This is a genomic window from Streptomyces sp. NPDC043878 (genome assembly GCF_056435735.1).
This window is the reverse complement of sequence record NZ_JBWKDW010000013.1, coordinates 21,440-79,110: the sequence shown is the minus strand read 5'-3', so window position 1 is coordinate 79,110 and position 57,671 is coordinate 21,440. Positions and strand designations below refer to the sequence as shown.

Here is a 57,671-nt window from a genome sequence, read left to right as displayed (position 1 = left end):
CGCCCCCCACCGCTCCGCGCCCGCCCTGCGCGCCCTCGACGACGCCCTCCTGCACGCGGCCGAGTCCTTCGACGACGCCAGGGGCAGCGATCTGCACACCCGCAGGCGTACGGCCGGGAGGCTGCCGCGCGCGATCTTCGGGGCCGGCGGACGCGAGTACGGCCTGCGGGTCGCCCTCTGTTTCGGAGCCAGCGCGGCCGTGGCGCAGGCTCTGCACCACGCCCGCTGGTACGGGCAGCACGAACACTGGTACTGGCTGCCCGCCACCGCCGTCTTCCTCGTCAAGCCCGACCTCGGGCCGCTCGCCTCGCGCGTCCTGTGCCGGGCCGCGGGGACCGTGCTGGGAGCGGTCGTGTTCGCCGCGTTCGCCGCCGTGCTCCCGCGGCCCGAGGGGCTGATCGCGCTCGTCGCGGTCAGCGGCGCCCTCATTCCCGTGGCCACCCGGCACTTCGCCGCGCAGACCGCCGTCGTCACCGTCCTCGTCCTCGCCCTGGTGATGGTCGGCGGGGAGCCGCAGGCATCGGTGAGCCGGATCGGCGAGACACTGCTGGCCTGCGCGATCGTGCTGATCGTGGGACATCTGCCGATGCCCGGACAGCGGGGCGGCGGCGTACGCTCCCGGCTCGCCGCGGCGGGGAACGCGGCGCAGGCGTACCTGGCACACGTCCTGCGGGAGTCCGACGGCCGGACCGCCCGGGGAGCTGAGGGCCGCGAGGTCCGCTGGACCCTGCGCCGCGAGGCCTACCGCACGCTCGCCGAGGCCCGCACCGCCATCTCGCTCGCCGCCGCCGAACTCCCCGCCCTGGCCCGGCACGCCGAAGGCGCGGACGACATCGCCGCCGCCCTCGAACGACTTGTCGACACCACCACGGCCTGCGCGGTGCACCTCGACGACACGGGACGTCTCACCCCCGACCACACCGGACGTCTCACCGCCCTCCTCGGCGAACTCGCCGAACACCGTGAGCGGGCCGGACTGCGAGAACCCGAGATCCCCGTCGCGGTCTGAACGACGCCGGCGCCGTCCCTTACCCGCCGAGGAGGTTTCCGCCGGGGGCGATGAGTTCCGTGGCTGCGGACGGTCACCACCGGGAACGGACCGTTGCACAGGAAGGGCCCATGTCGCTTCCGGAGATCGTCTCGCGCGCGCAGCGGCGCGCCGCACGCGAACACCTGCTGCTCAAGGAGAAGGCGGCCACCCGCGCGCGGGACGCCCTCAACACCGAGCGGCGCGAACTGCCCATAGTCGAGATCGACGAGGAGTACGTGTTCGAGGGCGGCGACGGAAAGGCCACACTGGCCGACCTCTTCGAGGGGCGGGACCAACTCGTCGTCCACCACTTCATGTTCGCGCCGGAATGGACGGCCGGGTGCCGAAGTTGCTCCGCATTCCTGGACCAAGTGGGGCATCTCGCACATCTGCGGGCGCACGGCACGTCGTTCGCCGTGGTCTCCCGGGCGCCGTACACGAGGATTCTGCCGTTCAAGGCGCGCATGGGCTGGACGCTGCCCTGGTACTCCTCGTACGGCGGTGACTTCAACCATGACTTCGAGGTGACCCTGGAGCGGGACGGGGAGCTGGTCGAGCGGGCCGGCGTCAGTTGCTTCCTGCGCGACCGTGACCGGGTCTTCCACACCTACTCCACGTACGGGCGCGGTCTCGACGGGCTGGGCTCGACCACGACCTTGCTGGACCTCGCCGCGCTGGGGCGGCGGGAGGAGTGGGAGCGACCGGAGGGGCGGGCGTCGGCGCTCGGGGCGTCGGCGGGAAGTGGGCGGATCCTATATCACGACGAGTATGACGACTGATACGGAAGGTGACACCCATCGCCCAAAAGTGGAGATCTTCCTCACACTCTGCGGTGAACGAGTGTCAACTACGTCTCAGTACCGTCACTTCCCGAGGCGTTCACCCTGTGGTTGGCGTTTAGTTCATCAAGTACAGCGCTACATGGAGGTGCAGGGTGAACGGGCGAACGGTGCTTGAGCGGTTCCCCGCCGGCGGACCGCGTGGTTCGTGGCCGGCGGAGGAGTTCGCGCAGTCTCGGCGTCTGGAGGGCCTGTCCGCGGAGGTCGTCATGGATCTGGCGACGGACATGTTCCTGGTGATCGTCCGCAGCGGGGAGGCGGCCGACGCCTCCGCCTGAGCGCCCGGTGTGTGCCCACGGAGGTCAGCCCGCCTTCGGGGCGGGCACCTTCGTCGTGAACTGGTCCGCCTGCAGTGAGTACAGCTCCGCGTAGACGCCGCCGGTGGCGAGCAGCTCCTCGGGCGTCCCGGACTCCACCAGCCGGCCCTGCTCCAGGACGTGCACCAGGTCCGCGTGGCGCACCGACGCCAGCCGGTGGGTGATGAGGATGACCGTCTGTCCGCTGCCGGCCAGCGCGCGGATCTTCTCGAACACCTCCAGCTCGGCCCGGGCGTCCAGGGCAGCCGTAGGCTCGTCCACGATCAGGATGCGGCCGCGCCGGTACGCGGCCCGGGCGATGCCGAGCCGCTGCCACTGACCGCCCGAGAGCTCGTGCCCGCCGCTGAAGTCGCGGGCGAGCAGCGTGTCCAGACCGCGCGGCAGATCCGCGAGCACCTCCTCGGCCCCCGCCTCCGCGACCGCGTCGGCCACCCGCTCGTCGGTGAGCGGCGCGGAGGAGCGGCCGACCGCCACGTTGACGCGGGCCGTGAACGGCCACCGCTTGAAGTCCTGGGCCACCATCGCGACCCGTTCGGCGAGCCGCCGCCGGTCGGCGGTCGCCGCGTCCACGTCGTCCCACAGGATGCGGCCGCTGTCGGGCGCGTACAGGCCCGCCAGCAGTTTCACCAGGGTGGTCTTGCCCGAGCCGTTCTCCCCGACCAGGGCGACGATCCGGCCGAGCGGCAGGTCGAGCGTCACGTCGTCGAGCGCGGGGCGGGTCGCGTCACCCGGATAGCTGAAGGTGACGTGCTCGAACCGGATCACGCGAGGCTCCTCCGGCAGCGCCGTGCCGCCGACCGGGATGGCCCGTTCGGCCGCCTCCACGTACAGCCGTTGCAGATCGCCCACGAACAGCGCCTCCTCGTGCAGCGCGTTGACCTCCACGACCAGGGTGTCGAGGCTCTGCGAACCCGTACGGATGGCGATCACGGCCGTACCGGCCACCGACAGGGCCATCGCGCCCGTCACCAGCAGGCCGCCCAGCGTCAGGTAGGTCGCCGCCGTCGCCAGGCCGGTCCAGGTCGCCGCGATCAGTCCGGTGCGGGCGGCGAGCCGGGCCAGCCGGGTCTGCTCGGCCTCCGCCGTCTCGGCCATCGCGCGGAAGTGGCGCAGCAGGAACGGGCCCACGCCGTGGACGCGGATCTCCGGGGCCGCCTCCGGCTGGATGAGCAGCGCTCCGAGCAGCCGACCCGCGCGCGCGTGCTGCACCCAGGCGTGGAAGGACTCGTAGCGGCGGCGGGCGATGGTCAGCGCGCTCCAGCCGCTCGGCAGCGTCATCGTCGCCAGCAGCGGAAGCAGCGCCGGGTGCAGCACGGTCAGCACACCCGCGGCCGCGACCAGGGAGATCGCCGCGTTCATCACCCGGGTGGCGCACCCGATCATGCGGCGGGCGGAGGCGGCGCCGTACTGCGCGGTGTCCAGCAGCTTGTGGAAGGCGTGGTCCTCGATCGCGGCCAGTTCGACGGCCGCGGCCCGTTCCAGGTACAGCTCGGTGGCCACCCGCTCCACCTTGGGTTCCAGCCGTCCGGCGGCGTAGGTCGAGGCGGCCCGCAGCAGCGCGCCGACCAGCATCACGGCGGCCATCGTGACCAGCGCGGGGACCGCCCCGCGCAGCCGGGCCTCGATGGCACCGCCCGCTATCAGCCGGCCCAGTACGTTGTTGACCGCCAGCAGGCTCACCGCCTGGGCCGCGCCCCGGCCCGCCTCGGCGGCCAGCACGGTCCGCGCGGCCCCCCGGTCGGCCTGCCAGGCCAGCCGGAAGCTGGACGCCAGCAGGGCGGGCAGCCGGGTCACCATGGCCCGGAAACTCAGTTCGAGGAAAGCGTCCGCGTGCGAGTTCCAGCCGGTGTCGTAGCGCAGCGGGCCGCCGAAGAGCAGCCGTTCCGACTCGGAGATACCGGCCGCCGCCGCGGCCTCGGCCCCGTCCTTGTCCCCGTCGTGCCTCTTCGCCACCGCCGACCTCCCCGATCGTTGACGAACGGCCAACTATCGCGGGATCCGGCCGCGGCGGGGCAGAGCGCATGCGGAGGAGACGGGAGCACGCGGGCGCGCGCCGTGGCGAGGTGGTGGGGCGGGTGGATGCCGTGGGTGCGGGGGGGAGGGATGCGGCTGGATCAGGCGGCGGAGGGCGTACGGCGCGGTGAGTGTCGCGTGTCGGGGCGCCCCGACCGGGTAAGGCAGTGTCGCGCGGTGTGCGTCAGGCGCTGACCGGTCGTGACCAGGCCGGTGTCGTGCCCGTCAGGCGGCACAGGGCCAGGTAGAGCGGGATCGGCGGGGTGTACGGAAGCGTCCCGTCCGGTGTGTGGATCAGAGGCGGCGCGGCCGGGGCGTCCGGCACGACCGCCCCGGTGACGTACCGCGCCGGCGCCGGCCACTCCAGGGCGTAGTCGGAGTCCGACGGAACGATCCACCACCACTGCGTCTCGTCGGCGTACACGCACCCGACCCGCGGCAGGCGGGGTATCAGCAGCGGGCCGAGACGGGCGGGTGTCGCCACCGCGTCGCAGCCCAGCGGGACCGTCATGCCCTCGGGGACGGGCAGTCGCCGGGGTGTGCCCGCGGTGCGCGCGGCCGGGGCGTACAGCCCGCGGCGGAGCCGGACCAGCGTGTCCAGGCCCAGCACCTGGGCTCCGCCGTACCCGCGGCTCACGCGCCGCCCCACTCTCGGCCCACCCCGCGCGGGTGCATCTCGACGGCCGCCGGGCCCTGCCGTTCCCGGGCGTCGTCCTCGCCGCCCGAGCCGTCGGCCGGACCGGGCTTCGGGCGTGCTCCCCAGCCCAGGTCGTTGCGCGGGCCGGTGTCCTCGCGAGGCGTGTCGGCCTTGCGCGGCAGCTCCGCCCAGACCAGCAGGCCGGGGCCGTGCTCCTGGGCGCCCCAGGCATGGCACAGGGCGTCGACGAGAAACAGTCCCCTCCCCTGTTCCTCCTCGGGGCGCTGCGGGTACGGGTGCGGATCACCCGGCGCGCAGCCCTGGTCCCGTACGGCTATGCGCACCAGGCCGTCACCGTCGTGCAGCTCGCAGACGACGACGCTGCTCGCGGTGTGCACGATCGCGTTGGTGACCAGCTCGGAGACCACGAGGGCCGCTGTGTCGCAGGTGTCCTCGCAGACGGACCAGCCGGTGAGCCGGGCCCTCGTCAGGCGTCTGGCCTGCGCGGGAGAACCCGGGTGGGCGGCCAGCTCGAAACGGAACCGGCGCTCGGCAGCGGCCCTGTCGGGGCCTGCTCCCGCGGCGGCACCGAGACCTGGGGGGCGGCCTGCGGCGGCGTCTGTTCCTAAGGGCGCGGACGGAATCACGCTTGCCACTATCGCCCCGACGTGAACACTTGGCAAGTGTCACTCTGAAAAATGCAGAGTGCTGTGTGACGCGGTGAAGCGCCGTGGCACACTGCTCGCAACAGCACCACGAGCGGCGCCAGTTGGGATCAGCGAAGATTCGTACCGATCTTCGAACAGGTCTTCGAATGGCGCCGCAGGGCTGTCAGGATTCTTTCGCGCTCGGCCTGATCGCCCCGGGTCGTGCCGACGGGGACTTTGTGGAGGTGCAGCGTGAGCGAACCGCGGTCCGCGCCGACCGTCGGCCAGGTCGTTCTCGGCCGGCGCCTGCTGGACCTGCGGGAGAGCGCCGGGCTCAAGCGTGAGGAGGCGGCCCGCATCCTGCGCGTCGCCCCCGCCACGGTCCGCCGTATGGAGATGGCCGAGGTCGCGCTCAAGATCCCGTACCTCCAGCTGCTCCTCAAGGCCTACGGGGTGTCCGACGCCGAGGCGGAGGGCTTCGTCCGGCTGGCCGAGGACGCCAACCGCCCCGGCTGGTGGCAGCGCTTCCACGACGTTCTGCCCGGCTGGTTCTCCATGTACGTCAGCCTGGAGGGCGCCGCGTCCCTGATCCGTGAGTACGAACCGCACTTCGTCCCCGGACTGCTGCAGACCGAGGACTACGCGCGTGGCGTCCTGGAGTCCGGCGCCATCGGCCAGACGAGCCCCGAGGACATCGAGCGCCATGTGGCGCTGCGCATGCAAAGGCAGGATCTGCTCACCCGTCGCGACGCGCCCAGGTTGTGGGCCGTGATGGACGAGACCGTGCTGCGCCGCCCCGTCGGCGGCCCGGAGGTGATGCGTGCCCAGATCGACAGACTGCTAGAGGCCATGAAGCTGCCCAACGTGACGCTGCAGGTCGCCCCGTTCGAGAACGGGCCGCACCCCGGCACGTATGGGCCCTTCGTGCTGTTCCGATTCGCCGTGTCCGAACTTCCGGACATGGTCTACAGCGAGTACCTGACCGGCGCGGTATATCTCGACGCGCGCTCGGAGGTGGCGACCCACCTCGAGGTCATGGACCGCATGGCGGCGCAGGCCGCTACAGCACATCGCACGAAGGAGATCCTCCGAGATCTCCGCAAGGAGTTGTGAATGGATCGCATCAAGCCGCGCTTGCCGGTCTACAACGGCATGCCCGCGCGGGAACTTGGCAGCGAAGGCTGGCACAAGCCGTGGAGCGGCGGTAACGGCGGCAACTGCGTGGAGGCGATGAAGCTGTCCGACGGCCGGATCGCCGTCCGTCAGTCGACGGACCCGGACGGACCCGCTCTCATCTACACCACCGACGAGATGACCGCCTTCATCGAGGGCGCGAAAGCGGGTGCGGCCGACTTCCTGTTGTCCTGAACCCTGTTGCCCTGACGACTCCCGCCCTGCCCCTTCTCCCACCTCCTACCTCGTCCCAACCCCCCTCGACCACCCCCCTGTTCTGACGTCCTGTCACGTTGATTGTTATGGCGCTGAGTTGACCACATTCCATGGCATGCCCTTATGGAGCTCCCGATGACCGCCCAGCCGCCCGCCGAGGTCGACACGACCAAGCCGCATCCCGCGCGGGGTACGACTGGTGTCTCGTCGGCAAGGACAACCACCCCGTCGACGAGGCGATGGGCCGGCAGATGCTCACCCTCGACCCGAGGGTCCCGGTGATGGCGCGCGTCAACCGCGCGTTCATGCACCGCGTCACGCGCTGGCTCGCCACGAACGGCGTACGCCAGTTCCTGGACGTCGGCACCGGCATCCCCACCGAGCCGGACCTCCACCACTCGCCCAGGAGATCGCGGCCGACGCCCGCGTCGTCTACTGCGACAACGACCCGGTCGTCCTCGCCCACGCCGCCGCCCTGCTCGGGGCACGGACCAGGGGACGACCGAGTACCTCCAGGCCGACGTGCGCGACCCGGAAGCCGTCCTCGCCGGCGCGAAGAGGGTCCTGGACTTCAGCCGGCCCGTGGCGCTCTCGCTCATCGCGCTGCTGCACTTCGTCTCCGACGGTGACGGCGCGCACGAACTCGTCGGCAGGCTGCTGTCCGAACTGCCCTCCGGGAGCTACCTGGTGGTGAGCCACGCGACCGCGGACCTCACCCCCGAGGAGTCGCAGGCGGCCACCGCGAAGCTCAGGGCCGCGGGCGTCACCCTCGCCCTGCGCTCCCGCGCGGAGTTCGCCCGCTTCCTCGACGGCCTCGACCTCGTCGAGCCCGGCGTCGAGGTGCCGCAGCTGTGGCATCCCGAACTGGGAGAGCCGGTCCCGGGACAGGACGACGGGATCATCCCCGGGTACGGGGCGGTGGGACGCAAGCCGTAGGGGTGGGGCGGGGCTGTCCTCCTGTTTGTGCCGGGTGGGGGCCCACTTGCCTCTGTCGGGGGCTGTTCCGCTTGTGCGGTGGGCGTCGGGGGCTGTTCCGCCTGTGCGGTGGGCGGGCTGCCCGTTGGTGCGGTGCCGGAGCTGTCCGGCTGTGCCCCGGTCGAGGGTGCTCACCCGTGTCGCGGCTTGGGCTGTCCGTCCGTGCGTCGGCTGGGGTCGGCCGCTCGCGCGGTGGCCGGGGTTGCTCGCCCGTTTCGTGGTCGAGGCTGCCGAGGCTGCCGACCGGCACGCGCGGTGCCGCTCACTCCGCCGGCAACACCCCGCACAGCGCGTCCAGGGCCGCCCCGTACGCGGCTTCAGAGGGCGCCGCGTACCCCACCACCAGGCCGTCCGACACGGCCATGTCGGTCGCCGGGTGGCGGAACTCGGCGAGTCCTTCCAGGGCGACCCCCCGCCAGGCGGCCGCCTCGACCGTGGCGCGCTCGGTGCCCGGCGGCAGCCGCAGCACGGCATGCAGCCCGGCCGCCACACCGGTCACCTCGACCTGCGGCGCGTGTACGGCGAGCTCCGCCGCCAGCCGGTCCCGGCGGCTCCGGTAACGCTGCCGCATGCGCCGCACATGGCGGTCGTACGAACCGCGGACCACGAAGTCGGCCAGGCTCAGCTGGTCGAGAACGCTCGACCACGCCTCCCGCTCGCCCTTGGCCGCGAGCACGTCGCCGACGTACCGCTCGGGCAGCACCATCCAGCCCAGCCGCAGCGCCGGCGACAGGCTCTTGCTGACCGAGCCGATGTGGATCACCCGCTCGGGGTCGAGGCCCTGTATGGCGCCGACCGGCTTGCGGTCGTAACGGAACTCCCCGTCGTAGTCGTCCTCCAGCACCACCGCGTCGCGCGCGCGTGCCCAGTCGATCACGGCGGTGCGCCGCTCCGCGTGCAGCGGGCCGCCGGTGGGGAACTGGTGCGCGGGAGTGAGCAGAACGGCCCGTTCCCGCCCCAACAGGTCGACGCGCGCCCCGTGTTCGTCCAGGGGGAGCGGTACGGTCCGCACGCCGGCCGCCGCGAGCAGCTCCCGGTGGAAACCGAGTCCGTACGCCTCCACGGCGAGCGGACCGCGCAGCACCGTGTTCCCGCCGCCACCGCTGGTTCCGCGCCCCCCTGGCCGCCCGCCGCCGCGCCTGTCGCCGGTTCCGCCCGCACGCCGTGCTCCGCCGTTCGGGCCGAAGAGCAGGCGCAGCGCGTGCCCGAAGCCGGAGCAGATCACGATCCGGGCGGGGTGGGTGCGAACGCCTCGCACGCGCGCCAGGTACTCCGTGAGCGCCTCCCTGAGCTCGACGCGACCGGCGGGGTCCCCCGGCCCGAACGCCTCATGGGGCGCCTGCTGGAGGGCCCGCCGGTACGAGGCGAGCCACGCCGAGCGGGGGAACGCCGACGCGTCCGGGGTGCCCGTCCGCAGATCGTGCCGCGGGCCACGCGCGCGGAACGGCGCCTTCTTGGGCACGCGCGCGTCGGGCCGCAGGGGCTCGGCGCGTTCGGCGACCCGCGTGCCCGCGCCCTGCCGGGCGGTGAGCCAGCCCTCCGCGACGAGCTCCGCGTAGGCGTCGGCCACCGTGTTGCGGGCGATGCCGAGGTCGGCGGCGAGCGAGCGGTACGGCGGCAGCCGGGTGCCGGGGGCGAGCCGCCCCCCGCGTACGGCCTCGCGCAGCGCGCGGGTGAGGGCGGCGCGCCGTCCACCCGGCCCGGACAGTTCCAGATGCAGGTCGGCGCCGATCCGCTCCGCGGAATTGACCCATGATTCCACCATGGAAATGCACCCTACAGCCGGTCTTTGTGGCCCGTAGATTGAGGGACATGACGACGAACACCACGACGAACCCGATGGCGACCACGGGAAGCACGGAGAGCACCATGAGCACGACGAGTACCACGGCGAAGACCGCGAACCCGACCGATGTCTCCTCGACCGGGGCCGGGGCCGGCCACGCCGAGACGGGCCGCATCGACTTCGCGAAGTCCGCCCCCAAGGTCTTCCGCGCCCTCGTCGGTTTCGACGCCGCCGCCCGGGAGGGCCTCGACCCGGCCCTCGTCGAGCTGATCAAGATCCGTGCCTCGCATGTCAACCACTGCGCGTACTGCCTGTACCTGCACACCAACGACGCCCGCAAGGCCGGCGAGAGCGAGGACCGGCTGCACATGGTCGCCGTGTGGCGTGAGGCCCGGCACTTCTTCTCCGAGCGGGAACAGGCGGCCCTCGCCCTCACCGACGCGGTCACCCTGGTCGCCGACGGTGGCGTCCCGGACGACGTCTACGCCCAGGCCGCGGCCCAGTTCGACGAGCAGGAACTCGCCCACGTCCTCGCGCTGATCCTCGCCATCAACACCTGGAACCGGGTTGCACTGTCGACGGGCAAGCTCGCGGGCACCGACCTGCGGGGCTGACCAGGTCCGGGCACCGGCACCCGAGAGCGACGGGACCCGAGGACCGACACCCGGGCTGACCGGGCCCGGTTCGTACGCGGGGAAACCCGGGTACGGCCGGGCAACTCCTCGGGTGCACGGGGTGCACGGGGTGCATCGGGTGCCGCGGGCGGAGGCCGGTGGCCGGGGCCGGGCGTCGGACGGTGCCGGACGGGGCGTCGGGCGGGGCCGGACGGGCGTCGGACGGGTGCGGGGCGGGTGCCGGGCGTCGGCCCTGTGCTCGGACTACACGGCCATCGGACGGTCGTCCGGCCCGATCGGCGCCGGCAATCGTGAACTCCCCGTCAGGCGGCGGTCGACGGCCGCCGCCACCGCCCGTCCCTCCGCGATCGCCCACACGATCAGCGACTGCCCGCGGGCGGCGTCCCCCGCGGCGAACACCCCGGGCACGTCGGTCGCGAAGTCGGCGTCCCGCACGAGCGTGCCCCGCGGGTCGGTCCGCAGCCCCAACTGGTCGATCAGCCCGTCCTCACGGCCGGGCCCCGAGAAGCCGAGGGCGAGCAGCACCAGGTCGGCGGGGAGCGTCCGCCCGGTACCCGGCACGGGGCGCCGCGCCGCGTCCACCTCGACCAGGTGCAGCGAGCGCACCCGCCCGTCGGCGTCACCGGTGAAGCGGAGCGTGGACGCCGCGAACAGCCGCGCGTCGGCGCTCGCCGCCGGCGCGCTGCGCAGGTCGCGCGCCTCCTCGTGGGCGGGCGAGAGCCGGTAGATCTTCGGGTACGTCGGCCAGGGCTCGGCGTCCTCGTCGCGCTCGGCTTCCGGCTGGCCGTAGATGTCCAGCTGCGTCACCGACGCGGCGCCCTCCCGCACCGCGGTGCCCAGACAGTCCGCCCCCGTGTCACCGCCCCCGACGATCACGACATGCCTGCCGGCGGCGGACAGCGGGGACGACGCGAGATCGCCCTCGCACACCCGGTTGGCCAGCGGCAGATACTCCATCGCCTGGTGGATGCCGAGCAACTCGCGTCCCGGTACAGGCAGTTCACGCCACGCCGTCGCCCCGGTGGCGATCACCAAGGCGTCGTGACGCGCCCGCAGCTCCGCCGCACCGACGTCCCGCCCGACGACTGTCGAGGCACGGAACTTGGTCCCCTCCGCCCGCATCTGCTCCAGCCGCCGCTCCAAGTGCCGTTTCTCCATCTTGAACGCGGGGATGCCGTAGCGCATCAGGCCGCCCAGCCGGTCGTCCCGCTCGTACACGACCACCGTGTGCCCCGCCCGGGTGAGCTGCTGGGCCGCGGCCAGGCCGGCGGGCCCCGACCCGATCACCGCGACCGTCCGCCCGGACAGCCGGTCCGGTGGCCGCGGCGGTGCGAGGCCCAGTTCCCAGACCCGGTCCGCGATCGCGACCTCGACGTTCTTGATGGTGACCGCCGGCTGGTTGATCGCCAGGACGCAGCCCGCCTCACAGGGCGCCGGGCACAACCGGCCGGTGAACTCGGGGAAGTTGTTCGTCGCGTGCAACCGGTCGGCCGCCGCCCGCCAGTCGTCCCGCGAGACCAGGTCGTTCCACTCGGGGATCAGGTTGCCGAGCGGACAGGCGTCGTGGCAGAAGGGGATGCCGCAGTCCATGCACCGGTCGGCCTGCCGGGTGACGATGGGCAGCAGTGCCCCGGGGACGTACACCTCGTCCCAGTCCCGGACCCGCTCCTCGACCGGCCTGCGTGGCCTGTCCTGCCGGGGCGTGGTCATGAATCCCTTGGGATCGGCCATGGCCGTGTTCCTCGCGTGCGCGTGCGACGGGGCCGTGCGTCATCGGGCGGCACTCTTTCGGCCACGATACGTCCCGCCGGCCACCTACGCAGAGTGAAGACGACCGGTTTTCCGGGAGTTCCGCCCGGACACACGCGGGCCGCGGCCGGGTACCCCCGGGCTGGGGCTCAGGAGTGCCGCAGGAACGTCGCAGCGGCGCCGCAGGCGGGGGAAAGGGCTCGCTCAGGTGAGAGCCAGAACGTACGCCAACGCCGCGGCCGCCGAGGCGACGGTCCGTATGTGATTCCACCTCGTCCACTCGCGCACATACCCGGGCCAGTACGCGGCCGCCTCCTCGCTGTCGGCGTCCAGCCCGAGCAACACGTCGTTGCGCGGCACATGCGCTGCCCTGGTCAGTGCGAAGGAGCCCGCCAGATACAGCACGCTGCCCACGATCAGCTCCACGGCCCCCTGCGCCGGCCACACCACGAACGTCACCACCGCGATCACCGCGCACACCACCGCCGACCCGAGGAACACGATCATGAAGGGCGGACGTACGGCGGCCACGTTGATCGCGTTCATCGCAGCCACCCCCCGAGCCGGCGGCAGCTCCGCCAGCCCCCTCATCACGAAGGTCGAGAACCCGCAGAACACCCCAGCCACCAAGGCGGTCCCGAGCACACCCAGCACTGTCAGAACGAAGTACGGTCCCTCGATCACGCCGGCCCCAACTCCCGCGTCCGGCCGGACCCTTGCCCGGCACCACCTGCCCTCACCAGTGAACTCCCGCGCGGGTACAGCGACTCCGCCCGAGCCGCGCGGATGCAGCGACTCCGCCCGAGCCGCGCGGATGCAGCGACTCCGCCCGAGCCGCGCGGGTACAGCGACTCCGCCCGAGCCCTGCGGGTCAAACGCGAAGGCCCTACCGCACGGGTCATGCGTGAACGCCCCATCGCGCGGGGCCGTGCGCGCACGTCCAGCGGACGGACGTGGCGCGTCGGCTCGTCACCCGACGACCGCCTCAGCTTCCGTCCCACCACCCTGGGCCTCCCTCCCACCACCCTGGGCCTCCCTCCCACCACCGCGCGCCCCTTTCTCGCCGTCCGGCGCCTCTGCCGTGCCGCCTCGTTCCGCCTCCGCGGTCCGCCACTCCCGCAGCGTCCGCTCCACGGCCGGTGCGATCCGCCGCCGCGCGTCCTGCCGGGGCACCCCGCCCATCAGCAGGTTGTCGTACGAGGTGTCCACATGCCGTACGGACGCCCCGACCGCCGAGGTCACCGCCCCCTCGGACAGCGCTCGCCCCGCCGCGCTCCGGCCCACGCGCCCGCTGCCCCGCACCGAGGCGTGTGCCGCGATCTCGTCGGCCCGATGCGCCGGGCACCCGGGGAAGAGCCGCCGTATCTCCGCCGCGAACGCCTCCGTGAACCGCACGTCCTCGGCGGCCCGCCGCCGGGCGTCGCGCACCCGGCGCCGCCGCCGCGCCTCCGTGTCCGCGAGACACCGCCGCTCGGCCCGGGCGAGCCCCGCCTCCTCGACCAGGACGCCCTGCCGCTCGTATCGGCTCCCGCGCCGGTTGAACCGCACCACCACCGCCGACAGCGCGCTCTCCTCCCGCGACCGGCGGGTCAGCGCCGTGTCGCCGCGCGGCACGAACACGAGGTGCCCGAGGTCTGCACAGTCCAGGCACCGAGGCGCTCCGTCCTCCAGCACCAGCATCGGCAAGGGGCCGCAGCCGCATTCCGCGCAGTGCCGTCTGCGCAGAGGCTGCACGACGAGAAGCTCGTGGTGCGGCGAGGAGTTCGCAGGGGACGCCATATCCGCCATACCTGCTCCATTCCCCGCGAGGCAGCCCGTTCCACGGGAATCGCGGCGGGTCGCCGTCATCATCGCCGCGTCCGCGTCCGCGTCCGCGTCCGCGTCCGCGTCCGGGGCCGGGGCCGAGCCCGAGCCCGGGTCCGCGTGCCCGTCGCCCGTGTTCCGTGGGCGGGACCCGGCCCGGCCGGCCCCTGACGCATCATGGGGCGTGTGCGACTCGAAGCGATCACCTGGGACCGGCTCGGCGACCTCCTGGCCGAGCGACTGCTCGACCTGAAGCCGGCCGACGGCAGCCCCTGGCCCCGCATCGCGTTCGACGGCGCCCCGGCCGCCCGGCCGGGAGACCTCGCCGAGCGGGTCGCGGAGGCCCTGCGCGTACGCGGCCGTCCCTCGCTCGTCGTCGGAACCGAGGGCTTCCTGCGCCCTGCCTCGGTCCGCCTGGAGTACGGCCGCCATGACGTGGAGGCCTACTACAACGGCTGGTTCGACACCGGCGCCCTGTGGCGCGAGGTCTTCGGCCCCCTCGAACCCGGCGGCGACGGCCGGGTCCTGCCCGACCTGTGGGATCCGGCGACCGACCGTGCCACCCGCAGTCCCTACGTCCAACTCCCGCCCGGCGGCTTCCTCCTGCTCCACGGTCCCCTCCTGCTGCGCCACTGGTTCCCCTTCGACCTGAGCGTCCACCTCCTGCTGTCCCCCGGCGCCCTGCGCCGCCGTACCCCCGAGAGCGAGCACTGGACACTTCCCGCCTTCGAGACCTACGACGACGAGACGGATCCCGCCGGTGCCGCCGACGTCCTGGTGCGCGCGGACGACCCGCGCCATCCGGCGTGGAACGGCTGATCCGGGCCGGCGAGGTCCTGCCACGCGTCGTGCGCTGCCCGGCTCCCGGGCGTCCGGGTGCGCGCTCCGGGGCGCGCGGCGAGAATGAAGGGCGCCGGTATCAGCGGCGCGCCCGGCGCCGTGTCGGCCGCCCGGCCCCCACTCCGCGCCGCGTCGGCCACCCGGCGTCTGGAGGTACGCCATGACCACCGCCGGAGACATCATGCACCGTGGTGCCCAGTGGATTCCCGCCCACGAGACCCTGGACCGCGCCGCCCAGTTGATGCGCGAACTGAACGTCGGAGCCCTGCCGATCAGCGACCGGGACGAACGGCTCTGCGGCATCCTCACCGACCGGGACATCGTCGTCGGCTGTGTCGCCATGGGCCACGACCCCGCCCGGGTCACGGCCGGCGAGATGGCCAAGGGCACCCCGCGCTGGATCGAGGCGAGCGCGGACGTCGGCGACGTGCTGCGTGAGATGCAGGAGCACCAGATCCGACGGCTCCCCGTCATCGAGGACAAGCGCCTGGTCGGCATGATCAGCGAGTCCGACCTGGCCCGGCATCTGACGGAGGACCAGATCGCGGCCTGGGCCGAGAACGTCTACGCCATGCCCCACAGCCGCGCTTGACCCGGCCGGCCCGCACCCGGCCGGCCCGCCGCCGAGCCCCCGCACCCCACCGGCCCCCTCCGTACGCCTCCGAAACCCGCCTCGCCCCTGCCCCGCGCGTCGGTCAGAGCCAGCCGTTGCGCCGGAACCCGCGGTACAGCACCAGGCACGCCAGCGATATGACCCCCATGACCAGCCCGTAGCCGAACCGCCAGTGCAGTTCCGGCATGTGGTCGAAGTTCATGCCGTACATCCCGCAGACCATGGTCGGCACGGCGATCACCGCGGCCCACGCCGTGATCTTCCGCATGTCCTCGTTCTGCGCGACCGTCACCTGCGCGAGGTGCGCCTGCAGGATCGAGTTGAGCAACTCGTCGAAGGCGGCGATCTGTTCCTTGGCCCGGTGCAGGTGGTCCGAGACGTCGCGGAAGTACGCCTGTATCTCGGGGCCGACCACCTGTGTCGGCTGGGTGGCGAGATCCTCGAGCGGGCGCCCGAGGGGGACCACCGCCCTCTTCAGTTCCAGGAGTTCCCGCTTGAGCTGGTAGATGCGTCCCGGGTCGGCCCGCGCGCCGTTCTCCGCGAACACGTCCGTCTCGACCTGGTCGATGTCCTCCTGGACCGAGTCGGTGACGCTCAGGTAGTCGTCGACCACATGGTCCGCGATGGCGTGCAGCACCGCCGCCGGGCCCTTGGCGAGCTGCCCGGCATCGGCCTCCAGTTCCTCGCGCAGGGGACCGAGCGACCCGTGCCGGCCGTGGCGCACCGTCACCACGAAGTCCGGGCCGACGAACACCATGATCTCCCCGGTGTTCACCACCTCACTGGTCGCCGTGAGCTCCTCGTGCTCGACATAGCAGACGGTCTTGAACACCGCGAACAGTGTCTCGCCGTAACGCTCCACCTTCGGCCGCTGATGGGCCTCGACCGCGTCCTCGACCGCCAGAGGGTGCAGGTCGAACAGCTCGGCGATGCCCGCGAACTCGCGGTCCGTCGGCTCGTGGAGGCCGAGCCAGACGAAGCCGTCACGATGCTTGCGCACCCGCTCCACGGCGTCGACCAGATCGGTGCCCGCGGGAATCCGGACACCGTCACGGTAGGTCACGCAGTTCACCACGGAGGACCCCAGCGGAGACCGGGCCGGGTGGCTCAGGTCGACGCGCGGGCGCCGCCTGGCCAGCCGCGCCACTCTGCGGAGGCCGCCCACCCTGCCGAGGCCCGTCACCTTCCGCAAATTCCCTGCCATGGACATCCGGACCTCCTCGCGTGGATCTCCCTGCGCCGTGTTCCCGCGCCCTGGCGGGCAAGTCTGCCAGGCCGGCAGGGAGCCCGTGGACGCCTGTGGGAACGCGAGGTTCCGCTTGGTTCCCGGCTGTGGACAACGGGCCTGCGCGCCGCGAGCCGCCGAACCCGAACGGACGGGGCGCGACATCTCGCCGCCGTCGAGCGTCGGCCACTTCGGACACGCCGTACGACTGGGATGATCGCGGCATGACGCGATCAGACCGGTACCTCCTCGACAACCGGCAGCCCGAGGCGGGCGAGCGTTTCGACGCCTTCGCCACCGTCTTCGACCCCACGACGTTCCGGCACCTCGAAGCGCTGGGCGTCGGACCGGGCTGGCGCTGCTGGGAGGTGGGCGCCGGCGGCACCTCGGTGGTGTCGTGGCTGGCCAAGAAGGTCGGACCGACCGGCCGCGTCCTCGCCACCGACATCGACACCTCCAGGGTCGCCCCGGTGGGACGACCGCCGGTCGAGGTCCAGGTCCACGACGTGGGGACGCAGGAAGCGCCGGAGGACGGGTTCGACCTGGTGCACGCCCGGCTCGTCCTCGTTCACGTGCGGGAACGGGACGCCGCGTTGCGGTCCATGGTCAAGGCCCTGCGCCCCGGCGGCCGGCTCCTGGTGGAGGACGGCGACCCCGCCCTGCAGCCACTGCTCTGCCCCGAGGAGTACGGCCCCGAGCAGCAGTTGGCGAACCGGCTGCGGCACGGCTTCCGCGAACTGCTCGCCGAGCGCGACGCCGACCTCTCCTACGGCCGCCGGCTCCCGCGCCTGCTGCGTGAGGCCGGTCTGCTCCGGGTGGAGGCCGACGCGTACTTCCCCCTCGCCTCACCCGCCTGCACCGCCCTGGAATCCGCCACCGTCCGTCAGATCCGCGACCGTCTCGTCGCCACGGGCCGCGCCACGGACGAGGACATCGACCGCCATCTGGCGAACATCGCGTCCGGAACGATGGAACTGGCCACCGCCCCCATGATCTCCGCGTGGGGGCGCAAGGCGTAGCTCCGGCGGGGACGTTGCCGAGGACGGGTGCCGCCTCGGCCCCCTTCCGCGGCTCGCGAGGGCGAGCGGCGCCGAGGGTGGAGGATGCCGTGCTCGCTCCGGCACAGGGGGCCGCCCCGCACGCCCCGGGCCGTGACGCCGGGCGGGTGTCACTCCGCTGCGGGTGGTGGTCTGCCGCCCACCTGCTGCACGGCCAGGGCCCCCGCCCGGCACCCCTCGCGTGCCGCGTCCTGCGCCGTGGCGCCCGCGAGGAGGCCGGCCAGGAACGCGCCCGTGAAGGCGTCACCGGCCCCCGTGGTGTCGCAGGGGATCACCGGCACGGCGGGGACACGGGCCTGAACGGCGCCGGAGCGGGCGATCACCGCGCCGTCCGCCCCCTGCTTGACCACCACCAACGGGACCTGGCGGCTGAGTTTCGCCGCCGCGTCCGCCGCATCGGCAAGGCCGGTCAGCAGACACGCCTCGTCCCGACTGGGCAGCAGCACACTCACCCCCTCGGTGAGCGCCAGGAAACGGTCGACGCCCAACTGCTCCAGGAAGCCGGCAGACGCAGGATCCAGGCTCACCGGCACACCTCGCGCGCGTGCCGACGCGACGGCGACCGCCACCAGCGCGCGGCTCGGTTCGGAGAACAGGAGGTAGCCCGACAGATGCAGTCGTGCGACGCCGTCGAGCAGCGCGTCCGACCAGTCACCGGGGTGGAGGCGCAGGGACGCGCCGCTGTCGGTGAGGAAGGTCCGCTCCGCCGCGGCGCCCGTGTCGACCAGGCAGATCACCGTCCCGGTCGGCGCCTGCGGATCGACGACGAGCCGGGGCCGCACTCCACAGGCGGTCAGCTCCCGCTCGTGCCATCCGGCCGTGTCCGCGCCGACCCGGCCGAGGAGCCGCACCTCGGCGCCGCGACGGGCGGCCCAGCAGGCCACGTTGGCGCCCGCGCCGCCGGGCAGGGCCCGGATCGCGGAGACCGTGTCCGTACCCGGCGCGAGCGGCCCCCGGTGCCGGGCCACGACGTCCGTGATCACGTCCCCGACGACCAGCAGGGCGCCGGCCGGCCCGTCGGTCACGCCGCGGCCCAGGCCGCCGCGATCCGTGCGGCCAGCCGCACGTTGCCACGCACCGCCGCCAGGTTGGCACTCAGCGAGGCGCCGTCGGTGTGGCGCACCAGGTAGTCGAGCAGGAACGGCGTGACCGCCTGACCGGTGACACCTTCCTCCTCGCAGGCGTGCAGGGCGTCCGCGAGCACGCGCGCGTGCAGCTCCGGGTCGAGCTGTTCCTCCCCGGGCACCGGATTGGCGACGATCAGCGCCGACTCGTGCCCGTCCAGCACGTCCTGGGCGCGCATGACGGCCGCCACCTGCTGCGGGCTGTCCAGCGTCCATTCCACGGGGTGCCCCGAGTCGGACAGGTAGAAGCCGGGGAAGCGGTCCGTGCCGTATCCGGCCACGGCGACCCCCAACGTCTCCAGCCGCTGCAGGGTCGCCGGCACGTCGAGGATCGACTTCACGCCTGCGCACACCACGGTGATGCGCGTGCGCGCCAGCAGACCGAGGTCGGCCGACTCGTCCTGCGTGAGCGTCCACTCCCGGTGCACCCCGCCGAGCCCGCCGGTGGCGAACACCCGGACTCCCGCCAGGGCCGCCAGCTGGGCCGTCGCCGACACCGTGGTCGCCCCGCTCACCCCCGAGGCCACGGCGAGCGGCAGGTCGCGGTGGCCCAGCTTGCGGATGCCGTCCTCGTTGGCGACCCGCTCCAACTGCTCCTTGTCCAGACCGACATGGGGCCGTCCGTCCAGCACGGCGATCGTCGCGGGCACGGCGCCCTCGCGTCGTACGACGTCCTCCAGCTCCAGCGCCACCCGCAGGTTGCGCGGGCGTGGCAGCCCGTGCGCGATGATCGTGGACTCCAGGGCCACCACGGGTTGACGCGCGTCGACCGCGTCCCGCACCTCTTCCGACACCCTCAGCACCACGCGCCTGCCTCCTGTCCGTCGGTCTTCTCTCATCTCTGGCGGGCGGCGCGCCCGGTCAAACCCTTGCGGCCGGTGGAGGAGGACACCAGCCTGGTGGCCATGACGGACAACACGACTCGTCTCGACCACATCGTCCTCTGGGTCCGCGACCCGGTGGCCTCGGCCGACTTCTACGAGAAGGCGGTCGGAATGGAACCTCTGAGGATCACCGAGTTCGCCGCGGGACAGACATCCTTTCCCTCCGTACGACTCAACGAGGAGACCATCTTCGACCTCGCGCCCCTGTCCCTGGCTGAAGGCATGAACATGCTCCCGGGTGCCGGGGACAGTGCGGGCCATGCCGTGAACCACGTCTGCCTCGCCCTGCGCGAGGACGCCTTCGACGCGCTGCGCAGCCGCCTGGAGGAACGGGCCGTCCCGGTGTCCGACTTCTCCTACGACTCCTACGGGGCCCGGGGCATGGCCAGGCGCAGCTTCTACTTCCGTGACCCCGACGGGAACATCTTCGAGGCGCGGCACTACGAGTAGCGCACCCGTGGGTCCGCGTACCCGGGTGCGCGGACCCGAGGTCTTCCTGTCCCCGCCCCTGCTGTCTAGAAGAGCGGCTCCGGCAGGACGCCCTCCAGTGCGAGCAGCTTCCGCTTGGTCTCCAGACCGCCCCCGAAGCCCCCGATGCCGCCGTCGCTCGCGACGACCCGGTGGCAGGGGACCACGACCGGCAGCGGATTGGAACCCATCGCCGTCCCCACCGCCTGGGCGGCGCCCGGCTGGCCGACGCGCCCGGCCAGATCGCCGTACCCCACGACCGTGCCGTACGACACCCCGGACGCCAGTACCCGCAGCACCTGCCGGTTGAAGCCGGATATCAGCGACCAGTCCAGCGGCAGCTCGAAGGCACGGCGGCTGCCCGCGAAATACGCCCGGAGCTGGTCCGTCGCCTCGGCGAGCGACGGGGAGCCGGGCGCCTCGACTGGCTCGCGGCCCAGCCTGGAGGCCAGCCGGTCGAGCGCCCGGTCACGCACCGCCCCGGTGGCGTGGAACACGACGTTGACCAGACCCTCCGGGGTCGCGGCCAGCAGCAGGGGACCGATGCCGGTGTCGACGACGGTCCACACGACCTGCTGCTCGTACTGCCGACGGCTGTCCATGCGCTCACCGTACGGCCCGCCACTGACAACGCCCGGAGAGCGCCCCTGGCGCCCTCGGGGCCCGGGGCGGGTTCACCATCCGCGCAGCGCGCCCCGCACCACGTCGGGCCGGTTGGTGATGATCCCGTCGACGCCGTACCCGGCGGCCCGCACCGCGGTCGGCGCGTCGTCGACGGTCCACGTGCACACTTCCAGCGGCCGGCCGTGCGGTCCGGTGAGCGCGTGGGCCGCGGCGACATAGCCACGGGAGACGGAGGCGTACGACGGGTTGATCCCGTCGGTGAAGGCCGCGAACGCGGGCAGCCGCGCGAGTGACGGAGTGCCGAGGAAGGCGGTGGTCACGCCCGGCTTCAGAGCGTGCACCGTCCGGATGCTGTCCGCGTTGAAGCTCTGCACGACCAGCCGGCCGTCGACATGCCGCCGGTCGAGCCAGCCCTCGTTGCTGAGCAGCTTGAGGGTCTCGCCTTCGATGCCGGGATACAGCTCCGGGTTCTTGATCTCCAGGAGCAGCTTCTGGTGGTTGTGCTCCACGCGGCGCATGTACTGCTCCAGCGTCGGCACGCGCGCGCCCGCGTAGGCGGGGCCGAACCAGCTCCCCGCGTCCAGCCGCGCGAGGTCGGCCGCGGTGAAGTCCCTCACTTTCCACGGCGCCCGCCCGGGGAACACCTGCTCGGCGTCGGTGGTGCGCCGGAGCGTGTCGTCGTGGACCACGACGAGTGTCCCGTCCTTGGTGCGCTGGACGTCGTTCTCGACCCAGGCGATGCCCATCCGGGCCGCCGCGTCGACGGCGGCCAGGGTGTTCTCGGGCGCGTACGCGGAGGCACCCCGGTGGGCGATCACCCGGGGGTGGCGGTCACCGACCTCGTGGGCCAGGGCGCCGGAGGCGGGCAGCAGGAGGGCGGCGGCCCCCAGGAGCGCGGTGGTCGTGGAGACAACGGCGCGCGCGTGCATGCGTGCTCCTCGCGTCGGAATATCACGGACAGCTTCACTGTGACAGCACAAGGTCACCATAAGCCGGGCGCAGAATGGCCACAGACTCCAAGGGGCCGCTCCGACTCCGCTCACCGGTGCCGCACAAGTGGGGCAAGGACGTGATTCTTTGCCTGAAAATCGTTCGACCATTCCGGTGGCAGTCATACTCTCTGCCTCGGCCCTGATCGCCCGGGCGATCCCGGGAAGAGGTGCATTTCAGAGATTCCGGGACGCAACTAGGCGGAAGGGTGGCCGCGCATGCAAGGCACGGTCGACGGCTTCACTTACGGGCTCGTCACGCCGCTGGTGGCCTACCTCATGGCCTGCCTCGGCGGCGCCCTCGGCCTGCGCTGCACGACCAGATCCATGCTGGTCACCCACTCCTGGCGGCCCGGCTGGCTCGCCCTCGGATCGGCGGCGATCGGCTCCGGCATATGGACCATGCACTTCGTCGCGATGATGGGGTTCACGGTCAAAGAGGCGCCGATCCACTACGACGAGCCGACGACCTACGCGAGCCTCGGCGTCGCCATCGTCATGGTGGGCGTCGGGATCTTCATCGTCGGCTACCGGGGTGCCCGGGGGACCGCGCTGTTCACCGGGGGCACCATCACCGGCCTGGGCGTGGCGTCCATGCACTACCTGGGCATGGCGGGCATGCGCCTCAACGGGAAACTGGAGTACAACACCTTCACCGTGGGCGCGTCCGTCGTCATCGCCGTCGTCGCCGCCACCGCCGCCCTGTGGGCGGCCGGCCAGGTCAGAGGGTTCGCGTGGAGCGTGGGCGCGAGCCTCGTCATGGGGCTCGCCGTCAGCGGTATGCACTACACCGGGATGGCCGCGCTCAGCGTCCATCTGCACGGCACGGCCGCGGCCGGCTCCGGCGACTCGCACGCGAGCCTGCTCGCCCCCATGCTCATCGGCCCGCTGGCCTTCCTGCTCCTGGCAGGTGTCGTGGTCATGTTCGACCCGCTGATGGTGATGGGGAAACCCGACTGGACGCCCGTGGAGAACAAGCCCGGCGTCCCCGCCCGCAGCGTTGTCCGGCACCCCCACCACCACTCCGCGCCGCTCTCCCGCCGGACCGAGGGGCACGGACACAGGAGCGCCCGCACCCCGCAGAACCGCTGATCCGTCCGCGTTGTCAGTGGCGGGTCGTACGGTTGACTTCATGCGGCCCGTTTCCAACATCGAACGCACGGTGGCGCCCTTCGAGGTCGTCAGCCCCTACCAGCCCAGCGGCGACCAGCCGCAGGCCATCGCCGAGCTCGCCCGGCGCATCGAGGCGGGTGAGAAGGACGTCGTCCTGCTCGGCGCCACCGGCACCGGCAAGTCCGCCACCACCGCGTGGATGATCGAGAAGCTCCAGCGCCCCACGCTCGTGATGGCGCCGAACAAGACCCTGGCCGCCCAGCTGGCGAACGAGTTCCGGGAACTCCTCCCGAACAACGCCGTCGAGTACTTCGTCTCGTACTACGACTACTACCAGCCCGAGGCCTACGTCCCCCAGTCGGACACCTACATCGAGAAGGACTCCTCGATCAACGAGGAGGTGGAGCGCCTGCGCCACTCCGCGACCAACTCGCTGCTCACCCGCCGCGACGTCATCGTGGTCGCCTCCGTCTCCTGCATCTACGGCCTCGGCACCCCCCAGGAGTACGTGGACCGCATGGTCCCGCTCAAGGTCGGCGCGGAGTTCGACCGGGACCAGCTGCTGCGCCGATTCGTCGACATCCAGTACACGCGCAATGACACCGCGTTCACCCGCGGCACCTTCCGCGTCCGCGGCGACACCATCGAGATCTTCCCGGTCTACGAGGAGCTCGCCGTCCGCATCGAGATGTTCGGCGACGAGATCGAGGCCCTGTCCACGCTCCATCCGCTCACCGGCGAGATCATCAGCGACGACCAGCAGCTGTACGTCTTCCCGGCCTCCCACTACGTAGCGGGCCCCGAGCGTCTGGAGCGGGCCGCCAACGACATCGAGAAGGAGCTCGGGGAGCGCCTCGCCGAGATGGAGAAGCAGGGCAAGCTCCTGGAGTCCCAGCGCCTGCGGATGCGTACGACGTACGACCTGGAGATGCTCCGCCAGATCGGATCATGTTCCGGCGTCGAGAACTACTCGATGCACTTCGACGGCCGTTCGCCCGGCTCCCCGCCCAACACCCTGCTCGACTACTTCCCGGACGACTTCCTGCTCGTCATCGACGAGTCCCACAACACCGTTCCGCAGATCGGCGCGATGTACGAGGGTGACGCCTCCCGCAAGCGGACCCTGGTCGACCACGGCTTCCGGCTGCCCTCGGCCCTGGACAACCGCCCCCTGAAGTGGGAGGAGTTCCAGGAGCGCGTCGGCCAGACCGTCTACCTGTCGGCGACCCCGGGCAAGTACGAGCTCTCGCGCGCGGACGGCACCGTCGAGCAGATCATCCGCCCCACCGGCCTCATCGACCCCGAGGTCGTGGTCAAGCCGACCGAGGGCCAGATCGACGACCTGGTGCACGAGATCCGGGACCGCGTCGAGAAGGACGAACGGGTCCTGGTCACCACGCTCACCAAGAAGATGGCCGAGGACCTCACGGACTACTTCCTGGAACTCGACATCCGGGTGCGCTACCTGCACAGCGACGTCGACACACTGCGCCGCATCGAGCTGCTGCGGGAGCTGCGGTCCGGCGAGTACGACGTCCTGGTCGGCATCAACCTCCTCCGCGAGGGCCTCGACCTGCCCGAGGTGTCGCTGGTGGCGATCCTCGACGCCGACAAGGAGGGCTTCCTGCGCTCCGGCACCTCGCTGATCCAGACCATCGGCCGTGCCGCGCGCAACGTCTCCGGCCAGGTCCACATGTACGCCGACAAGATCACCCCGGCGATGGAGAAGGCCATCGAGGAGACCAACCGCCGCCGGGAGAAGCAGGTCGCGTACAACACGGAGCGGGGCCTGGACCCCCAGCCGCTCCGCAAGAAGATCAACGACATCGTCGCCCAGATCGCCCGCGAGGACGTCGACACGGAACAGCTGCTGGGCTCGGGCTACCGCAAGACGAAGGACGGCAAGGGCGCCAAGGCCCCCGTGCCGGCGCTCGGCGGCAAGGCGGCGAAGGGCAGGGGCAAGGCCAAGGAGACGGTGCCGACGGACCGTCCCGCCGCCGAACTCACCCAACAGATCGAGGACATGACGGCCCGTATGCGCGCGGCCGCCGCCGACCTCCAGTTCGAGGTCGCCGCCCGGCTGCGCGACGAGGTGCACGAGATGAAGAAGGAGCTGCGCCAGATGAAGGAGGCAGGCCTGGCCTGACCCGCGCGGGAAGGCCCGGCCGAGGGGCGGCCGGGCCGCCGTGTACGCGGTGTGTTGCAAGAACGACACAAAGCGTCGACCGGGGTACGGCACTGTCGGTGGCCCTGCGTAGGGTTCTGCTCATCCGCGGACTCCGCGGCAACAGGGGACAGTTCGAGAGGGGATCAGCGCGTGACCGTCAACATGACCAAGGGTCAGGCCATCAGTCTGCAGAAGAGCGACGGAGGCACCCTGACCGCGGTGCGGATGGGTCTCGGCTGGCAGGCTGCTCCCCGGCGCGGCCTGTTCGGCTCGCGCACCCGGGAGATCGACCTCGACGCCTCCGCCGTGCTGTTCGCGGACAAGCAGCCGGTCGACGTCGTCTTCTTCCGCCACCTGGTGAGCGACGACGGCTCGGTGCGCCACACGGGCGACAACCTGGTCGGTGGCGCCGGCCAGGGCGGCGACGACGAGTCGATCCTCGTCGACCTCCAGCGCGTCCCGGTCCACATCGACCAGATCGTCTTCACCGTGAACTCCTTCACGGGCCAGACCTTCCAGGAGGTGCAGAACGCGTTCTGCCGCCTCGTCGACGAGACCAACGGCCAGGAACTCGCCCGCTACACGCTCGCGGGCGGCGGCGCCTACACGGCCCAGATCATGGCCAAGGTGCACCGGACGGGGCAGGGCTGGACCATGACCGCGCTCGGGACCCCGGCCAACGGCCGGACCTTCCAGGACCTGATGCCCGCGATCCTGCCGCACCTGTAGGCGGACCGGCGGGCGGCACACGACACCACAGACGGCGACACAGGCGACACGGGGGGACGAGGGCGATGACGGCCGAGCTGGTGCGGGGCCAGAACCACCCGCTCTCCCAGGTCCGCCTCGAGATCCGGATCTCGGCCGGCACTCCGGTCGTCGCCGGAGCTACACTCGGCGACGAGCAGGGCAGGGTCCACGGCACGGAATGGGTCGCCCACCCGGGCGCCCCCACCCTGCAGGGGCTCGAGGTCTCCAAACAGGCCGCGTCCGACCACCGCCTGGCGGTGGACCTGGACGCCATGCCGGAGGCCGTGCACCGGATCAGCGTGCTGCTCGCCCTGCCCGCCGCGAGCGCCGGAGGCCCCGTGCGCTTCGGCGCCGTCGCCGCCCCCTTCGTCGCGGTCACCGGCCTCGACGGCACCCAGGTCGCCACTTACACCCTCACCGGCCTGGAGGCCGAGTCGGCCGTCGTCGCCCTGGAGCTCTACCGCCGGCAGGGCGCCTGGAAGGTGCGCGCCGTCGGCCAGGGGTACGCCGGCGGTCTGACCGAACTCCTCACCGACCAGGGCCTGCCCCAGGCCCGCCGACTCGCCGACGGCATCGACGAGGCCGTGGCGCGCGGCCTGGCCCGGTCGTTCCCGGCGCCCGTCCCGCGTACGGCGGACGGCGACCGTTCCCGCCGGCCGTCCGCATCCGGCCCCGACCACGACGGCCCCGCATCCCACGGCGCCCCCGCGCCGCAGGGTGCCTCCGGCTCCGTACCGCCGCAGTCGGCCGGGTCCTACGGCGTTCAGGGCCCGCACTCCGGCACACAGGCACCAGGCGCACCGGGGCAGGCCGCGTCGCTGCCGCCGCATCCGGGCGGTGCGGGGGCGGGGGATTCCACGACCGTCGGCAGGCCGTCCGCACCGAGCGCGGACCCCGGCCCGATCAGCTACAGCCACCCGCACCGGCAGAACGCGGCTCCGCCGTCACCTCCGCCGACCGTGCCTCCGGCCCCGCCCGGACAGCACCCCCAACCCGTCGCCGGGGACGCCACCGGCTGGTCCATGGACGAACGGCTCTACAACCAGGTGTGGGGCATGTTCGAGGATCTGGCCCGCACGGCGGCGGCGTACCGCAGCGCCGTCGACTTCGCGGACTCGCGCATGGAGAAGGAGCTCGACCAGGTCCTGTCCGATCCGCGCAGCCGTATCGGCGGCCAGGGCGACGCCGCTCGCGAGGCGGCGCGCGCCAAGCACGCCCACCTGGTCGACCAGGCGAAGGAGGCCCTCGACCGGGATCTCGCCCAGCTGACGGCCGAGGCCGGGGTGGTCGAGCCCGCACTGCCGCCGGCCTACGCGCGCTGGGACAACCCGGTCTGGCACGGCTACCGCGTGCCGATGGAGACCCCCATGGCGCTGCGCCTGGGCGACCTCCATCTGCCGGAAGCCGCCCGGCTGCGCATCCCGGTGCTGGTCCGGCTCCCGCTGGAGCGGGGGCTGTGGATCGACAGCGGACGCGGCGACTCGCTCGACGGCAGCTTCGCCGACCCGCACGAACTGCGCCGCCTCGCGCTGGACGCGGCGGTGGCGCACGCCGCCCGGCTGCTCGCCGTGCACCCGGCGGGTGACTTCAACGTGCATGTCATCGACCCCGCCGGCTCGGGGGCGCAGGCTCTCGCCCCCCTGGTGGAGACCGGCGTGCTCGCCACCCCGCCCGCCAGTGGCGCCGCCGGAGTGGCGGACGTCCTGGCCCGGCTCACCCAGCGCGTCGACCTGGTGCACATGGCGGTGCGCGGAGGTGCGGCCGACTCGCTCCCGCCCGGCGTCGACACCGCCGAGCAGCTGCTGATCGTCAACGACTTCCCGCACGGCTTCGACGACCGCGCCGTGACCCAGCTGCGCTACCTCGCGGACGAGGGCCCGGCCGTGGGCGTCCACCTGATGATGGTCGCCGACCGCGAGGAGGCCGCCGCATACGGCCCGCTGCTCGATCCGCTGTGGCGTTCGCTCCTGCGACTCACGCCGGTGCCCGACGACCACCTCGCCGACCCCTGGGTCGGGCATGCCTGGACCTACGAGCCCGCGCTCGTGCCGCCCGGCAGTCAGGTGCTCCGGCAGGTGCTCACCCAGGTCGCGGCGGCCCGCCGCGCGTGGAACCGATGACCACCCACGCCCTCTTTACCAAGCACTCGTAAAGAGCTCTGACCAGCCAATTTGGTTCTTGTTTTACCAAACCCTTTACCTTTCCTTGGTGATTGGGTATTGTTCCTCTCACGGAGGGGAGTATTCCCCGTCTGTGCGGCGTACCCGTCAATACGGATCTGGCCAGATCCCGGGGCGTCGGCCCGTGGACCTCGGACGCGTCACCCGCGCCCGTGGTCCGGGGTGGAAGAGACCTCCGGCAGCGACGACGCTGACATCTGCCGTTACGTACTGCCGGAGGCGCAGTGAATGTTTCCGTGACCCTCTGGGTCCTCACCATCGCGGGCCTGGCGGCCCTGATCGCGGTCGACTTCTTCATCGGCCGCAAACCGCACGACGTGTCCATCAAGGAAGCCGGCGTCTGGACGGTCGTCTGGATCGCCCTGGCCGGCCTCTTCGGGCTCGGCCTGCTCCTCTTCGGGGGCGGCCGGCCGGCCGGAGAGTTCTTCGCGGGCTTCATCACCGAGAAGTCGTTGAGCGTCGACAACCTCTTCGTCTTCGTCCTGATCATGGCGAAGTTCGCCGTGCCCACGCAGTACCAGCAGCGGGTGCTGCTGGTGGGTGTGCTGATAGCCCTGGTGCTGCGGGCGATATTCATCGCCGCCGGTGCCGCGATCCTCGCCAACTTCGCCTGGGTGTTCTACCTCTTCGGGGCCTTCCTGATCTGGACCGCCTGGAAGCTCATCCAGGAGGCCCGGGCCGACGAGGAGGACGAGGAGTTCGAGGAGAACAAGCTGCTCAAGGCAGCCGAGCGGCGCTTCGGAGTGGCCGACCGCTACCACGGCACCAAGCTGTGGATCGAGCAGAACGGCAAGCGGGTCATGACCCCGATGCTGGTCGTGATGCTCGCCATCGGCACCACCGACGTACTGTTCGCGCTCGACTCGATCCCGGCGATCTTCGGCCTGACGCAGGACCCGTACATCGTTTTCACCGCCAACGCGTTCGCCCTGATGGGTCTGCGCCAGCTGTACTTCCTCATCGGCGGCCTGCTCAAGAAGCTGGTGCACCTCAGCTATGGCCTGTCGGTCATCCTCGGCTTCATCGGGGTCAAGCTGGTGCTGCACGCGCTGCACGAGTCCGGGGTCCACGTACCGGAGATCAGCATTCCGGTCTCGCTCGGGGTGATCTGCGCGGTCCTGGTCATCACCACGATCACCAGCCTGATGGCGACCAGGAAGCAGGCGGCGGCGGAGGAGGCGGCGAAGGCGGCCGGCGACGACCCGGCGAAGGACAGCGTCGAGGCCTGATCACGCAGGGCCGCGGACACGACGACCAGCGGGAGCGGTGCCCGGCGAACAGCCGGCCGCCGCTCCCGCTGGTCCGCCCCGGACCACGGCACCGCCCACCGGCCGCACCGGAGTGCGGCGCCCGTGGGACTCTGCGACGATCTCTGCATGATCGCTCGGCTCGGGTCGCTCATGACACGGTGGACGTCCTACGTGCCGGTGATCGCGGTCGTCCTGCTGGTCGTCACCTGGGGGCGCGACCTACCCGGCACGGTCGTCGCGCTGGTGACACTGGTCCTGGCCGGAGCCGTACTGGCGGCCGTGCACCATGCCGAGGTGATCGCCCACCGGGTCGGTGAGCCCTTCGGCTCACTGGTCCTCGCCGTCGCCGTCACGATCATCGAGGTCGCCCTCATCGTCACGCTGATGGCGGACGGGGGCGACAAGTCCTCCACTCTGGCCAGGGACACGGTGTTCGCGGCCGTGATGATCACCTGCAACGGCATCGTCGGCATCAGCCTCCTCGTGGCCTCCCTGCGCCACGGCACGGCTGTCTTCAACCCCGAGGGCACCGGCGCCGCCCTCGCGACCGTGGCCACCCTGGCCTCACTCAGCCTGGTGCTGCCGACGTTCACCACCAGCAAGCCGGGGCCGGAGTTCTCCTCCACCCAGCTCACCTTCGCCGCGCTCTCCTCGCTGATCCTCTACGGCCTCTTCGTGGCGACGCAGACCGTGCGGCACCGCGACTACTTCCTTCCCATCACCCGCCAGGGCGAGGTGATCACCGCGGACCACCACGCCGACGTACCGTCCGCCCGCGCCGCCCTGATCAGCCTGGGCCTGCTGGGACTGGCCCTGATCGGCGTGGTCGGCCTGGCCAAGGGGGTCTCGCCCACGATCGAGTCCGGCGTGGAGGCCGCCGACCTGCCGCACGCCGTCGTCGGTGTGATCATCGCCCTGCTGGTGCTGCTCCCCGAGACGATCGCCGCGCTCCGTTCCGCCCGCCGGGACCGTGTGCAGACCAGTCTGAACCTCGCCCTCGGCTCGGCGATGGCCAGCATCGGACTCACCATCCCGGCGGTCGCCCTGGCCTCCGTCTGGCTCTCCGGCCCGCTCGTGCTCGGCCTCGGCCCGACCTATCTGGTGCTGCTGACCCTGACGGTGGCGGTGAGTTCGCTGACCGTGGTGCCGGGCCGGGCCACGCCGTTGCAGGGCGGGGTCCACCTGGTGCTGTTCGCGGCCTACCTGGAGCTCGCGGTCAATCCGTAGGCCAGCTCCTGCCCCCGGTCCGCCCGGCGCGGCCACCGCCATACCCGCCGTTCCCCGCTCGTGATAGACCGTGACCGAGCGGCCGGCGTCACCCGTCCGCCGACGTCGAACGACATGTCCGAACGGACCGGAGGAACCGTGCCCCGCACCCTGGCCAACGCCCCGATCATGATCCTCAACGGCCCCAACCTGAACCTGCTGGGGCAGCGCCAGCCCGAGATCTACGGATCCGACACCCTCTCCGACGTGGAGGCACTGTGCGTCAAGGCGGCGGCCGGGCACGGCGGCACAGTGGACTTCCGCCAGTCCAACCACGAGGGCGAACTGGTCGACTGGATCCACGAGGCGCGGCTCGGCCACTGCGGGATCGTCATCAACCCGGGCGCCTACTCGCACACGTCCGTCGCGATCCTGGACGCGCTCAACACCTGCGACGGCCTCCCGGTGGTGGAGGTGCACATCTCCAACATCCACAAGCGGGAGTCGTTCCGCCACCACTCGTACGTCTCGCTGCGCGCCGACGGCGTCATCGCCGGGTGCGGGGTGCAGGGATACGTGTTCGGCGTGGAGCGGGTCGCCGCGCTCGCGGGGCCGGCCCGGGCCGACGCGTAAGTCCCGACGTCCTGGCGTGCGGGGCTTACAGGCGCCCGGCGTCCACGATGCGCCGCAGGAAGCGCCGGGTGCGTTCCTGCTGCGGATCGCCGAAGATCTCCGCCGCGGTACCGCGCTCCAGCACCACACCTCCGTCCAGGAAGCAGACCTGGTCGGCGACATCGCGGGCGAAGCCCATCTCGTGCGTCGCCAGCACCATGGTCATCCCGTCGTCCTTCAGGTCGCGGACGACGGCGAGGACCTCGCCCACGAGCTCCGGATCGAGGGCGGCGGTGATCTCGTCGAGCAGCAGCAGCCGGGGCCGTACGGCCAGCGCCCGCACGATCGCGACCCGCTGCTGCTGGCCGCCGCTCAACCGGTCCGGGTACTCGGCCGCCTTCGCGGCCAGCCCGAGTCGCTCCAGAAGGTCGCGGGCGCGACCCTCGGCCTCCGCCCGGGACACGCCGTGCACCCGGCGTGGGGCGAGGGTGATGTTCTCCAGGACCGTCATGTGCGGGAACAGATTGTACGCCTGGAAGACCGCGCCGATACGACGGCGCACGGCGTCCTGGTCGGCGCGCGGGTCGGTGATCTCCTCGTCGTCCAGCCAGATCGCGCCGTCGTCGATCTCCTCCAGGAGGTTCGCGCAGCGCAGCAGCGTGGACTTGCCGGAGCCCGAGGCGCCGATCAGGGCGGTCACCGTGTGCGGGGCGACCTCCAGGTCGACGTCCCGCAGCACGACGGAGTCGCCGAAGGTCTTGCGGACGGACTCCATGCGCAGCACGGAGGGGGTGCCGGTGGTGCTCATATGGTGCCTCCCTGGGCCCGCCGGCGGTCCATCCGCGCCGTCACCCAGTCCGTGAAGCGGGTCATCGGGATGGTCAGGGCCACGAAGACCAGGCCCGCGACGATGTACGGCGTGTAGTTGAGGCTGCGGCCCACGATGATGTCGGCGGCCCGCACCGCGTCGATCGCGCCGCCGATCGACACGAGCCCGGTGTCCTTCTGGAGTGACACCAGGTCGTTGAGAAGGGGCGGCACCTGGCGCCGTACGGCCTGGGGCAGCACCACGTACCGCAGCGCCTGACGGTTGGTCAGGCCCAGTGAGCGGGCCGCGGCACGCTGCGAGGGGTGCACGGACTCGATGCCGGCGCGGAACACCTCGGCGACGTACGCGGAGTACGTCAGGGTCAGTGCCGTACCGCCGAGGAGCACCGGGTCGACGGTGACGCCCTGGAGGCGCAGCGCCGGAACACCCAGGACCACGATCATCAGGTTGATGATCAGCGGGAGCCCGCGGAAGAAGTCGGTGTACGCGGCGGCCAGCGCGCGCAGCGGGAAGAAGACCGGCCCGCGCAGGGTGCGCGCGATGGCGATCAGCATGCCGAGCACGAGCACGGCGACGCCGCAGACCAGGAGCAGCCGGACGTTGAGCCAGAGCCCTTCGAGGACCTTGGGGAACGCCTCGCGCGCGTACTGCCCGCTGAAGAACGTCTCCTTGGTGCGCGGCCAGCCCGGCGCGTTGACGACGACCAGGTAGAGGACGACAGCCGTGACCAGGGTGGACAGCGCGGCGATCGAGGTGGCACGGCGGGCGCGGGCGCGCTTGCTGCGCTCGCGCTCGATCCGCCGCGGCGACGGCACGTAGGCGTCGGCGTCGCCGGTCATGTCGCCGTGGTCGTCCGCGCCCTCCTGGCCGGACTCCTCCTTGATGACGGTCACTTGAGCACCGGGGCGTCGACGGCGTCGGACAGCCACCGCGTCTCGAGCTTCGCCAGCGTGCCGTCGGTGCGCAGGGCGTCCACCGCGTCCGTGACGCACGAGGTGAGTGCGCTGCCCTTGTCGAGCACGAGCCCGAACTGTTCCGGCGTACCGCCCTGGTGCTCGAACTGTCCGACGATCCTCGCATCCGTGACCTCGGCCGCCGTGATGTAGAACGCGGTCGGCAGGTCGGTGACGATGGCGTCGACCTGGCCGTTCTTCAGGGCGGACTTGGCCTGGTCGTTCTTGGCGTACACGGCGGCGTCCTGGTTCGGCTTCACCACGTCGTCGATGTAGTCGAGGCTGGTGGTGCCGACCTGGGCGCCCAGTTTGAGGCCCTTCAGATCCGCGATGCTCGTCGCCTTGGCGGCCTTGCTGCCCTTGAGCGCGATGACGGCCTGGCGCACGTCGTAGTAGCCGGAGGAGAAGTCCACGGCCTTCTTGCGCTCGGCGCTGATGGACACCTGGTTGATGTCGAAGTCGAACGTCTTCGCACCCGGCGCGAACGCCTTGTTGAAGGGCACGCTCTGCCAGACGACGGCGCTCTTGTCGTAGCCGAGCTGCTTCGCCACCGCGTAGGCGACCGCCGACTCGAAGCCCTTGCCGTTGGCGGGCTTGTCGTCCTTGAACCACGGCTCGTACGCGGGCTCGTCGGTCGCGATCGTCAGCTTGCCGTCGGTCCTGGTGGCCAACTCGCCCTTCGCGCACGTGCTCCCGGCCGACCCCGAAGGTGTGCCGGCGGCCTTCTCCTCCGGCTGCGGGGCGCAGCCCACGGCGGTGGCGAGCAGGGCTGTGATGGCGGCGGCGACGACGCGGCGCAGCGCGTGCGGGGCAGGGTGCATGGCGGGAGAGTGGCAGTCCGACGTCCTGTTTGTCGAGGTCACAGCCGGATCTGTCCGCATGGTGGGAACGGGTGTTGCATTCTCGTAAACGCTTCCCCGCCGCCCTCGACCGGCGGCCCCGTCACATGCCGGGGCCGCCGGTCGAGGGCGGGGATCGAAAGACCGGCGGCCCGTACCGCGCAGGAGCCGTCTTCCTGTGCGGGGCTGGCACCAGTTGACCGCGCAACGAGATGGACCGGGAGCGCGCGTGCCACGCGGGTGCGTGCGAACGGTTCACACGGGGTACGACCGGCCGCCCCGGCAGGGGCTCGGTGCCCGTGCTCACCGCCATGTCACCACCCGCGCGCGTGCCACTCCGGCAGGTGCGGGCGCTCGGCGCCCAGGGACGTGTCGTTGCCGTGCCCCGGATAGACCCAGGTCTCGTCCGGCAGCACGGCGAAGATCTTCGTCTCCACGTCGTGGATCAGACTGGCGAACGCCTTCGCGTCCTTGCGGGTGTTGCCCACGCCGCCGGGGAAGAGGCAGTCCCCGGTGAAGACATGGGGATGGCCGTGCGGATCGTCGTACACGAGGGCGATCGAACCGGGCGTGTGGCCGACCAGGTGGCGCGCGGTGAGTTCCACGCGGCCGACCCGGACGGTGTCGCCGTCGTCGACGAGGACGTCGGTCGGCACGGGGATGCCCTCGGCGTCCTCGCGGCCGGCGTGGGTACGGGCACCGGTGGCCGCGACGACCTCGGCGAGGGCCTGCCAGTGGTCGCCGTGCCGGTGGGTGGTGACGACGGACGCGATGCCGTCGTCACCGATCATGCCGAGGAGCGTCGCGGCGTCGGCGGCGGCGTCGATCAGCAGCTGCTCGTCCGTGGCCCTGCACCGCAGCAGGTAGGCGTTGTTGTCCATCGGGCCGACCGCGATCTTCGTGATCATCAGATCCCGCAGCTCGTGCACGTCGGCCGGGCCCCCGACCTTCACCGCTCCGCTGTACGTCATGACGCTCAGCCTATAACCGGGAGCCGCGCGCCCATCGTTCGCGCCCGCACCGCAGTCTCCGGCCGAGAAGGGCCCAGGCGACTGCGGCTGCAGCTGCGGTGTGGACCAGGACAGCGAGTGCGACTGCGGCCGCCGCGCCAGATCGGCTACAGCGGCGGAAGGGCCGGCAGCGCGCCACCCCGCACCCTCAGCGCGGAGCCGTCGCGGCGCCCGGAGAGCCAGCCGAGCAGATCGGCCGCCGGTCCCTCGACCTCGACCGGCCCCCCGGCGGCGCCTCCGCCCGTGGTCCACACCCGGCCGTCACCGGTGGCCAGGCTCGTCGAGGGCACCTCCGGGTGGCCGGCGAACCGCTCCACGAGGAAGTCCGTCTCCCGCGCCACGAACTCCTCGGGGAGGTCCTCCAGGTCGTACCCGATCCCCAGGTCGACGTGGTGCAGCTCCACCTCGGCCCAGCGCCGGAACGGCACGCGCGAGGCCGCTTCGGTGACCCCGTTGCGCAACTCCACCGTGCGCGACCAGTCCGCCGGAGCGTCCCCCGCCTCCTGGAAGCGCGCCGCGCTCGCGCGCAGGTCGGCGAGCTGCACGTCGAGGGGGCGGGGTGCGTCCCGCTCGATGTCGGCGTTCCGCGCGTCCCCGGACGCGTACATGGGACGGCCTTGCAGGGCGTTCACCAGGGCGTCCGCATTGCGGGCGAGGTGGGCGAGAAGATGGCCCCGGGACCATCCGGGAAGCCGTGTCGGCTCGGTCACCGAAGCGTTGTCCAGTGCGGCGACCGCGACCAGCAAACGCTCGGTCGCGTCCCGTACAGACACCAGGTCAGGCACGTGATCATTCATGCTGCTGACACTAGTGCCGCCACACCTTCGGGTGAAGGAGTGGCGACAGCGCCGTAAATCGAATGGGCGTGCTATAAGGTCGAGCGTGGCGTCGGGCATGCTGGATGGCCGGGGATTGTTATGCAACCTGGAATCCGACCGGCGTTGTCAGTGGCTCCCCCTAGTCTGAGAAAGCACGGGGGCCTCGCCCCTGTCACTTCTCTGAAAGAAAGGTGCGGACCGGCGTGGCCGACCGTCTCATCGTCCGTGGCGCGCGCGAGCACAACCTCAAGAACGTCTCGCTCGACCTGCCTCGTGACTCGCTCATCGTCTTCACGGGCCTGTCCGGGTCGGGCAAGTCCTCCCTGGCCTTCGACACCATCTTCGCCGAGGGCCAGCGGCGCTACGTGGAGTCGCTCTCCTCGTACGCCCGCCAGTTCCTCGGCCAGATGGACAAGCCGGACGTCGACTTCATCGAGGGCCTGTCCCCGGCGGTGTCGATCGACCAGAAGTCGACCTCGCGCAACCCGCGCTCGACGGTCGGCACCATCACCGAGGTCTACGACTACCTGCGCCTGCTCTTCGCGCGCATCGGCAAGCCGCACTGTCCCGAGTGCGGCCGCCCGATCTCGCGCCAGTCGCCGCAGGCCATCGTCGACAAGGTCCTCGAACTGCCCGAGGGCAGCCGCTTCCAGGTGCTGTCGCCGCTGGTGCGCGAGCGCAAGGGAGAGTTCGTCGACCTCTTCGCCGACCTCCAGACCAAGGGCTACAGCCGCGCGCGGGTGGACGGCGAGACCGTCCAGCTCTCCAACCCGCCCACCCTGAAGAAGCAGGAGAAGCACACCATCGAGGTGGTCATCGACCGCCTCACGGTGAAGGAGTCCGCCAAGCGCCGGCTCACCGACTCCGTGGAGACCGCCCTCGGCCTGGCCGGCGGCATGGTCGTGCTCGACTTCGTCGACCTCCCCGAGGACGACCCGGACCGCGAGCGCATGTACTCGGAGCACCTGTACTGCTCGTACGACGACCTGTCCTTCGAGGAGCTGGAGCCCCGCTCCTTCTCCTTCAACTCGCCCTTCGGCGCCTGTCCCGAGTGCTCCGGCATCGGCACGCGCATGGAGGTCGACCCCGAGCTGATCGTCCCGGACGAGGAGAAGTCGCTCGACGAGGGCGCCATCCACCCCTGGTCGCACGGCCACACCAAGGACTACTTCGGGCGGCTCGTCGGCGCCCTCGCCGACGCGCTGGGCTTCCGGACGGACATCCCCTTCGCCGGACTGCCCCAGCGCGCCAGGAAGGCCCTGCTCTACGGCCACAAGACGCAGATCGAGGTCCGCTACCGCAACCGCTACGGACGCGAGCGGGTCTACACCACGCCCTTCGAGGGCGCCCTCCCGTTCGTCAAGCGCCGGCACGGCGAGGCCGAGAGCGACGCCAGCCGGGAGCGCTTCGAGGGCTACATGCGCGAGGTGCCCTGCCCCACCTGTGAGGGCACCCGCCTCAAGCCGCTCGTGCTCGCGGTCACCGTCATGGGCAAGTCCATCGCCGAGGTATCGGGCATGTCCATCAGCGACTGCGCCGAGTTCCTGGGCGAGCTGAAGCTCAACGCCCGGGACAAGAAGATCGCCGAGCGGGTGCTGAAGGAGGTCAACGAACGACTGCGGTTCCTGGTCGACGTCGGCCTGGACTACCTCTCGCTGAACCGCGCGGCCGGCACGCTCTCCGGCGGTGAGGCCCAGCGCATCCGCCTGGCCACCCAGATCGGCTCCGGACTCGTCGGCGTCCTGTACGTGCTGGACGAGCCGTCCATCGGCCTGCACCAGCGCGACAACCACCGGCTGATCGAGACCCTGGTCCGGCTGCGCGACATGGGTAACACGCTCATCGTCGTGGAGCACGACGAGGACACCATCAAGGTCGCCGACTGGATCGTGGACATCGGCCCCGGGGCCGGCGAGCACGGCGGCAACGTCGTCCACAGCGGCTCGCTCAAGGAACTGCTCGCCAACGAGGAGTCCGAGACCGGGCAGTACCTCTCCGGCCGGAAGGCGATCCCGCTCCCGGACATCCGGCGCCCGCAGGACCCTTCGCGCCGGCTCACGGTGCACGGTGCCCGCGAGAACAACCTCCAGGACATCGACGTGTCCTTCCCGCTGGGCGTGTTCACCGCGGTCACGGGCGTGTCCGGCTCCGGCAAGTCGACCCTGGTCAACGACATCCTGTACACGCACCTGGCGCGCGAGCTGAACGGCGCCCGCAGTGTGCCCGGGCGGCACACCCGCGTGGAAGGCGACGACCTCGTCGACAAGGTCGTGCACGTCGACCAGTCGCCCATCGGCCGCACGCCCCGGTCCAACCCGGCGACGTACACCGGAGTCTTCGACCACGTCCGCAAGCTGTTCGCCGAGACCACCGAGGCGAAGGTCAGGGGCTACCTCCCCGGGCGCTTCTCCTTCAACGTCAAGGGCGGCCGCTGCGAGAACTGCGCGGGCGACGGCACGATCAAGATCGAGATGAACTTCCTCCCGGACGTGTACGTCCCGTGCGAGGTCTGCCACGGGGCCCGCTACAACCGGGAGACCCTGGAGGTCCACTACAAGGGCAAGTCCATCGCCGAGGTCCTGAACATGCCGATCGAGGAGGCGATGGACTTCTTCGAGGCCGTCCCCTCCATCGCCCGCCACCTCAGGACCCTGCACGACGTCGGTCTCGGCTACGTCCGCCTCGGCCAGTCCGCGACCACCCTGTCGGGCGGTGAGGCCCAGCGCGTGAAGCTCGCCAGCGAGTTGCAGCGCCGGTCCACCGGCCGCACGGTCTACGTACTGGACGAGCCGACCACCGGTCTGCACTTCGAGGACATCAGCAAGCTCCTCAAGGTCCTCGGTGGCCTGGTCGACAAGGGCAACACGGTCATCGTCATCGAGCACAACCTCGACGTGATCAAGACCGCCGACTGGGTCGTCGACATGGGTCCCGAGGGGGGCGCCGGCGGTGGCCTGGTCGTCGCCGAGGGCACCCCCGAGCAGGTCGCCGGCGTCCCCGCCAGCCACACCGGCAAGTTCCTGCAGGAGGTCCTCGGCGCCGACCGGATCAGCGACGCCGCCTCGGTCCCGGCCCCGCGCAGGGCGGCGGCCAGGAAGACGGTCGCGGCCAAGTCGACGGCGAAGAAGACGGCGACGGCCAAGGCGGCCGGAACCACCGGCACCACGGCGGCGAAGAAGACGACCGGCGCCACGAAGAAGGCGGCCACGCCCGCGAAGAAGACGCCCCGGGCCCGCAAGGCCTGAGCGCCCGCGTCCGGCCCGGCCGGCCGCGCGGCCACGGCGTCCGTACCGGCCACGGCGTCCGTACCGGCCGCGGCGTCCGGTCCGGGCACCCGGCCGGCCCCGGCACAGTGCCCCTGTGGGAGCAGACCCCCGCGGGGGCACCGGTGTTTCCACCGGCCACCCGGGCCCAGGGGGAGGAGCGGCGGGGCGGTCTGGGACAGGGCCCCTGCGGACGAGATCGTCCGGCGTACGCCGTTACACGGCACCGACCTCGGTGGCGTAGGGCGGTTCCGCGCCCGCCCGGGAACAGGTGATCGCCGCCGCGCGTGCGGCGAAGCGCAGCAGACGGGTCCAGCCGTCGGCGCCCAGGCCGGTGAGAGCCTCCGTGGACAGGGCGTTCCGGGCGGACAGGCCGTGCAGCAGAGCCGCGTTGACGGTGTCGCCTGCGCCGATGGTGTCCACGACGTCGACCTTGTCGCCCGGCACCGAGTACTCGCCGCCGTCCCGGGTGAACACGCTCAGTCCGTCACCACCCCTGGTGATCACGACCGCCGAGGGCCCGGCGGCCAGCCAGACACGCGGCGAACCGCCGAGCCATCGCGCGTCGTCCTCGGACAGCTTGAGCAGCGACACCGACGGCAGCCAGCTCTCGAACCGGGCCCGGTGGGCGTCCGCGTCCGGTATCAGCCCGGCCCGGATGTTCGGATCGAGCGCGGTGAACACGCCCTGCGCCGCCGACGCGCGCAGCAGTTCCTCGTAGGCGCTCGCACCCGGCTCCAGAACGAGTGAGCAGGTACCGAAGGACACCGCTCGGGTGCCGGCGGGGAGCCGGTCCGGGACCGTGAAGAGCCGGTCGGCGGTGCCGTCGACGTAGAAGGAGTACGCGGCCGAGCCGTTCGCGTCGATCGTGGCCACCGCCAGGGTGGTCGGCTCGGCACCACGCTGTACGGCCGACACGTCCACCCCAGCCTTCCGCAGCCCGTCGAGCAGGGCCTCGCCGAAGGCGTCGTTCGAGGTGCGGGAGCAGAAGGCGGTGGGGGAGCCGAGGCGGCCGAGGGCCAGGGCCGTGTTGTAGGGCCCGCCGCCCAGCGTCGGCCGCAGGTTCGCCAGGGCACCCGTGCCCTGCGGCACCAGGTCGATCAGGGCTTCACCGGCGACGACGATCACGGGCGGGTTCCTTTCACCGGCTGAGCGGACGGTACGGAGAGGTGTGGGGGCTGCCCGGGACGCTCCGGCCGGTCGGGGCAACCGCAGGACGTGCGGTGGACGAAGGTGCAACCGAGCCGCACGGTCCGGGCGGGCCGTTCGGGTGCGGCGAGGCGTTCCAGGAGCAGTTCGACCGCCCGGGCGCCGATCTCCCGGCCGGGCTGCGCGACGGCCGTGAGCCGCGGAGTGAACAGGTCCGCCCAGGCGAAGTCGTCGAAACAGCACAGCGCGATGTCGCCGGGCACGGACAGGCCGCGGTCGCGCAGGGCGCGCAGGGCGCCGATGGTCATGGCGTTGTTGGCGGTGACGAGCGCGGTGGGTGGCGCGGCGAGAGCCAGCAGAGCCTCGGTGGCTCGCTCGGCGCCGGCCGACTCGGAGTCGCCGTGCACCACGAGGCGTTCGTCGTAGGGGAACCCGGCGGCCGCCAGACCGTGCCGGTAGCCGGTGATCCGCTCGCTGGTGGTGCTGAGCCCGGGCCGCCCCGCGACCAGCGCGATCCGCCGGTGTCCGAGGCCGGCGAGGTGGCTGACCAGCAGGGCCGTCGGTTCGGCGCTGTCGGCGGAGACCTGGTCGAAGCCGGACGCCCCGGCCACGGAGGGGTCGATCACGCGGTCGAGGAGCACGGCCGGTACCGCGTGGCGGACGAGGTAGGCGAGGAGGTCGCGCGGGTCCGGAGACGGCGCGACGATCATGCCGTCCACCCGGCGTTCGTGCAGGAGTTGGACGACCTTGCGCTCGTGCTGCGGGTCGTCGTGCGGGTCGGCGAGGAGCAGGCTGTAGCCGTGCTCCAGGGCGGCGGCCTCGACTCCCTGGAGGATGTCCGTGAAGTACGGGTTGCTGATCGCCGACACCGCGAGCCCGATCGACCGGGTGCGGGAGGTCACCAGGGAACGGGCGAGGGAGTTCGGTGTGTAGCCGAGCTCCTCGACGGCGGCGAGCACGGCCTGCCGGGTGTGGGGAAGGACCGGCCTGGTGTCGTTCAGTACGTGCGAGACGGTGGCCACGGACACGCCGGCGCTGCGTGCGACGTCCGCCATGGTCGGCATCGGGTCCCGTGCCCCTTTCCCACTCGCGACGGGTCCTTCTGGCGGGAAGGTATCCCATGCGTGGGCTCGCGTAAACGCTTGCGCAAGCGTTTACGCGAGCACGATCACCACCGCACCCCGCCTCTGACGCCTCTGACGCCTCTGACGCCTCTGACGCCTCAGACGCCTCTGACACCTCACGCCTCAGACGTCTCTGACGGCGACCCGCGCCGCCCCGGCATCCCGCCCCTCGCGCGGGCCCACGCCCGGGCCCGCACGCAGGCCCACGCTCACCTCACTCCCACTCCCACCCGATCCCCATGATCCCCGACCGCACGCGCGGTTCCACGAGGTGCACCGAGTGGTGCCGGCCGGTGAGCGCCAGCTCCTGGCGGCCGCTGCGCGGGGCCGCCGCCGAGTGCTGCGCGAACCGGTGGCAGCGCACCGGCAGCGCGCGCTCGTCGAACCGCACCTGAAGGGCGTACTGGCCGCCCGCCGACCCGAACCCGCGCACGTACTCGCGCGACATGCCGGCCGTGCCGTCCTCGACGGCGTAGCGGAAGAGGAACGTGTCGCCGGATCGCAGACGCGTGTCGAGGAGCAGTTCGGCGACGAGCACGCCGGTGTCGTGATGCACCCGGACGCGGCCCGTACGGCAGTTCTCCAGCGCGTGCACCGACATGCGTTCCGGTGCGCAACCGGGGTCGCCGTGGTGGACGGCCACGAAGCGGTCGACGCCGTCCCGGTGGGCGCGCACGATGTGGTGCGACTCGCGGCTGGTGAGCTCGCGGCGCGCGCCTATCCGTACCCGTTCGTGGTGTCCGAGGGTGAGCAGGCCGCTGTCCGTCTGCGCGTCCAGCTCGCCCAGCAGCCGTTCCAGGGCGCCGGAGGCCGCCACGAGCGAGCGGTAGGAGCGGGCCGCGGGCCGTTCGGCGACCGTGTGTTCGTCGCTCGCGGCGAGCAGCCGGATCAGGGACTCGTCCGGCAGCTGGAGGATCTCCTCCAGCGCGCGTACGGCCCTCAGCGACTCGGGGCGCTGCGGGCGCCGGGCGCCCTGCTGCCAGTAACTCAGGCTCGTCACGCCCACCTTGACCCCGTGGCGCGACAGATGGTGCTGCACGCGCTGCAACGGCAGTCCGCGTGCGGCGATCGCCGCACGGAGTGCGACGTGGAAGGGGCCGCCTCGCAGGGCCGTGTCCAGTTCAGCGGTGGCGACGACGGCGACGTCCGCGTGCTGTGTGGCGTGCGGCATGCACGGGCCTCTCTGTGAATGTTCACAACGGCTGGTCAGACCGTTCACGGGGGAGGTCGGGGCTATCCCGTCGGCGCCGGGGTTCTTCACATCCGTACGCCGCCGTTCACCGCCCCGAGTTCCCCCGCATTGAAGCGTGTTGACCAAGCCCCGACAACACCTGACACCCAACAGCGGCGTACTCCTGGCCGAGTCCGGACCCCGCTCCCTCCGGTGGCCGGGTTCGGGTGGGTGACGCGCACGGAACGCGTCCAGGCGCCCACTCGTAGTACCGGAGACGGGCGGGTGGGCCGGCGTGAGGGAGACGTGATGTGAGCGGTCGGCACGCCGGGCCGGGCGGCGGGGCTGCCGGGGTGCGGCCGGCGGCCGGCGTTGTCCACAGGCCCGCCGCGCTGTCACCGCCCGCCAGTAGGGTGTGAGACATGGCCGACCCCTCCAGCTACCGCCCCAAGCCGGGAGAGATCCCGGACACTCCCGGGGTCTACAAATTCCGCGACGAGCACCGCCGGGTGATCTACGTCGGAAAGGCGAAGAGCCTGCGCCAGCGCCTGGCGAGCTACTTCCAGGACCTGTCGAACCTCCACCCCCGCACCCGGACCATGGTCACCACGGCGGCGTCCGTGGAGTGGACCGTGGTGTCCACGGAGGTCGAGGCCCTCCAGCTGGAGTACTCCTGGATCAAGGAGTTCGACCCCCGGTTCAACGTCAAGTACCGCGACGACAAGAGCTACCCGTACCTCGCGGTCACGATGAACGAGGAGTTCCCGCGGGTTCAGGTGATGCGCGGCCAGAAGCGCAAGGGCGTGCGCTACTTCGGGCCGTACGGACAGGCATGGGCGATCCGCGACACCGTGGACCTGCTCCTGCGCGTCTTCCCGGTCCGCACCTGCTCGGCCGGCGTGTTCAAGAACGCCGCCCGCACCGGCCGCCCCTGTCTGCTCGGCTACATCGGCAAGTGCTCGGCACCCTGCGTCGGCCGCGTCTCGCCCGAGGAGCACGGCGAACTCGCCGACGACTTCTGTGACTTCATGGCCGGCCGCACCGGCACGTACATCCGCCGTCTCGAAGAGCTGATGGCGGAGGCGGCCGAGGACATGGAGTACGAGCGGGCGGCCCGCCTGCGCGACGACATCGAGGCCCTGAAGAAGGCCATGGAGAAGAACGCGGTCGTGCTCGCCGACGCGACCGACGCCGACCTGATCGCGGTCGCCGAGGACGAGCTGGAAGCGGCCGTACAGATCTTCCACGTGCGCGGCGGACGCGTGCGCGGCCAGCGCGGCTGGGTGACCGACAAGGTCGAGGAGGTCACGACCGGCGCCCTCGTCGAGCACGCCCTCCAGCAGCTCTACGGCGAGGAGCGCGGCGACGCGGTGCCCAAGGAGGTGCTGGTCCCGGCCCTGCCCGACCCGGTGGAGCCCGTGCAGGAGTGGCTCACCGGGCGGCGCGGGTCCAACGTGTCGCTGCGCATCCCGCAGCGCGGTGACAAGAAGGCGCTCATGGAGACCGTGCAGCGCAACGCCCAGCAGGCGCTCGTGCTGCACAAGACCAAGCGCGCCTCCGACCTGACCACCCGCTCGCGCGCGCTGGAGGAGATCGCCGAGGCCCTCGACCTCGACAGCGCCCCCCTCCGGATCGAGTGCTACGACATCTCGCACCTCCAGGGCGACGACGTCGTGGCCTCCATGGTCGTCTTCGAGGACGGACTGCAGCGCAAGGGCGAGTACCGCCGCTTCCAGATCAAGGGCTTCGCCGGCCAGGACGACGTCCGCTCCATGCACGAGGTGATCACCCGCCGCTTCCGGCGCTACCTCGCCGAGAAGGAGAAGACGGGGGAGTGGACCGACGGCGAGAACCCCCTCACCGAGGAGGACGGCCGCCCCAAGCGCTTCGCCTACCCGCCGCAGCTCGTCGTCGTCGACGGCGGCCGGCCGCAGGTCGCGGCCGCCAAGAAGGCGCTCGACGAGCTCGGCATCGACGACATCGCCGTGTGCGGGCTGGCCAAGCGGCTGGAGGAGGTCTGGCTGCCGGACGAGGACGACCCGGTGGTCCTGCCCCGCTCCAGCGAGGGCCTCTATCTGCTGCAGCGCGTCCGTGACGAGGCGCACCGGTTCGCGATCACCTACCAGCGCGCCCGACGCGCCAAACGCTTCCGGTCCAGCCCCCTGGACGACGTGCCGGGCCTCGGTGAGACACGCAAGCAGGCACTGATCAAGCATTTTGGTTCGGTGAAGAGGCTCCGGTCCGCGACAATCGACCAGATCTGCGAGGTTCCCGGCATAGGCCGCAAGACGGCCGAGACGGTCGCCGTGGCCCTCGCCCAGGCGGCTTCCGCCGCACCCGCCGTCAACACGGCGACTGGGGAGATCATGGGAGACGAGGAAGAAGACGGGACACCCGAAACGACGGCGGGTGCCCTGGGGGAGCCCGTGACCGCGGGCGCCCCGGACGATCGACGGGGGCAGGAGAGATGACCGAGCACGAGAAGCAGCCCACAGCGGGGCGAGATCGCACGCACAAGGAAGCGGTCGAGAATCCCGCACTGCAGGACACCGAGCGGGGCGTCCGGCCGGACGCCCCGCAGGATGCGGAGCACGGCGCCCCGCGGGACGCGGAGCACGGTGTCCCGCAGGACGCGGAGCACGGTGTCCCGCAGGACGCGGAGCACGAAGCGCAGCAGGAAAACGGAGCACAGGTGAGTACGGGCAGTGAAACAGCCGCGGTCCCCGACGCGGCCATCCCCGAGCTGGTGATCATCTCCGGGATGTCCGGGGCCGGCCGCTCGACGGCCGCGAAGTGTCTGGAAGACCTCGGCTGGTTCGTGGTCGACAACCTTCCGCCCGCGCTGATCCCCACCATGGTGGAGCTCGGCGCCCGCTCGCAGGGCAACGTCGCGCGGATCGCGGTCGTCGTCGACGTCCGCGGCCGCCGCTTCTTCGACAACCTGCGCGAGTCCCTCGCCGACCTCGACACCCGGGGCGTCACCCGGCGGATCGTCTTCCTGGAGTCCTCCGACGACGCCCTGGTGCGCCGCTTCGAGTCGGTGCGCCGCCCGCACCCGCTCCAGGGCGACGGCCGCATCGTCGACGGCATCGCCGCCGAGCGTGAACTGCTGCGCGAGCTGCGCGGCGACGCGGACCTGGTGATCGACACCTCCAGCCTCAACGTGCACGAGCTGCGGGCCAAGATGGACGCCCAGTTCGCCGGCGAGGAGGAGCCCGAGCTGCGGGCCACCGTCATGTCGTTCGGGTTCAAGTACGGCCTGCCGGTCGACGCCGACCTGGTCGCCGACATGCGCTTCCTGCCCAACCCGCACTGGGTCCCGGAGCTGCGCCCGTTCACCGGCCTCAACGAGGAGGTGTCCGCGTACGTCTTCAACCAGCCCGGCGCCAAGGAGTTCCTCGACCGGTACGCCGAGCTGCTGCGGCTCATCGCGGCCGGCTACCGACGCGAGGGCAAGCGGTACGTGACCATCGCCATCGGCTGCACGGGCGGCAAGCACCGCTCGGTCGCCACCTCGGAGAAGCTCGCCGCGCGCCTCGCCGCCGAGGGCGTGGAGACGGTGGTCGTGCACCGGGACATGGGACGCGAATGACCGCACGTTCTCCGCGGCTGACCAGGCTGCGCCGGACGGTGCCCGAGGGGCGCGCGGGCCGGGCCGTCGAGGCCCGCGGCGCCAGACCGCGCCGCCGTGGCGCCCAGCCCAAGGTCGTCGCCCTGGGCGGCGGCATGGGCCTGTCGGCCTCGCTCGCCGCACTGCGCCGCATCACCGGTGACCTCACCGCGGTGGTCACGGTGGCCGACGACGGCGGCTCCAGCGGCCGTCTGCGCGACGAACTCGGTGTGCTGCCGCCCGGCGACCTGCGCAAGGCGCTGGCCGCGCTGTGCGGTGACGACGACTGGGGGCAGACCTGGGCCCGCGTCATCCAGCACCGTTTCCAGTCGCAGGGCGACCTGCACGAGCACGCGGTCGGCAACCTGCTGATCGTCGCCCTGTGGGAGCAGCTCGGCGATCACGTCCAGGCCCTCGACCTGGTCGGCAAGCTCCTGGGCGCGCACGGGCGCGTGCTGCCCATGTCCGCCGTACCCCTGGAGCTCCAGGCCCTGGTCAAGGGGCACGACCCGGACCGGCCGGACGACGTGGACACCGTACGGGGGCAGGCGACGGTCGCTCTCACGCCCGGCGAGGTGCAGTCGGTGCACCTCGTGCCGCACGACCCGCCCGCCGTGCCCGAGGCGGTCGAGGCCGTCCTCGACGCCGACTGGGTGATCCTCGGCCCGGGCTCCTGGTTCTCCTCGGTGATCCCGCACCTGCTCGTGCCCGAGCTGCTCGACGCGCTCACCCAGACGAAGGCGCGCCGGGTACTCTCCCTGAACCTCGCCCCGCAGCCGGGAGAAACCGACGGCTTCTCCCCGCAGCGTCATTTGGAGGTTTTGGGACGACACGCCCCTAAACTCGCCCTGGACGTGGTGCTGGCCGACGAGGCCGCCGTGCCCGACCGCGAAGTGCTCACCGAGGCTGCCAAGCGGCTCGGTGCCGCGGTCGAGCTGGCGCCGGTGGCCCGGCAGGACGGGAGCCCGAGGCATGACCCGGAGCTCCTTGCCGCCGCGTACGACCGTATTTTTCGGATGCATGGAAGGATCGGCCCATGGCGATGACGGCAGCGGTGAAGGACGAGATCTCCCGGCTCCCCGTCACCCGGACCTGCTGCAGGAAGGCGGAGGTCTCCGCCATTCTGCGGTTCGCCGGCGGCCTCCATCTGGTGAGCGGGCGCATTGTGATCGAGGCGGAGCTGGACACCGCGATGGCGGCCCGCCGCCTCAAGCGGGACATCCTGGAGATCTTCGGCCACAGTTCCGAACTGATCGTGATGGCGCCCGGCGGACTGCGGCGCGGCTCGCGTTACGTCGTACGGGTGGTGGCCGGCGGGGACCAGCTGGCCCGCCAGACCGGTCTGGTCGACGGCCGTGGCCGTCCCATCCGGGGCCTGCCGCCGCAGGTGGTCTCGGGGGCCACCTGCGACGCCGAGGCGGCCTGGCGCGGGGCGTTCCTCGCGCACGGCTCGCTCACCGAGCCCGGCCGCTCCTCGTCGCTGGAGGTGACCTGCCCCGGCCCGGAGGCCGCGCTCGCGCTGGTCGGCGCCGCCCGCCGGCTGTCGATCGCGGCGAAGGCCCGCGAGGTGCGCGGTGTGGACCGGGTCGTCGTCCGCGACGGCGACGCGATCGGCGCGCTGCTCACCCGGCTCGGCGCGCACGAGTCGGTGCTGGCCTGGGAGGAGCGCCGGATGCGCCGCGAGGTGCGGGCCACGGCGAACCGGCTCGCCAACTTCGACGACGCCAACCTGCGTCGCTCGGCGCGGGCGGCCGTCGCGGCGGGTGCCCGGGTCCAGCGGGCCCTGGAGATCCTCGCCGACGACGTCCCCGAGCATCTCGCCGCCGCGGGCCGGCTGCGCATGGAGCACAAGCAGGCCTCGCTGGAGGAGCTGGGCGCGCTCGCCGACCCGCCGCTGACCAAGGACGCCGTGGCCGGCCGTATCCGCCGGCTGCTCGCGATGGCCGACAAGCGCGCGTCCGACCTCGGCATCCCGAGTACGGAGTGCGGCATCAGCGAGGAGATGGCGGACAACCTGGTCGGCTGAGCCGCGGAGCCGCCGCGCCGTGGAACCGCCGCGCCGCGGAACCGCCGAGGTAGAGCCACAAGCTCGGCTCCCCGCTCGGCGGTCTGCGCTCGACTTCGGGGCCGTCCCGCTGATGATCCGTACGCTGAAGAACCGTCAAAACGCCGGTGCTGTAGTCCGATTGGGCGAAGGCACCGGCGTTTCCCCCGTTCTTGAGGCGCCCTTGACTCGATCATGAACTGTCATGAGCCTGGCAGGGTTCGCTGCTGTGGCGAACTCACGCAAGGGGGGTTCATGAGACGAAGAGCGAGATCGATCCTCGCCGTCGGCGCGCTTCTGATCGGCGGAGCGGCCCTCGCGCCCGTCGCCCACGCGCAACCGGGCAACCCGCCCGGGAAATCGGACGCGGACGAGGTCAAGGTCTTCCGCGCCGACGTCACCAGGAAGCAGGTACCCCTGCTGCTGGCCGCCGGACAGGACGGTCACGAACTCGGCGAGCAGGTGCCCGCGAAGGGCAGGGCCACCGTCGAGGTCTACCTCACCGACAAGCAGGCCGGGACGCTGGAGAAGCAGGGCGTCGAGCTCACCGAGCACACCTTCTCAGCCAAGGCCAAGGCGCGCGTCGGGGCCGCCGCCCAGGGCGTGTTCCGCCCGTACGGCGGCAGCGGGGGCCTCAAGGAGGAGATCGTCGCGACCGGGCAGGCGAACCCGGGGCTCACCAAGGTCGTCTCCATCGGCAAGACGATCAAGGGTCAGGACATCCTCGCGCTCAAACTGACCAAGGGCGCGAGAAAGACCAAGGACGGCTCCAAGCCCTCCGTGCTGTACATGTCCAACCAGCACGCGCGTGAGTGGATCACCCCGGAGATGACCCGCCGGCTGATGCACTACTACCTGGACAACTACAAGAAGGACAAGCGGGTCAGGAAGCTCGTCGACACCACCGAACTCTGGTTCGTGCTGTCGGCCAACCCCGACGGCTACGACTACACCTTCCAGAACTCCGACAACCGCCTGTGGCGCAAGAACCTGCGGGACGTCAACGGCGACGGTGTCATCTCGACCGGCGACGGCGTCGACCTCAACCGCAACTTCGCCTACAAGTGGGGCTACGACGACGAGGGTTCCTCGCCCAACCCCACCAGCCAGACCTACCGCGGTGCCGCGCCGAGCTCGGAGCCCGAGACCAAGGCGCTCGACGCCTTCGAGAAGCGGGTCGGGTTCACGTACGGCATCAACTACCACTCCGCCGCCGAGCTCCTGCTGTACGGGGTCGGCTGGCAGGTGGCCACGCCGACTCCGGACGACGTCGTCTACAAGGCACTCGCGGGCACACCCGGCAACTCGGCGGTCCCCGGTTACCACCCGCAGGTCTCCTCGGAGCTGTACACGACCAACGGCGAGGCCGACGGCCACGCGGCGAACGTCAACGGCATGTCGATGTTCACCCCCGAGATGTCCACCTGCCAGACGGCCTCGGCCGTCGATCCGGACGACGCCTGGAACGCGGCCGACTGCCAGTCGATCTTCACCTTCCCGGACGACGAGAAGCTGATCCAGGACGAGTTCGCGAAGAACGTCCCCTTCGCGCTCTCCGTCGCCGAGACCGCCGCCCACCCGGACCGGCCCTCGTCCACGGTCGGGCTCGACGCCGCCGACTTCACCCCGGCAGCGTTCACCACCTCGTACTCCCGCGGCGCCGACCAGCAGGTCTCCGTCGTCGTACGGAAGGCGGTGCGCGACAAGAAGCTCAAGTACCGCGTCAACGGCGGCCGTACCAAGGTCACGTCGCTGAGGGCGTGGAAGGGCGGCGAGACGTACGGCGGTGACGACAACCTCTACTTCGACGAGTACCGGGCCAAGGTCAGGGACGGCGATCCGGGCGACAAGGTCGAGGTGTGGTTCACCGGCGGGACGAAGAACAAGAAGGCGGTCTCCAGCCGGCACTTCACGTACACCGTGGCCGAGCGGCCGCGCGGGGACACGCTCGTGGTCGCCGAGGAGGGCGCGGCCGCCACGCAGGCGCAGAAGTACGTCGACGCGCTGAAGGCGGCCGGCCGCAGGGCCGTCGTCTGGGACGTCGCGACGCAGGGCGCGCCGGACGCGCTCGGCGTGCTGGACCACTTCCGCACGGTCGTCCACTACACGGGCGCCGGCGTCCCCGGCGTCGCCACCCAGCTCCAGCTGCGCGCCTTCCTCAACGAGGGCGGCAAGCTGATCGAGGCGGGCGAACAGGCCGGCGGGAACGTCGACCTCGGCGACGGCACCCTGTCGGACGACTTCAGCCAGTACTACCTGGGCGCCTACTCGCGCACGTCGACCCCCGGGGCCACCGGCTTCACCGGCTCCGGCCCGCTCGCCGGCGTCACCGCCCCGCTCGGCGCCGCGCCCGGCAACCCGCTCGACCGGGCCGGCACCTTCGGCGTGACCTCGGACGAGCTGCCGGCCGCCACCTACCCGCAGTTCGCGAGCGCGGGCGCGGGCCAGTTCGCCGGAACCGTCAACCCGTACGGGCCCTACGCGGGCTCGGCGATGGCGGCCGCCGTCCACACGGACGACGCGTACAAGCGGCTCACCCGGACCGTCGACCTCACCGGGGTCACCGCGGCCGACACGCCCGCCCTGCGCGCACAGTTGCTGTGGGACACCGAACCCGGCTACGACCATGTAGTGATCGAGGCGCACACCGTCGGGGCCGACGACTGGACGACCCTCCCGGAGGCCGGCGGCGCGACCAGCACCGCCGTGCCGGCGGAGTGCGAGGGCGGCTTCTACGTCGGCGAGCACCCCTGGCTGAAGCACTATCTGACGGTCGGGTCCGGCGGCTGCACCGCGTCCGGTACCTCCGGCGCGTGGAACAGCCTCACCGGCGCCTCCAGCGGCTGGCAGCAGGTGAACTTCGACCTGAGCGCGTACGCGGGCAGGTCGGTCGAGGTGTCGATCAGTTACGTCACCGACCCGGGCACCGGCGGTCACGGCGTCCTCGCCGACGACACCGCGCTCGTGGTGGGCGGCAAGGCCACCGGGGCCGAGGGATTCGAGACCTCGCTCGGCGCCTGGAGGGTGGCCGGGCCGCCCCCGGGCAGCCCGGCCGTCCTGAGGGACTGGACGCGCACCGGGACCCTGTTCCAGACGTACGGAGCGGTCACCACGGACGACACCGTGCTGCTGGGTTTCGGCCTGGAGCACGTCACCGCGGCGGCCGACCGGACCGCGCTGATCAAGAAGGCCCTCGCGGCCCTGAAAGGGTGACCCACATGGTCGACGGGAGCTGATTCCCCGTAGTCACATCGGGTGATCGGTTCTTCGACCCCGGGCGGTCCGTACCCCTACTGACGGGTACGGACCGCCCTGCCGTGTATGGGGCATCTCGATGTCACCCCGGGGGCGTCAGGGAGGTAGGGTCGTAGGCGGTCGGGGACATCCCATACAGCTCGCCGGTGTCGAACCCGGCGTACCAACGAGGAGATCGGTTACGTGACGATCCGCGTAGGCATCAACGGCTTTGGCCGCATCGGTCGTAACTACTTCCGCGCGCTGCTGGAGCAGGGTGCTGACATCGAGATCGTGGCTGTCAACGACCTGGGTGACACCGCGACCACCGCTCATCTGCTCAAGTACGACACCATCCTGGGCCGCCTCAAGGCCGAGGTGTCGCACACCGCAGACACGATCACCGTGGACGGCCACACCATCAAGGTGCTGTCCGAGCGCAACCCCGCCGACATCCCGTGGGGTGACCTCGGCGTCGACATCGTCATCGAGTCGACCGGCATCTTCACGAAGAAGGCCGACGCCGAGAGGCACATCGCCGGCGGTGCCAAGAAGGTCCTCATCTCGGCTCCGGCCAAGGACGAGGACATCACCATCGTGATGGGCGTCAACCAGGACAAGTACGAGGCGGCGAACCACCACGTCATCTCCAACGCCTCCTGCACCACCAACTGTGTGGCGCCGATGGCCAAGGTGCTCGACGAGAACTTCGGCATCGTCAAGGGCCTGATGACGACGGTCCACGCGTACACCAACGACCAGCGCATCCTCGACTTCCCGCACTCGGACCTGCGCCGCGCCCGCGCCGCCGCCGAGAACATCATCCCGACCACGACGGGTGCCGCGAAGGCCACCGCCCTGGTCCTGCCGCAGCTCAAGGGCAAGCTGGACGGCATCGCGATGCGCGTCCCGGTCCCGACCGGCTCGGCCACCGACCTGGTCGTGACGCTGCAGCGCGAGGTCACCAAGGACGAGGTCAACGCCGCGTTCAAGAAGGCCGCCGACGACGGCGACCTCAAGGGCTACCTGACCTACACCGAGGACCCGATCGTCTCCTCGGACATCGTCGGCGACCCGGCCTCCTGCACCTTCGACTCCTCCCTGACCATGGTCCAGGAGGGCAACTCGGTGAAGATCCTCGGCTGGTACGACAACGAGTGGGGCTACTCCAACCGCCTCGTCGACCTGACGGTCTTCGTCGGCAACCAGCTCTGACCGACAGAGCAGGCACCTCGATGTGAGGGCAGGGCTCGGGCCGCGCGAGGACGCGCCGCCCGAGCCCTGCCGCACGTACGGAACAAGCCCTCTCACGATCACGGGTACCACGAGCCCTCCCAGGAGTTCCCCCCATGAAGACGATCGACGAACTTCTCGCCGAAGGCGTCGCGGGCAAGCGGGTCTTCGTCCGCGCCGACCTCAACGTTCCGCTCGACGGGACCACCATCACCGACGACGGCCGTATCCGCGCCGTCCTGCCCACCGTGAAGGCCCTCGCCGAGGCCGGCGCCCGGGTGGTCGTCGCCTCGCACCTGGGCCGCCCCAAGGGCGCCCCGGACCCCGCCTTCTCACTCGCCCCCGCCGCCGCCCGCCTCGGCGAACTCCTCGGCGCCGACGTGGCGTTCGCGACCGACACGGTCGGCGAGTCCGCCGCGTCCACGGTCGCGGGCCTCACCGACGGCCGGGTCGCCGTCCTGGAGAACCTGCGCTTCAACGCCGGCGAGACGTCCAAGGACGACGCCGAGCGCGGCGCGTTCGCCGACCAGCTGGCGCAGCTCGCCGACCTGTACGTCGGTGACGGCTTCGGAGCCGTGCACCGCAAGCACGCCTCGGTCTTCGACCTCCCGGCCCGCCTGCCGCACGCCGCCGGCTACCTCATCGCCACCGAGGTCGCCGTCCTGAAGAAGCTCACCGAGGACGTCGAGCGGCCCTACGTCGTCGCCCTCGGCGGGTCCAAGGTCTCCGACAAGCTCGCCGTCATCGACCAGCTCCTCGGCAAGGCCGACCGCCTCCTGGTCGGCGGCGGCATGGTGTTCACCTTCCTCAAGGCCAAGGGGTACGAGGTCGGCGCCTCCCTCCTCCAGGAGGACCAGATCCCGGTCGTCCAGGAGTACATCGAGCGGGCGGAGAAGAACGGCGTCGAGCTGGTCCTCCCCGTCGACGTGCTGACCGCCACCGGGTTCCCGGACCTGAAGACCAAGGCGCCGTCGAACCCGAACACCGTCGCCGCGGACGCCATCCCCGCCGACCAGCTGGGCCTGGACATCGGTCCGGAGTCCCGGAAGCTGTACGCCTCTAAGCTCGCCGACGCCGCCACCGTCTTCTGGAACGGTCCCATGGGCGTCTTCGAGCACCCCGACTACGCCGAGGGCACCAAGGCGGTCGCCCAGGCCCTTCTCGACTCCCCGGCCTTCACGGTCGTCGGCGGTGGCGACTCCGCCGCCGCCGTCCGCATCCTGGGCTTCGACGAGACGGCATTCGGCCACATCTCGACCGGCGGCGGCGCCTCCCTCGAATACCTCGAGGGCAAGACGCTCCCCGGCCTCGCCGCACTGGAGGACTGACCCCGTATGACCACTCGTACGCCGCTGATGGCGGGCAACTGGAAGATGAACCTCAACCACCTCGAGGCCATCGCCCACGTCCAGAAGCTCGCCTTCGCCCTGGCCGACAAGGACTACGAGGCCTGTGAGGTCGCGGTCCTGCCGCCCTTCACCGACCTGCGCTCCGTGCAGACCCTGGTCGACGGCGACAAGCTCAAGATCAAGTACGGCGCCCAGGACGTCTCGGCGCACGACTCCGGTGCCTACACCGGCGAGATCTCCGGCTCGATGCTCGCCAAGCTCAAGTGCACGTACGTGGCCGTCGGCCACTCCGAGCGCCGCCAGTACCACGACGAGACCGACGCCGTAGTGAACGCCAAGGTCAAGGCCGCCTACAAGCACGGTCTGACCCCGATCCTGTGCGTGGGCGAGGAACTGGAGATCCGCGACGCGGGCAACCACGTGACGCACACCCTCACCCAGGTCGAGGGCGGCCTCAAGGACATCCCGGCCGAGCAGGCCGAGACCGTCGTGATCGCCTACGAGCCGGTGTGGGCGATCGGCACCGGCAAGGTGTGCGGCGCCGAGGACGCGCAGGAGGTCTGCGCCGCCATCCGCGCCAAGGTCGCCGAGCTGTACACGCAGGAGCTGGCCGACAAGGTCCGCATCCAGTACGGCGGCTCCGTGAAGTCCGGCAACGTCGCCGAGATCATGTCCCAGGCCGACATCGACGGCGCCCTGGTCGGGGGTGCCTCGCTGGACGCCGACGAGTTCGTCAAGATCGTGCGCTTCCGCGACCAGTGAGTCGATCAGCGAGTAGGCGGTAGCGACGATCCGTCGTACCCTTACGGGGGCATGGTGGCCAGCCACCGTGCCCCCGTCGTCCATCCGAGTCCGAGGAAGTTGGTCCAGCCGTGGTTCTGGGGTTCTCGATCGCCCTGATCGTCTTCAGCCTGCTGATGATGCTGCTGGTGCTGATGCACAAGGGAAAGGGCGGCGGCCTCTCCGACATGTTCGGTGGCGGTATGCAGTCGTCCGTCGGCGGCTCCTCGGTCGCCGAGCGCAACCTGGACCGCATCACCGTGGTGATCGGCCTGCTGTGGTTCACGTGCATCGTCGTCCTCGGCATCCTGATGAAGACGAACAACTGATCAGCGGCTGACACAGCACACCACGCACGCACATCACACACGTACATTCCGCACGTAAGGCCCCATGTTCGGTACGCGCAGCTGAGCGCGGCCTATCATGGGGCTTGCGTCTAGGTGTAGGGGCTGTAACTCCAACCACTGGACGCGCGTTGGGCCTTACGTAGACTGAGGCGCTCGCAACGAGGCGACACGCCGACTCGCTTCGCGGCACCATCACGCAGGGAGTTACGACCGTGGCAAGTGGCAACGCGATCCGAGGTAGCCGGGTCGGGGCGGGGCCGATGGGCGAGGCCGAGCGCGGCGAGTCCGCGCCGCGTCTGCGCATCTCCTTCTGGTGCTCGAACGGGCACGAGACGCAGCCCAGCTTCGCCAGCGACGCGCAGGTCCCCGACACCTGGGACTGCCCGCGCTGCGGCTTCCCCGCAGGTCAGGACCGGGACAACCCGCCGGCCCCGCCGCGCACCGAGCCGTACAAGACGCACCTCGCGTATGTGCGGGAGCGGCGCAGCGACGCGGACGGCGAGGCGATCCTCGCCGAGGCGCTCGCCAAACTGCGGGGCGAGATCTAGAAGTCGACAACCGGCCGGTCACCCAGGGGTGTCTGGCCGGAGCTGTCTCCGACAGCGCGCGCCGGCGCTCGTCCGCCGCCCGCCGGGCCGTTCGGGCGCCCGCGCCCCGGTGCCCGCTGCCCGCGCAGACGCACGGGTGCCGCCGGTTCACTGTGAACGCGGCTTTCCGCGCCGTGTGCCTCACCCGCGTGCACATCGATGCGCACGCCCTCCCGCTGCCCTGCCTCCTCGTGCGCTGCTCTCTCGCCCTCTCTTGCCTTGCCCCGCGCCGCCGTTGCGGCTCGCCGGCACCCCGTTGATACCGCCGCGTCAGACGGACGTACCTGTTGTTGCACCGTACGACCACGTGACGCAGGGTCGCGTCCCCGTTGATCAACTAGTGCCGTGGCAGGCAACGTTTGCCCGTGAAGGAGCGGCGTCCGGTGCGTGCTCTCGGCGTGCCGGCCGGAGGCCCTCGTACTGGACGTACTCGGGTCTTCGGCTGGTGCGGCGAGAGTGCGTGCCGGGCGTCGCGACGGGGCGAACGTTGCCTGTCGCGGCACTAGGTTTGGGACCGGCAGCGGGACGCGGCACAGGCGAGGAAGAAGGCTGAAGTCCGAGATGAACGCAGACGGCCGTACCAGGCTGAATCAGACGCCCGAGTGGACCGCTCTGGCCAGGCACCGCGAGGAACTCGGCGAGGTCCGGCTGCGGGAGCTGTTCGCCGCCGACCCGGGACGCGGCACCGGGTACACGCTCCGGGTCGGTGACCTCCACGTCGACTACTCCAAGCAGCTCGTCACCGACGAGACCCTGCGGCTGCTGCGCGAACTGGCCGCCGCGACGGACGTCTTCGGCCTCCGGGACGCCATGTTCCGCGGCGAGCGGATCAACACCACCGAGAACCGCGCCGTGTTGCACACCGCGCTGCGCGCCCCGCGGGACGCCGTGATCGAGGTCGACGGGCAGAACGTCGTACCGGGGGTGCACGCCGTTCTCGACAAGATGGCCGGCTTCGCCGAACGCGTCCGCTCCGGCGCCTGGACCGGGTACACCGGCCGGCGCATCAAGAACGTGGTCAACATCGGCATCGGCGGCTCCGACCTCGGCCCGGCGATGGCGTACGAGGCGCTGCGCGGCTTCACCGACCGCGACCTCACGGTCCGCTTCGTGTCCAACGTCGACGGCGCCGACCTGCACGAGGCGATCCGTGACCTGGACCCGGCGGAGACCCTGTTCGTCATCGCGTCCAAGACGTTCACCACGATCGAGACGATCACCAACGCCACGTCGGCCCGCGCGTGGCTGCTCACCGAGCTGAAGGCCGGTCAGGAGGCCGTGGCCCGGCACTTCGTGGCGCTGTCCACGAACGCCGGCAAGGTCGGCGACTTCGGTATCGACCCGGACAACATGTTCGAGTTCTGGGACTGGGTCGGCGGCCGCTACTCCTACGACTCGGCCATCGGCCTGTCCCTGATGATCGCGATCGGCCCGGACCGCTTCCGGGAGATGCTCGACGGCTTCCACCTCGTCGACGAGCACTTCAGGACCGCTCCCGCCGAGTCCAACGTGCCGCTGCTGCTGGGCCTGTTGGGGATCTGGTACGGCAACTTCCACGACGCCCAGTCGCACGCCGTGCTCCCCTACAGCCACTACCTCTCCAAGTTCACGGCGTACCTCCAGCAGCTGGACATGGAGTCCAACGGCAAGTACGTCGGCCGCGACGGCCAGGAGGTCGACTGGCAGACGGGCCCCGTGGTGTGGGGCACGCCGGGGACCAACGGCCAGCACGCCTACTACCAGCTCATCCACCAGGGCACGAAGCTGATCCCGGCGGACTTCATCGGCTTCGCCGAGCCGGTCGCCGACCTCGCCGACGGGCTGAAGGCCCAGCACGACCTGCTGATGGCGAACTTCTTCGCGCAGACCCAGGCGCTGGCCTTCGGCAAGACGCCGGACGAGGTACGCGCGGAGGGGGCGCCGGAGGAACTCGTGCCGCACAAGACCTTCCGGGGCAACCACCCCACGACCACGATCCTCGCGCGTGAGCTGACCCCCTCGGTGCTGGGCCAGCTGGTCGCGCTGTACGAGCACAAGGTGTTCGTGCAGGGCGCGGTGTGGAACATCGACTCCTTCGACCAGTGGGGCGTCGAGCTCGGCAAGGTCCTCGCCAAGCGGGTGGAACCGGCGCTCACCGAGGGCGCGGAGGTGCCCGGACTGGACGCGTCCACGAAGGCCCTGGTCGCCGCCTACCGGGAGCTGCGCGGCCGGCAGTGAGCGGCTGGCGCGGCGGGCGGACGGGTTGGTCGGGCGGGTTGGTCGGGCGGAGTGAACGGCCCACCGCCACCCGCGTCTGCCGCGACCGTCAGGGGTGCGGCCGGCCGGGTCACGCCGACAGCACATGTGCCGGGGGGCCTCGGAGAGGGAGGGGGAGAGGAACACGTGCTCCTGTGCGCGCGTCAGGG

49 protein-coding genes and 1 pseudogene (1 of these 50 cut by a window edge) are annotated in these 57,671 nt (G+C 71.5%); 30 read left to right on the top strand and 20 right to left on the bottom strand.

Translation table 11 applies throughout. The annotated features are described in order from the left end of the window. From AC07AZ_RS19420 to AC07AZ_RS19410, 3 genes are all read left to right on the top strand, one after another. Positions 1–1,009, top strand: the 3' portion of a protein-coding gene (locus AC07AZ_RS19420) for an FUSC family protein (RefSeq protein ID WP_478849272.1). 872 nt of this gene lie to the left of the window's left edge; the window shows 1,009 of its 1,881 coding nt (coding positions 873–1,881); its start codon lies beyond the left edge, outside the window; its stop codon occupies positions 1,007–1,009. A 110-nt stretch (positions 1,010–1,119) separates the two neighbouring features. Next, positions 1,120–1,809 carry a DUF899 domain-containing protein gene (locus AC07AZ_RS19415; protein WP_478849270.1) on the top strand — a complete coding sequence of 230 codons (690 nt, stop codon included), beginning with the start codon at positions 1,120–1,122 and terminating at the stop codon, positions 1,807–1,809. 155 nt (positions 1,810–1,964) lie between these two features. Further along, a complete protein-coding gene (locus tag AC07AZ_RS19410) occupies positions 1,965–2,147 on the top strand; it encodes a hypothetical protein (protein ID WP_356047243.1) in 183 nt (60 codons plus the stop codon). Between the two features lie 24 nt (positions 2,148–2,171). On the opposite strand, the gene AC07AZ_RS19405 is transcribed toward AC07AZ_RS19410, so the two are convergent. From AC07AZ_RS19405 to AC07AZ_RS19395, 3 genes are all read right to left on the bottom strand, one after another. Then, complete coding sequence (locus AC07AZ_RS19405) at positions 2,172–4,139, bottom strand: ABC transporter ATP-binding protein (RefSeq protein ID WP_478849267.1); 1,968 nt, start codon at positions 4,137–4,139, stop codon at positions 2,172–2,174. A gap of 244 nt (positions 4,140–4,383) precedes the next feature. After that, complete coding sequence (locus tag AC07AZ_RS19400; RefSeq protein ID WP_478849265.1) at positions 4,384–4,836, bottom strand: hypothetical protein; 453 nt, start codon at positions 4,834–4,836, stop codon at positions 4,384–4,386. Continuing rightward, positions 4,833–5,492 (bottom strand): ATP-binding protein, encoded by a 660-nt coding sequence (locus AC07AZ_RS19395; RefSeq protein WP_478849263.1) that lies wholly within the window; start codon positions 5,490–5,492, stop codon positions 4,833–4,835. The genes AC07AZ_RS19400 and AC07AZ_RS19395 overlap by 4 nt, the downstream gene beginning before the upstream one ends. A gap of 243 nt (positions 5,493–5,735) precedes the next feature. On the opposite strand from AC07AZ_RS19395, the gene AC07AZ_RS19390 reads away from it, so the two are divergent. The 3 genes and pseudogenes from AC07AZ_RS19390 to AC07AZ_RS19380 all read left to right on the top strand — a co-directional run bounded on the left by AC07AZ_RS19390 (position 5,736) and on the right by AC07AZ_RS19380 (position 7,808). Beyond that, positions 5,736–6,596: a helix-turn-helix domain-containing protein gene (locus tag AC07AZ_RS19390; RefSeq protein WP_478849261.1), complete on the top strand. Its 861-nt coding sequence runs from the start codon at positions 5,736–5,738 to the stop codon at positions 6,594–6,596. Further along, positions 6,597–6,851: a DUF397 domain-containing protein gene (locus AC07AZ_RS19385; protein WP_478849259.1), complete on the top strand. Its 255-nt coding sequence runs from the start codon at positions 6,597–6,599 to the stop codon at positions 6,849–6,851. 131 nt (positions 6,852–6,982) lie between these two features. Next, positions 6,983–7,808: pseudogene (locus AC07AZ_RS19380) on the top strand (SAM-dependent methyltransferase). A 301-nt stretch (positions 7,809–8,109) separates the two neighbouring features. Here the strand turns inward: AC07AZ_RS19380 and AC07AZ_RS19375 are convergent. Next, complete coding sequence (locus AC07AZ_RS19375; RefSeq protein ID WP_478849257.1) at positions 8,110–9,612, bottom strand: aminotransferase-like domain-containing protein; 1,503 nt, start codon at positions 9,610–9,612, stop codon at positions 8,110–8,112. 47 nt (positions 9,613–9,659) lie between these two features. Between AC07AZ_RS19375 and AC07AZ_RS19370 the strand changes: the two genes are divergently transcribed. After that, on the top strand, positions 9,660–10,247 hold the full coding sequence (locus tag AC07AZ_RS19370) for a carboxymuconolactone decarboxylase family protein (protein WP_478849255.1): 588 nt from the start codon (positions 9,660–9,662) through the stop codon (positions 10,245–10,247). 264 nt (positions 10,248–10,511) lie between these two features. On the opposite strand, the gene AC07AZ_RS19365 is transcribed toward AC07AZ_RS19370, so the two are convergent. From AC07AZ_RS19365 to AC07AZ_RS19355, 3 genes are all read right to left on the bottom strand, one after another. Further along, positions 10,512–11,999, bottom strand: a complete 1,488-nt coding sequence (locus AC07AZ_RS19365) for a glutamate synthase subunit beta (RefSeq protein ID WP_478849253.1) — start codon at positions 11,997–11,999, stop codon at positions 10,512–10,514. A gap of 222 nt (positions 12,000–12,221) precedes the next feature. Then, a complete protein-coding gene (locus tag AC07AZ_RS19360; RefSeq protein WP_478849251.1) occupies positions 12,222–12,701 on the bottom strand; it encodes an anthrone oxygenase family protein in 480 nt (159 codons plus the stop codon). A gap of 285 nt (positions 12,702–12,986) precedes the next feature. Further along, positions 12,987–13,796 (bottom strand): DUF2293 domain-containing protein, encoded by an 810-nt coding sequence (locus AC07AZ_RS19355; protein ID WP_478849248.1) that lies wholly within the window; start codon positions 13,794–13,796, stop codon positions 12,987–12,989. Positions 13,797–13,997: 201 nt separating this feature from the next. Here AC07AZ_RS19355 and AC07AZ_RS19350 point away from each other — a divergent pair, with 201 nt between their 5' ends. Continuing rightward, a complete protein-coding gene (locus tag AC07AZ_RS19350) occupies positions 13,998–14,639 on the top strand; it encodes a nucleoside/nucleotide kinase family protein (RefSeq protein WP_478849246.1) in 642 nt (213 codons plus the stop codon). A 181-nt stretch (positions 14,640–14,820) separates the two neighbouring features. Further along, entirely contained in the window at positions 14,821–15,252 is a 432-nt protein-coding gene (locus tag AC07AZ_RS19345) for a CBS domain-containing protein (RefSeq protein ID WP_478849244.1), read from the top strand. A 103-nt stretch (positions 15,253–15,355) separates the two neighbouring features. Here AC07AZ_RS19345 and AC07AZ_RS19340 read toward each other — a convergent pair whose 3' ends face one another. Beyond that, positions 15,356–16,483, bottom strand: coding sequence for a magnesium and cobalt transport protein CorA (locus tag AC07AZ_RS19340; protein WP_478849242.1), 1,128 nt, complete (start codon positions 16,481–16,483; stop codon positions 15,356–15,358). Between the two features lie 239 nt (positions 16,484–16,722). On the opposite strand from AC07AZ_RS19340, the gene AC07AZ_RS19335 reads away from it, so the two are divergent. Then, positions 16,723–17,517, top strand: a complete 795-nt coding sequence (locus tag AC07AZ_RS19335) for a methyltransferase (RefSeq protein WP_478849240.1) — start codon at positions 16,723–16,725, stop codon at positions 17,515–17,517. A gap of 149 nt (positions 17,518–17,666) precedes the next feature. Here the strand turns inward: AC07AZ_RS19335 and AC07AZ_RS19330 are convergent, their stop codons facing one another. Continuing rightward, positions 17,667–18,581 carry a carbohydrate kinase family protein gene (locus AC07AZ_RS19330; RefSeq protein WP_478849238.1) on the bottom strand — a complete coding sequence of 305 codons (915 nt, stop codon included), beginning with the start codon at positions 18,579–18,581 and terminating at the stop codon, positions 17,667–17,669. Continuing rightward, the gene (locus tag AC07AZ_RS19325; RefSeq protein ID WP_478849236.1) at positions 18,578–19,486 is read right to left on the bottom strand and encodes a pseudouridine-5'-phosphate glycosidase; all 909 of its coding nucleotides are present in this window, start codon (positions 19,484–19,486) and stop codon (positions 18,578–18,580) included. The genes AC07AZ_RS19330 and AC07AZ_RS19325 overlap by 4 nt, the downstream gene beginning before the upstream one ends. A gap of 99 nt (positions 19,487–19,585) precedes the next feature. On the opposite strand from AC07AZ_RS19325, the gene AC07AZ_RS19320 reads away from it, so the two are divergent. Continuing rightward, positions 19,586–20,014, top strand: coding sequence for a VOC family protein (locus AC07AZ_RS19320; protein ID WP_478849544.1), 429 nt, complete (start codon positions 19,586–19,588; stop codon positions 20,012–20,014). Between the two features lie 65 nt (positions 20,015–20,079). On the opposite strand, the gene AC07AZ_RS19315 is transcribed toward AC07AZ_RS19320, so the two are convergent. Continuing rightward, positions 20,080–20,634 (bottom strand): methylated-DNA--[protein]-cysteine S-methyltransferase, encoded by a 555-nt coding sequence (locus tag AC07AZ_RS19315; RefSeq protein ID WP_478849234.1) that lies wholly within the window; start codon positions 20,632–20,634, stop codon positions 20,080–20,082. A gap of 72 nt (positions 20,635–20,706) precedes the next feature. Beyond that, positions 20,707–21,585, bottom strand: a complete 879-nt coding sequence (locus tag AC07AZ_RS19310) for a glycerophosphodiester phosphodiesterase (RefSeq protein WP_478849232.1) — start codon at positions 21,583–21,585, stop codon at positions 20,707–20,709. Between the two features lie 279 nt (positions 21,586–21,864). Here AC07AZ_RS19310 and AC07AZ_RS19305 point away from each other — a divergent pair, with 279 nt between their 5' ends. The 7 genes from AC07AZ_RS19305 to aroQ all read left to right on the top strand — a co-directional run bounded on the left by AC07AZ_RS19305 (position 21,865) and on the right by aroQ (position 30,944). Further along, positions 21,865–22,737, top strand: coding sequence for an MHYT domain-containing protein (locus AC07AZ_RS19305; RefSeq protein WP_478849230.1), 873 nt, complete (start codon positions 21,865–21,867; stop codon positions 22,735–22,737). A gap of 40 nt (positions 22,738–22,777) precedes the next feature. Beyond that, positions 22,778–24,904 (top strand): excinuclease ABC subunit UvrB, encoded by a 2,127-nt coding sequence (gene uvrB / locus AC07AZ_RS19300; protein WP_478849228.1) that lies wholly within the window; start codon positions 22,778–22,780, stop codon positions 24,902–24,904. A gap of 171 nt (positions 24,905–25,075) precedes the next feature. Continuing rightward, positions 25,076–25,654 carry a TerD family protein gene (locus AC07AZ_RS19295; RefSeq protein ID WP_478849226.1) on the top strand — a complete coding sequence of 193 codons (579 nt, stop codon included), beginning with the start codon at positions 25,076–25,078 and terminating at the stop codon, positions 25,652–25,654. 65 nt (positions 25,655–25,719) lie between these two features. Then, a complete protein-coding gene (locus tag AC07AZ_RS19290; protein ID WP_478849224.1) occupies positions 25,720–27,795 on the top strand; it encodes a TerD family protein in 2,076 nt (691 codons plus the stop codon). Positions 27,796–28,079: 284 nt separating this feature from the next. Further along, positions 28,080–29,084 (top strand): TerC/Alx family metal homeostasis membrane protein, encoded by a 1,005-nt coding sequence (locus tag AC07AZ_RS19285; RefSeq protein WP_478849222.1) that lies wholly within the window; start codon positions 28,080–28,082, stop codon positions 29,082–29,084. Positions 29,085–29,231: 147 nt separating this feature from the next. Next, the gene (locus AC07AZ_RS19280) at positions 29,232–30,332 is read left to right on the top strand and encodes a calcium:cation antiporter (RefSeq protein ID WP_478849220.1); all 1,101 of its coding nucleotides are present in this window, start codon (positions 29,232–29,234) and stop codon (positions 30,330–30,332) included. 138 nt (positions 30,333–30,470) lie between these two features. Beyond that, positions 30,471–30,944 carry a type II 3-dehydroquinate dehydratase gene (aroQ, locus tag AC07AZ_RS19275; RefSeq protein ID WP_478849218.1) on the top strand — a complete coding sequence of 158 codons (474 nt, stop codon included), beginning with the start codon at positions 30,471–30,473 and terminating at the stop codon, positions 30,942–30,944. A 25-nt stretch (positions 30,945–30,969) separates the two neighbouring features. Here the strand turns inward: aroQ and AC07AZ_RS19270 are convergent, their stop codons facing one another. The 5 genes from AC07AZ_RS19270 to AC07AZ_RS19250 all read right to left on the bottom strand — a co-directional run bounded on the left by AC07AZ_RS19270 (position 30,970) and on the right by AC07AZ_RS19250 (position 35,351). Then, positions 30,970–31,731, bottom strand: a complete 762-nt coding sequence (locus AC07AZ_RS19270) for an amino acid ABC transporter ATP-binding protein (RefSeq protein ID WP_478849216.1) — start codon at positions 31,729–31,731, stop codon at positions 30,970–30,972. After that, complete coding sequence (locus tag AC07AZ_RS19265; RefSeq protein WP_478849214.1) at positions 31,728–32,645, bottom strand: amino acid ABC transporter permease; 918 nt, start codon at positions 32,643–32,645, stop codon at positions 31,728–31,730. The genes AC07AZ_RS19270 and AC07AZ_RS19265 overlap by 4 nt, the downstream gene beginning before the upstream one ends. Next, positions 32,642–33,526: an ABC transporter substrate-binding protein gene (locus tag AC07AZ_RS19260; protein WP_478849212.1), complete on the bottom strand. Its 885-nt coding sequence runs from the start codon at positions 33,524–33,526 to the stop codon at positions 32,642–32,644. Before AC07AZ_RS19260 ends, AC07AZ_RS19265 begins: the two co-directional genes overlap by 4 nt. 332 nt (positions 33,527–33,858) lie before the next feature. Then, positions 33,859–34,515 carry an MBL fold metallo-hydrolase gene (locus AC07AZ_RS19255; RefSeq protein WP_478849210.1) on the bottom strand — a complete coding sequence of 219 codons (657 nt, stop codon included), beginning with the start codon at positions 34,513–34,515 and terminating at the stop codon, positions 33,859–33,861. A 146-nt stretch (positions 34,516–34,661) separates the two neighbouring features. Further along, the gene (locus AC07AZ_RS19250; RefSeq protein WP_478849208.1) at positions 34,662–35,351 is read right to left on the bottom strand and encodes a maleylpyruvate isomerase family mycothiol-dependent enzyme; all 690 of its coding nucleotides are present in this window, start codon (positions 35,349–35,351) and stop codon (positions 34,662–34,664) included. 224 nt (positions 35,352–35,575) lie between these two features. On the opposite strand from AC07AZ_RS19250, the gene uvrA reads away from it, so the two are divergent. After that, positions 35,576–38,617, top strand: a complete 3,042-nt coding sequence (uvrA, locus tag AC07AZ_RS19245) for an excinuclease ABC subunit UvrA (RefSeq protein WP_478849206.1) — start codon at positions 35,576–35,578, stop codon at positions 38,615–38,617. Between the two features lie 234 nt (positions 38,618–38,851). On the opposite strand, the gene AC07AZ_RS19240 is transcribed toward uvrA, so the two are convergent. From AC07AZ_RS19240 to AC07AZ_RS19230, 3 genes are all read right to left on the bottom strand, one after another. Beyond that, the gene (locus AC07AZ_RS19240) at positions 38,852–39,763 is read right to left on the bottom strand and encodes a carbohydrate kinase family protein (RefSeq protein WP_478849204.1); all 912 of its coding nucleotides are present in this window, start codon (positions 39,761–39,763) and stop codon (positions 38,852–38,854) included. Next, positions 39,760–40,848 (bottom strand): LacI family DNA-binding transcriptional regulator, encoded by a 1,089-nt coding sequence (locus tag AC07AZ_RS19235; protein ID WP_478849202.1) that lies wholly within the window; start codon positions 40,846–40,848, stop codon positions 39,760–39,762. The genes AC07AZ_RS19240 and AC07AZ_RS19235 overlap by 4 nt, the downstream gene beginning before the upstream one ends. A 274-nt stretch (positions 40,849–41,122) precedes the next feature. Next, entirely contained in the window at positions 41,123–42,079 is a 957-nt protein-coding gene (locus tag AC07AZ_RS19230) for a hypothetical protein (protein WP_478849200.1), read from the bottom strand. Positions 42,080–42,501: 422 nt separating this feature from the next. Here AC07AZ_RS19230 and uvrC point away from each other — a divergent pair, with 422 nt between their 5' ends. The 11 genes from uvrC (at position 42,502) to pgi (ending at position 57,483) form a co-directional block, all read left to right on the top strand. Further along, a complete protein-coding gene (gene uvrC, locus AC07AZ_RS19225) occupies positions 42,502–44,550 on the top strand; it encodes an excinuclease ABC subunit UvrC (protein WP_478849198.1) in 2,049 nt (682 codons plus the stop codon). Continuing rightward, entirely contained in the window at positions 44,547–45,671 is a 1,125-nt protein-coding gene (rapZ, locus tag AC07AZ_RS19220; RefSeq protein ID WP_478849196.1) for an RNase adapter RapZ, read from the top strand. The genes uvrC and rapZ overlap by 4 nt, the downstream gene beginning before the upstream one ends. After that, positions 45,668–46,735, top strand: coding sequence for a gluconeogenesis factor YvcK family protein (locus tag AC07AZ_RS19215; protein ID WP_478849194.1), 1,068 nt, complete (start codon positions 45,668–45,670; stop codon positions 46,733–46,735). The genes rapZ and AC07AZ_RS19215 overlap by 4 nt, the downstream gene beginning before the upstream one ends. After that, positions 46,726–47,715: a DNA-binding protein WhiA gene (gene whiA, locus AC07AZ_RS19210; protein WP_356045820.1), complete on the top strand. Its 990-nt coding sequence runs from the start codon at positions 46,726–46,728 to the stop codon at positions 47,713–47,715. Before AC07AZ_RS19215 ends, whiA begins: the two co-directional genes overlap by 10 nt. 273 nt (positions 47,716–47,988) lie before the next feature. After that, positions 47,989–50,946: a M14 family metallopeptidase gene (locus AC07AZ_RS19205; RefSeq protein ID WP_478849191.1), complete on the top strand. Its 2,958-nt coding sequence runs from the start codon at positions 47,989–47,991 to the stop codon at positions 50,944–50,946. Positions 50,947–51,171: 225 nt separating this feature from the next. Beyond that, a complete protein-coding gene (gene gap, locus AC07AZ_RS19200) occupies positions 51,172–52,182 on the top strand; it encodes a type I glyceraldehyde-3-phosphate dehydrogenase (RefSeq protein WP_478849189.1) in 1,011 nt (336 codons plus the stop codon). 134 nt (positions 52,183–52,316) lie between these two features. Continuing rightward, a complete protein-coding gene (locus AC07AZ_RS19195) occupies positions 52,317–53,528 on the top strand; it encodes a phosphoglycerate kinase (protein ID WP_478849187.1) in 1,212 nt (403 codons plus the stop codon). 6 nt (positions 53,529–53,534) lie between these two features. After that, positions 53,535–54,311: a triose-phosphate isomerase gene (gene tpiA / locus AC07AZ_RS19190; RefSeq protein WP_478849185.1), complete on the top strand. Its 777-nt coding sequence runs from the start codon at positions 53,535–53,537 to the stop codon at positions 54,309–54,311. 110 nt (positions 54,312–54,421) lie between these two features. Further along, positions 54,422–54,658 (top strand): preprotein translocase subunit SecG, encoded by a 237-nt coding sequence (gene secG, locus AC07AZ_RS19185; RefSeq protein ID WP_478849183.1) that lies wholly within the window; start codon positions 54,422–54,424, stop codon positions 54,656–54,658. 233 nt (positions 54,659–54,891) lie between these two features. Continuing rightward, positions 54,892–55,227, top strand: coding sequence for an RNA polymerase-binding protein RbpA (locus AC07AZ_RS19180; RefSeq protein ID WP_010352468.1), 336 nt, complete (start codon positions 54,892–54,894; stop codon positions 55,225–55,227). 600 nt (positions 55,228–55,827) lie between these two features. After that, entirely contained in the window at positions 55,828–57,483 is a 1,656-nt protein-coding gene (gene pgi, locus AC07AZ_RS19175) for a glucose-6-phosphate isomerase (protein WP_478849180.1), read from the top strand. Positions 57,484–57,671: the final 188 nt, after the last annotated feature.

What these genes read in the sequence shown, in the direction of transcription:
- AC07AZ_RS19415 (WP_478849270.1), top strand. Translation starts at nt 1,120, where the DNA reads ATGTCGCTTCCGGAGATCGTCTCGCGCGCGCAGCGGCGCGCCGCACGC.
- AC07AZ_RS19385 (WP_478849259.1), top strand. Translation starts at nt 6,597, where the DNA reads ATGGATCGCATCAAGCCGCGCTTGCCGGTCTACAACGGCATGCCCGCG.
- AC07AZ_RS19375 (WP_478849257.1), bottom strand. Translation starts at nt 9,612, where the DNA reads ATGGTGGAATCATGGGTCAATTCCGCGGAGCGGATCGGCGCCGACCTG.
- AC07AZ_RS19370 (WP_478849255.1), top strand. Translation starts at nt 9,660, where the DNA reads ATGACGACGAACACCACGACGAACCCGATGGCGACCACGGGAAGCACG.
- AC07AZ_RS19365 (WP_478849253.1), bottom strand. Translation starts at nt 11,999, where the DNA reads ATGGCCGATCCCAAGGGATTCATGACCACGCCCCGGCAGGACAGGCCA.
- AC07AZ_RS19355 (WP_478849248.1), bottom strand. Translation starts at nt 13,796, where the DNA reads ATGGCGTCCCCTGCGAACTCCTCGCCGCACCACGAGCTTCTCGTCGTG.
- AC07AZ_RS19350 (WP_478849246.1), top strand. Translation starts at nt 13,998, where the DNA reads ATGGGGCGTGTGCGACTCGAAGCGATCACCTGGGACCGGCTCGGCGAC.
- AC07AZ_RS19345 (WP_478849244.1), top strand. Translation starts at nt 14,821, where the DNA reads ATGACCACCGCCGGAGACATCATGCACCGTGGTGCCCAGTGGATTCCC.
- AC07AZ_RS19340 (WP_478849242.1), bottom strand. Translation starts at nt 16,483, where the DNA reads ATGTCCATGGCAGGGAATTTGCGGAAGGTGACGGGCCTCGGCAGGGTG.
- AC07AZ_RS19335 (WP_478849240.1), top strand. Translation starts at nt 16,723, where the DNA reads ATGACGCGATCAGACCGGTACCTCCTCGACAACCGGCAGCCCGAGGCG.
- AC07AZ_RS19320 (WP_478849544.1), top strand. Translation starts at nt 19,586, where the DNA reads ATGACGGACAACACGACTCGTCTCGACCACATCGTCCTCTGGGTCCGC.
- AC07AZ_RS19315 (WP_478849234.1), bottom strand. Translation starts at nt 20,634, where the DNA reads ATGGACAGCCGTCGGCAGTACGAGCAGCAGGTCGTGTGGACCGTCGTC.
- AC07AZ_RS19310 (WP_478849232.1), bottom strand. Translation starts at nt 21,585, where the DNA reads ATGCACGCGCGCGCCGTTGTCTCCACGACCACCGCGCTCCTGGGGGCC.
- AC07AZ_RS19305 (WP_478849230.1), top strand. Translation starts at nt 21,865, where the DNA reads ATGCAAGGCACGGTCGACGGCTTCACTTACGGGCTCGTCACGCCGCTG.
- uvrB (WP_478849228.1), top strand. Translation starts at nt 22,778, where the DNA reads ATGCGGCCCGTTTCCAACATCGAACGCACGGTGGCGCCCTTCGAGGTC.
- AC07AZ_RS19290 (WP_478849224.1), top strand. Translation starts at nt 25,720, where the DNA reads ATGACGGCCGAGCTGGTGCGGGGCCAGAACCACCCGCTCTCCCAGGTC.
- AC07AZ_RS19280 (WP_478849220.1), top strand. Translation starts at nt 29,232, where the DNA reads ATGATCGCTCGGCTCGGGTCGCTCATGACACGGTGGACGTCCTACGTG.
- AC07AZ_RS19270 (WP_478849216.1), bottom strand. Translation starts at nt 31,731, where the DNA reads ATGAGCACCACCGGCACCCCCTCCGTGCTGCGCATGGAGTCCGTCCGC.
- AC07AZ_RS19260 (WP_478849212.1), bottom strand. Translation starts at nt 33,526, where the DNA reads ATGCACCCTGCCCCGCACGCGCTGCGCCGCGTCGTCGCCGCCGCCATC.
- AC07AZ_RS19255 (WP_478849210.1), bottom strand. Translation starts at nt 34,515, where the DNA reads ATGACGTACAGCGGAGCGGTGAAGGTCGGGGGCCCGGCCGACGTGCAC.
- AC07AZ_RS19250 (WP_478849208.1), bottom strand. Translation starts at nt 35,351, where the DNA reads ATGAATGATCACGTGCCTGACCTGGTGTCTGTACGGGACGCGACCGAG.
- AC07AZ_RS19235 (WP_478849202.1), bottom strand. Translation starts at nt 40,848, where the DNA reads ATGCCGACCATGGCGGACGTCGCACGCAGCGCCGGCGTGTCCGTGGCC.
- AC07AZ_RS19230 (WP_478849200.1), bottom strand. Translation starts at nt 42,079, where the DNA reads ATGCCGCACGCCACACAGCACGCGGACGTCGCCGTCGTCGCCACCGCT.
- uvrC (WP_478849198.1), top strand. Translation starts at nt 42,502, where the DNA reads ATGGCCGACCCCTCCAGCTACCGCCCCAAGCCGGGAGAGATCCCGGAC.
- rapZ (WP_478849196.1), top strand. Translation starts at nt 44,547, where the DNA reads ATGACCGAGCACGAGAAGCAGCCCACAGCGGGGCGAGATCGCACGCAC.
- AC07AZ_RS19215 (WP_478849194.1), top strand. Translation starts at nt 45,668, where the DNA reads ATGACCGCACGTTCTCCGCGGCTGACCAGGCTGCGCCGGACGGTGCCC.
- whiA (WP_356045820.1), top strand. Translation starts at nt 46,726, where the DNA reads ATGGCGATGACGGCAGCGGTGAAGGACGAGATCTCCCGGCTCCCCGTC.
- AC07AZ_RS19205 (WP_478849191.1), top strand. Translation starts at nt 47,989, where the DNA reads ATGAGACGAAGAGCGAGATCGATCCTCGCCGTCGGCGCGCTTCTGATC.
- AC07AZ_RS19195 (WP_478849187.1), top strand. Translation starts at nt 52,317, where the DNA reads ATGAAGACGATCGACGAACTTCTCGCCGAAGGCGTCGCGGGCAAGCGG.
- tpiA (WP_478849185.1), top strand. Translation starts at nt 53,535, where the DNA reads ATGACCACTCGTACGCCGCTGATGGCGGGCAACTGGAAGATGAACCTC.
- pgi (WP_478849180.1), top strand. Translation starts at nt 55,828, where the DNA reads ATGAACGCAGACGGCCGTACCAGGCTGAATCAGACGCCCGAGTGGACC.